A 57,671-nucleotide genomic window follows, 5' to 3' on the forward strand; every position below is an offset into this window, starting at 1 on the left:
TCGATGACCGTCAGGCGGTCCATCAGGCCCTCGCGCTCGGCAATGCCGCCGCCGCGCGGACCATACATGCCGACGGCATGGACTTCGTCGAGATAGGTCATCGCGCCGTATTTGTCGGCGAGGTCGCAGATCTCCTTGATCGGGGCGATGTCGCCATCAATCGAATAGACCGATTCGAAGGCGATCAGCTTCGGCGCCTTCGGATCGGCGGCGGCCAGCTTGGCTTCGAGATCATGGATGTCGTTGTGCTTCCAGATCACCTTGTCGCACTTGGCGTAGCGAATGCCTTCGATCATCGACGCATGGTTCAAGGCGTCGGAGAAGATGATCAGGCCGGGGATCTTGGCGCCGAGCGTGCCGAGCGCTGCCCAGTTGGAGACATAGCCCGAGGTGAAGATCAGCGCCGCTTCCTTGCCATGCAGGTCGGCCAGTTCGTGCTCGAGCAGAACGTGATAGTGGGTGGTGCCAGAGATATTCCGGGTGCCTCCCGCACCCGCGCCACAGTGATCGATGGCATTCTTCATCGCCTCGATCACCTTCGGGTTCTGGCCCATGCCGAGATAGTCGTTGGAGCACCAGACCGTGACTTCCTTCGGGCCGTCCGCCGTGTGTCGCGTGGCGCGCGGAAAGCTGCCGCGGTGACGCTCAAGATCGGCAAAAACGCGATAGCGACCTTCGCTGTGAAGGCCATCCAGCTCGCTTTTGAAAAACGCTTCGAAATCCATGTCATGCTCCAGTGTCGTGCGAGCGTTTGTTGCCAACCGACGCACGCACGTCAACCCTTTGCCATCGCTTTACCATCAACTGCGGCAAAAGGCCCATAGCCTTGAATTATTTTAATTCGAAAAAGCTCGTTTTGGCCAGACGCAGCGAAGAATCGCGAGGCAGACACGCCGCCTCGCGATCCGACCGTTTGTGTCAGCCCGCCTCGGCGACGGCGCGTTTGGCCATCACTTTGATCAGGTTGGCGCGGTATTCCGCACTCGCATGCAAATCCGACATCAGTCCGGCAGGATTGACATCGATGCCAGCGATCGAACCGGCGGACCAGTTCGCTTTGAGGGCGGTTTCCATGGCGGTTTCGCGGAAGACGCCGTTGGCTCCCGCCCCGGTGACGGCAACCCTTACGCCACCAGCGCCCTTGGTAACGAAGACCCCCGTCATCGCATAACGCGATGCCGGATTTGGAAACTTCGAATATCCCGCTTTCTCGGGCGTCTCGAAACTGATGGCGGTGACCAGTTCACCATCTTCCAAGGCCGTCTCGAACAAGCCGGTAAAGAAATCGTCAGCAGCAATCTCGCGCTTGTTGGTGACGATGCTGGCATTCAGCGCCAACATGGCCGAGGGATAGTCCGCCGCAGGATCGTTGTTGGCAATCGAACCACCGATCGTGCCCATATGACGGACATGCGGATCGCCGATCATGCCGGCAAGGTCGCAGATGGCGGGACAAACCGCACGCAGAGCCGCTGATGCAGCGACTTCGGCGTGCGATGTGGCCGCCCCGATGGTCACCTTGCGACCATCGACCTTGATGCCCTGCATCGCCGGAATATGCCTGAGATCGACGAGGTCGCTCGGCGCGGCGAGACGCTGCTTCATCGTCGGTATGAGCGTCATGCCGCCGGAGACATATTTGCCTTCGGATGTTCCCGAAATCATCCTGACGGCTTCATCGACCGAGGACGCGCGGTGATAGTTGGTCTGATACATCGTCGTTCCTCCTCAATGAACCGCGCGCGCTGCCATCCACACTTTCTGTGGTGTGGCGGGCATCGTCAGCATGTTGTTGCCGATGGCATCGGTGATGGCATTGATGAGTGCCGGAGGAGACCCGATCGCGCCAGCCTCGCCGCACCCCTTGATGCCGAGCGGATTGCTCGGGGACGGCGTTACCTGATGCGACACCTTGAACGACGGCAAGTCGTCGGCGCGCGGCATGGCGTAGTCCATGAAACTTGCCGTCAACAACTGACCGTTCTCGTCATAATGCACGCCCTCGAGCAGGGCCTGGCCGATCCCCTGCGCAATACCGCCATGCACCTGGCCCTCGACAATCATCGGATTGATGATGTTGCCGAAATCGTCCGCAGCGACGAACTGGATGATCTCGGTCTTGCCGGTTTCCGGATCGACCTCGACTTCGCAGATATAGCAGCCGGCGGGGAAGGTGAAGTTGGACGGGTCGTAGAAGGCAGTTTCCTTCAGCCCCGGCTCCATGCCGCCCGGCAGGTTGTGTGCGGTGTAGGCGGCCAGCGCCACCTGGAACCAGGGAAGGCTCTTGTCTGTACCGGCAACCTTCACCTCACCGTTCTCGATGACGATATCGCCTTCGTCGGCTTCCATCAGATGGGCGGCGATCTTCTTGGCCTTGGCTTCGACCTTGTCGAGCGCCTTGACCACAGCAGACATGCCGACAGCGCCTGAACGCGAGCCGTAGGTGCCCATGCCCATCTGCACCTTGTCGGTGTCGCCATGCACGATCGACACGCTCTCCAGCGGAACGCCGAGACGATCCGACACAAGCTGCGCGAATGTCGTCTCGTGCCCCTGCCCGTGGCTGTGCGACCCGGTGAGCACTTCTATCGTGCCTACCGCATTGACGCGAACCTCTGCCGACTCCCACAAGCCGACGCCCGCACCAAGCGATCCGACCGCCTGCGAGGGCGCTATGCCGCACGCCTCGATGTAGCAGCTCATGCCGAGACCGCGCTTCAGGCCGCGGTTGGCAGCCTCGGCCTTGCGCGCCGGGAAGCCGTTCCAGTCGGCCGCCTGCATCGCCGCATTGAGCGATGCTTCGTAGTCGCCCGCGTCATAGTTCATGATCACAGGCGTCTGATGCGGGAAGGCCCGGATGAAGTTCTTCCGCCGCAACTCGGCGGGCGAAATACCAAGCTCGCGGGCCGCCGTTTCCATCGTCCGTTCAAGCAGGAAGGTCGCCTCGGGACGGCCGGCACCACGATAGGCGTCAACCGGCGCGGTGTTGGTGTAGACCGTCCGCACGTTGGCATGGATGGCCGGAATATCGTATTGGCCGGACAGCAGCGTCGCGTAGAGATAGGTCGGAACCGCCGACGAAAACAGCGACATATAGGCGCCGAGATTGCAGATGGTGTCGACCTTCAGCCCGATGATGCGATGGTCGCTGTCGAAAGCCATTTTGACCTTGGAGACGTGGTCGCGGCCATGCGCATCCGTGAGGAAGGCCTCCGTGCGATCGGAGTTCCATTTCACCGGCACGCCTGTTTTCTTGGAAGCCCAGAGACAGACGATCTCCTCAGGATAGATGTAGATCTTCGAGCCGAAGCCGCCGCCGACATCTGGGGCGATCACCCGAAGCTTGTTCTCGGGCGCGACATTGTAGAACGCGCTCATCACGAGGCGCGCGACATGCGGGTTCTGGCTGGTCGTGTAGCAGGTATAGTGATCTTCGGCAGCGTCATAGATACCGAGCGCAGCGCGCGGCTCCATCGCATTGGGAGACAGGCGGTTGTTGTGGATCTCGATTTCCGTGACGTGCGCCGCTTCGGAAATGGCCTTGTCGGTTGCCGCACCATCGCCGAGCTGCCAGTCGAAGATCAGGTTGTTCTGAGCTTCCGGATGAAGTTGCGAAGCTCCTGGTTTCAGCGCCTCGACTGCCTCGACGACCACAGGCAATTCCTCGTAGTCGATGACGACGGCTTCCGCGGCATCGCGCGCTTCGGCGAGCGAGTCTGCGACAACGATGGCAACGGCATCGCCGACATAACGAACGGTCTCCACCGCCAGCGGGCGCCAGGCGCCCATCTTCATCGGCGAACCATCCTTCGAATGGATCATCCAGCCGCAGATGAGGTTGCCGATCCCGTCAGCGAGCAACTGCTTGCCATCAAGCACGTCGATAACACCCGGCATTGCCTTTGCCGAGGCGGCATCAATCCTCGTGATCTTGGCATGCGCATGCGGACTGCGGATGAAATAGGCGAATTTCATGCCCGGCACGACCATGTCGTCCGTGTAACGGCCCTTGCCGGTCAGGAACCGCTTGTCTTCTTTTCGTGCGACGCGCGCACCAATTCCTTCAACACCCATAATGTCCTCCCAATGGGGTTTCGGGCCTGGCATTCCGCCAAAGAGAATCGTGTTCGGCAGTCAGCCAGACAATCCTGAGAGCTACTCGGCCGCCTGCTTGGCAGCGCCATGCATCTGCTCGTTGGCAGACAGAACGGCTTTGACGATGTTGTGGTAGCCGGTGCAGCGACAGATATTGCCGTCGAGCTCATGGCGGACCGTTTTCTCGTCCAGATCGCCTCCGTGGCGCGAAATCATGTCGACGGCCGTCATCACCATGCCTGGCGTGCAGAATCCACATTGCAGGCCGTGGTGTTCCTTGAAGGCAGCCTGAACGGGATGCAGCTCACCGTTGCTGGCAAGCCCCTCGATGGTGGTGATCGTCGAACCCGACGCCTGGACGGCAAGGATCGAGCAGCTCTTCACTGACTTGCCATCCATGTGAACGACACAGGCACCGCATTGGTTGGTATCGCAGCCGACGTGCGTTCCCGTCAGGCCGAGTTTTTCGCGAATAAAATGGACAAGAAGCGTACGCTCTTCACAGTCACCGCTGACTGCCCGGTCGTTCACCGTCAGTTTCACTTTCGCCATGATTTCCTCCTCGCGCCTCCTCCAGGCGCGGACGGTATCATTTGACGTTTTCGCTTTGGGATCAACCACTACTTTAGGGAGGCTAATTAAAATTCAGCGCGTTCGGTTGTGGCGCATTTGCGCGCAATTGCACCACCAATTGTGCGAAAGCGGAAGCCGAAGGCAGGGTCGCTGCTTTTGCGCCACAGTTTGACGGCTAGCATGACAAAAAAGAATCAGGGACGGCCACAGCTCTTATTGAGGGCGACCAACCTAGGAGAATATTTTGATAAAGAAGATTGTCGCATTCGCCTTGATCGGCCTGTCGATCGCAAGCTGTACACCGACTGAGCGCGGGGCAGGCATCGGCGCAGCCTCCGGCGCGATCATCGGCGGCGCGGTGACGGGAAATGTACGCGGGGCAGCCGTTGGCGCGGCGGTCGGCGGCGTTTCGGGCGCTCTTATCGGCCGCGTCGCGGAGCAGCCGGGACAGTGCTACTATCGCGACGAGTATGGCCGCCGGTATATCGACGATTGCCGCGGCGACTATTGAGCCGGTCCGAAATCATCTCGAATCCCGGGTTCGGCGCCCGGGATTTCTTTTTTTTCCACCATTTCAGCGGCTAAGCGATTTAAAACGGTACACGTCGAGGAATTTTGCCGCTAAGGTTGCCGCCGGCCGGGGGGCGCGAAGCTTAATTCTAGTGTAACCAAAAGCGGTGGATGCAGATTAGAGGGACGGCACCGAAACCGGGTATAGCGTATCGGCGCGTAGGCACCATGTTGGTGGTCGCGGCTGCATTTGCGTTTTCGCCGGCTCTCGTCTCAGAGGCTTTCGCCTTCAAGCTTTTCGGCATCACGTTGTGGGGCAAGGACGACGAATCGGCCAGCGACCAGGTGCCCGATCCGGTGCGCTACGATGTGACACTGACGACCGACGCGAGCGATCCCGATCTCAAGGAAGCATTGGAAAACAGTTCCCGTCTGGTCGGCGACAAGGATCGGCCCGTCTCGGGCGATCTGGGCGTCGTCGTCAAGGCCAGAGACGACCGCGAACGCCTGCTTGCCGCCCTCTTTGAAAAGGCCCGCTACGGCGGCATCGTAACGATCAGGGTTGATGGTCGAAACATCGATGACCTGCCGCCCAATCCCACCTTCAATCGCTCGCGCCCAGTACCGGTGACAATCAGCGTTGCCGCAGGTCCCGTCTTCAAGGTCCGTGAGGTGCAGTTCGGCGGCGATGCTGCACGACGCAATCCAGCCGACTACGATCTTGCTCCGGGTGAGACAGCCGGTTCGCTGACGATCATCAAGGCTGGCGACAAAATCGTCGAGCAGCTGAAAAGCGAAGGCCGGCCGCTGGCGAAGTTGACGACCCGCAAGGTCATAGCCGACCACAGGACGAGCACGGTTGACATTGTCCTCGCCGCCGAGGGTGGCCCGGTCGCCCCAATTGGCGATGTCGGCGTCACGGGCGAAAAGGCCGTTCGACCGGGCTTCATCCAGCGCTATTCGCGGCTGAACAAGGGTGAACAATATTCGCCGGAGGCGCTGCGAAAGGCAGGCGAACGACTGCGCGCATTGGGCGTCTTCTCGAGCGTCACCATCCACGAGGCTGACGAACTGGCGCCAGACGGCACTTTGCCGATGACGATCGAGGTGTCGGAGGGCAAGCGGCGCTATCTCGGCATCGGCGCCCAGTATTCGACAACGGACGGCTTCGGCATCAACGGCTATTGGGGTCATCGCAATCTCTTCGGCGAGGCGGAGGCGCTGCGCATCGAAGGGTCTGTGGGCCGCTTGGGCGAAACGACCAACATCGGCGATCTCGACTATTCAGCCGGTATTACCTTCACCAAACCCGGCGCGTTTGTACCGGCCGCGACTTTGCGGGCCAGCGTCCTTGCCAAAACCGAAAACCCCGACGCCTATACTGCAAAACTCGTCACCGCCTCCCTCGGTCTTTCCTACGAGCTGTCGGACCTGGATACGATAACCGGCGCCGGCGAGGTGAGCTGGGAACGCGATGACGATGCCTTTGGCAACAACAGCTACCTGACCTTCTCGCTGCCTTTCCAGTATGACCGCGATGCGCGCGACAACAAGTTCGATCCGACCGAGGGCTATCGGGGGATGCTCAAGGCAACGCCAAGCTACGAGACCTACAACGGGACCTTCTTCTCGAGCTTCGAGGGCTTGATCACCGGATATCATGCGCTGGGAGCGGAGGACCGCATCGTTCTTGCCGGCAAGCTTGCCGCAGGTTTCCTTGTCGGGGCAGACGATCTCCAGAACATTCCTGCTACACGCCGATTCTTTGCTGGCGGTGGCGGCTCGGTTCGCGGCTTCAGTTACCAGGAGATCTCGCCCCGCAACGCCGACAATGAAGAGACCGGTGGCGCATCCTATGTCACTGCGTCGTTCGAGACCCGGATAAAGGTTACCGATACGATCGGGATAGTGCCCTTCATCGATGTCGGGACGGTTTCAGCAGACATTGCGCCCGATTTTTCCGACATTCGGGCCGGTGCAGGCATCGGCGTTCGCTATGCGACGCCATTTGGTCCACTGCGGCTTGATTTTGCAGTACCGCTCAACAAGTACGAGGGTGGCACGGATTTCGGCATCTACGCTGGCATCGGTCAGTCATTCTAAACCCGCTCGCGGCTCGTGGCGCCTCGCGCGCCTTGAGCCGCCATAGAAACGGAGTAATGTCCGCGGCCATGCAGACACTGGCGAAAATCTTGAACTGGATCGTGCGACTGCTGGCCTATTCGGCTGGTGTCGTGCTGGTCCTTCTTGCCATCGCCATCGGTGTTTTCGGCTTCACGTCCTTTGGCGCGCGCATCGTCACCGACAGGGTCGCCTCGAGCCTTTCGAATCGGGATATGACCATCAAGGTTCAGGATCCCGGCGGGCTGCTGACTGGCGGGCTGCGCGCCAGCCAAATCGTGCTCTCCGACACCAGGGGCGTCTTCGCTCGGGTCGACAGGCTGGCGATTAACTGGAATCCCTTGGCGCTCCTAACCGGCCGGTTCCATGCCACAAGCGTCGAAGCCGCGGCAATCCACATCCTCAGACAACCGGTGCGCACACTTCCGTCCCGTCCGGCTGCAGAGGGTCAAAGCGACAGCGGCTTCTCGTTGCCGATCAAGCTCGACATAGACAAGATCGCCCTGCCGGAGATCAACCTCGCCGAACCGCTGATCGGGCGGGCCTTCACACTTGCCGCGGACGGCAGCCTGCGTGCCGACAATGAAGGCGGCAATGCCTCGATCAATGTCCGCCGTCACGATGTTCCGGATGCCAAGCTGATCGCCGATGTCGCCTTCATGCCGGATCGCAACCAGTTGCGGGTGAAGGCAAAACTGACGGAACCAAAGGGCGGGTTGCTCGCAGGTGTCCTGGCGCTGCCCGGCAACCCGGCGGTGGAAATCAGCCTGACCGGAGATGGACCGATCTCGGATTGGCGAGGCCAGCTGCAGGCAGCACTCGACGGACAGCAACGCGCCTCGATCGAAGCGCACCACACGCTGACGCCGGAAAGCCTTCACCACCTCGACCTCAAGGGTGGTGGCGACCTCAGCTCGCTGCTGCCAGCGGCCTTCCGTCCGCTCTTTGCCGGGCAGACGAACATCGACGTCGCCGCGAACTTCGACAACAGGGGAAAGATCGACATCCAGACCGGCAATCTGGCAACCGGCGCGATGGTCATCGCCGCATCGGGCACGCTAGATCCACGAGGCAAGAACAGCCTGAACGCCAATCTCTTGGGAACATCGGGACCCGTCGATTTCCGCTGGCCGCTGACCGAAGGCGAAGCGCGGTTTCTAATTTCCGGCATCAATCTTTCCCTGACCGGCGACGCCAAGGCCTCCCGCCTCAACGCCAGCGCCTCCCTCGATTCCGCCATGTTGCCCCAGGCGACGATTGGCAACGTGAAGCTGACGGCAAAGAGCGACAATTTCAATCTCGCCGGTCGCACCGGAAGCGTTCAGATTACGCTCGCCGCCGGTGATACGTCCTTCGTCAATCCCGACATCAACCGGGCAATTCAAGGCCCCGTTACCATCACCCTGCCATTGCAGATTTCGCCGGATGCGCTCGGCTTCAACGGCGCCACGATCGAAAGCGCTTCGGCAACAGCAGCCCTCAACGGTTCCTACAAATTGAGCGCCAGCGCGTTGACCGGCAATGCCAAGCTGACCATCCAGCCAGCCGCGCTGCCGCCTGCGGTCGCGACGCGTTTCAACGCACCAATCGTGATCGAGGGCCAGGTCGCGGGAACCGTTCCTTCGAAATTCAACGTCTCGAACCTCTCCATCAAGTCGAGCTCCCTCGAGGCGACCGGCGCGGTCGTGCTCGACGAAGATAGGCTCGATGCCAACCTCTCGGGTCGTATTCCGGATATGCAGCCGCTGCTGGCAGGCGCAGCGGGCGAATTGAACTACCAGCTAAGCGCAAAAGGCAATGTTTCGGCTCTCGCAATAGCGGCCAATATCAAAGGGCCATCACTGGTAATGGCCGGCCGGCAGGTCAAAGACCTCGACATCAACGTTTCCGGAACGGCGGACCCGAAGGCGCCGCAAGCAGACATCACCGCCAAGGGCACGATCGACAACCAGCCGATCAACGTCAGCACCGCTGTTCAGGCCGTGGACGGAAACATCCGGCTGCCGTCGATCGCCGCCGACGTCGGCAACAATCGCCTGACCGGCCACGTCGAACTGTCGCCGGCGTTTGCGCCGACCGGACAGGCGACGTTCGACTTCCCGGATATCAGCCTTCTCGCGGCACTTGCCGGACAGAAGGCAGAAGGCGACCTGAAGGGATCGGTCGATATCGCCAACGACAACGGCAGGATCGCCCTCAAGGTCGTAGCATCTGGCAGCGGCCTGAAACGTGACACCTTTGCCATCGTCAGGCCAGACATCAACGTCGCGGTCACCGACCTCAAAGCATTTGCCGCGACTGGCACGATCAAAGCGGAGGAACTTGCTTCCGGTCCTAACAAGGCTGAAAGCCTGGAGCTGAGTTTCACGCAGCAACAGAACCGGACGAACTTCGATCTCGGCGCCAGCTATGATGCCAATCCGTTGGTCGCATCGGGGAATGTCGAGGTGAACGCCGGCACGACGCTGCTTCGCCTCGACCGTTTCTCGGCGAAACCGCGCAACATTCCGGTGGAGCTTGCGTCGCCGTCGGAAGTGTCGATCAGTGGCGGCACCGTGACGCTTGATGCGATGGAACTGAAGACCGGCGATGGCTCGGTCCACCTGAGCGGTACCGTCGGCGAGACTCTTGATATCAAGGCGGACATCCGGAATTTGCCCGCAAGCCTTGCCAACAGTTTCGTGCCGAAGCTCGATGCCGCAGGCACAATTTCGGGGAAGGTCGTCGTGACCGGCACACCGGCAGCGCCGATTGCCAACTTTGACCTGAATTGGAAGGATGCCGCCACCAGCCAGACAAAGGGCGCCGGCCTGTCGCCGCTGGCGATCGGTGCAAACGGGACCTTTGCCGACAACACACTCAATTTTCAAACGAACCTCAGCGGCAAGGGCGGCGTATCGCTGAAGGCCGCTGGCAATGTCGTGACCGGTGGCCCGAACGCGCAGTCGCTGAAGGTGGATGCTGATATCGTCAACATCCCGGCCGGATTGGCGAATGCATTTGTTCCGGATCTTGCCGCCGAAGGTTCGATCTCGGGCAACGTCACGGCGGCCGGGAAGCTGCCCGACCCGGCGCTCGATTTCAAACTGAACTGGAAGAATGCCGCGACGAGCCAGACCAGAAGCGCCAAGCTCTCGTCGCTTGGGCTGACGGCGAGCGGCAACCTCAAGGACAATATTCTCAGCTTCAACACCTACGCACGCGGTAGCGGCAACATGTCGCTAAAGGCGACCGGCACCTACACCGTGGCAGGCGCCGACGCTCAGACGCTGAAGCTCGATGGGCAGCTCGCCAACATTCCGGCTGCCCTGGCCAACGGCTTCGTGCCGAATCTTGCCGCGGAAGGCATGATATCAGGCACGATATCGGCCTCCGGCAAGTTGCCGAAACCGACAGCAACCTTCGACCTTTCCTGGAAGGACGCGGCCACCAGCCACACCAGGGCAGCCCGCCTCTTTGGCATCAACTTGACGGCGACGGGCAATTTCGCGGATGAAAAATTGACCGTCCAGAGCGACCTTAGGGCGGACGGCGGGGTGGCGTTGAACGCCTCCGGCAACGTCTCCCTGGCGGGAACGAAAATCCAGGACCTGACGGCCAACGCCACGATACGCAATCTTCCCGCAAGCCTGGCAAACGCGTTCGTCCCGAACCTCGGCGCCAGTGGTACGATATCAGGCACCGCGTCCGCTTCCGGGACGCTGCAACAGCCGACGGCAAACTTCGACGTCAGCTGGAAGGACCTCGCAACCACTCAGACGAGGGAAGCACGCCTTTCCGCCCTCGCACTTGGCGCCAAGGGAACCTTCGCCAACAACACGCTCGATTTCGAGACGAATCTCGACGGCGATGGCGGCTCCGCCCTCACGGCGAAAGGAAAGGTTACTGTCGAAGGTACGGCCGTGAAGAGCCTGCAGGCGGATGCCACGCTTCGCAACCTTCCTGCCGCGCTGGCAAACAACTTCATGCCTGATCTCGGTGCCGAAGGAACAATCTCGGGAACGGCAACCGCGTCCGGATCGCTACCGATGCCGGCCGTCGATTTCAAGCTCGATTGGAACAACGCCGGGACTCGTCAGACCAGGGCTGCCGGCCTTTCTGGCCTTCGGCTGAACGCGACCGGCAACCTCGCCGACAACAGGCTCTCCTTTGATGCAACGCTGAACAGCACTCGCACCACCCTGCTGAAGGCAAGGGGTACGGCAATCCTCCAAGGCGCCGGAGTCGCGGGCCTCTCGGTCGATGCCGATATCGTGGATCTGCCCGCGAGCCTCGCTAATGGCTTCGTCCCGAACCTGGGGGCGGAAGGAACCATCTCGGGCACGGCAAGGACGTCGGGAACAGCGACCAACCCAATCATCGATTTCAGGCTGGACTGGAGGAATGTCGCAACCACGCAGACGAGGGCATCCGGTATCCGGCCGCTTTCGGCGAATGCAAGCGGAAGGCTTGCGGACGGCAGGGTCGACTTCACGACGAACCTAAGCGGCAGCGGCGTGTCGATGAGAGCTGGCGGCAACTTTGTCATCACTGGACCGAATGCCCCGTCGCTGACGGCCAATGCCGACATCTCCAATCTTCCCGCCGGGCTTGCCAACGCTTTCGTTCCGGGGCTTGCCGCCGAAGGCAATGTTTCGGGCACCGTCAGGGCATCGGGCCGACTGCCCGTGCCCGCTGTGGAATTCAACCTTGACTGGAGGGGCGCCGCCACCAGCCAGACCAGAAGCGCCGGGCTTTCGCCGCTCAGCATAACTGCGAACGGAAGACTGCAAGACAACCGGCTGACGATCGACACCAATGTGACGGGCGAGAGCGGGCTGTCCCTGCGGGGCGGTGGCAACGTTGGCATTACAGGCAATCGCGCGCTGGACCTGCGCTTTTCCGGCAACCTGCCGTTCGCCGTGCTCGGTGCGCAGCTTGCCGCCCAGGGGTTCGTTGCCGATGGCAGGGCCAATTTTGATCTGCAGATTGGCGGCACCGCGGCCGCGCCGTTGATCAACGGCACGGTTGCGACCAGTGGCGCAAGGATCGTCGATGTCCGTCGCAACCTTGCGATCAACAATCTGGCGGCAGACATCCGGTTCACCGGAAACCAAGCCGTGATCTCGCGCCTGACTGGCCAGCTTGCCAGCGGTGGCAGCATCTCAGCATCCGGCAGCATCGGAATCCAACCTGCCTCCAACTTCCCTGCGAACATCGACGTCAGGCTCGACAGAGCGGTCTACGTCGATGGAACGCTCGTGGTGGCGACCGTCGACGGCACGATCGGTTTGCGCGGTCCGCTGCTCGCAAATCCCACCCTGAACGGCAGGCTGCATCTGGAAAGAGCCTCGATCACCGTCCCCGAGAGGCTGCCGACCTCGCTGCGCGAAATCGACGTCAAGCACGTCAACGCCCCCAAGGGGGTTCTTGCCCAGTTGCGCGACGAGTCGCAGCAGGGTGCCCGCGCGAAATCCAACTCCTTCAATCTCGATCTTCAGCTGGACGCTCCCTCGCAGATCTTCGTGCGTGGTCGCGGTATCGATGCCGAACTGGGCGGTAGCGTCACGATCAGGGGAACGGCGGCGGAGCCCGTCGTTTCCGGCGGCTTCACCATGCGGCGCGGTCGCCTGACGATTCTCAACCGACGCCTCGATTTCACCAATAGAAGCCGTATCACCTTTGCCGGTGACCTCACCCCCGCCCTTGAGCTGGAGGCAAGCTCCACTTCCGGTTCCACGACGCTGACGGTCGATGTCAGCGGGCTCGCAACCGATCCCTCGATCACCTTCTCGTCGTCTCCGGCCCTCCCGCAAGACGAAGTTCTGGCGCAACTGATCTTCGGTCAATCAATGTCGAGGCTGTCGCCGGTTCAGATCGCTCAGCTTGCCGATGCCGTCGCCCAGTTGGCCGGCGGGCGCTCCGGATCGCTGTTCCAGGGCCTGCGCAATCAGCTTGGCGTCGACGATTTCGACATCAGCACCGATGCCAAAGGCCGCACCACCGTCAGCGTTGGCCGCTACCTGAATGACCGGACTTATTTCGAATTGCAGCAGACCACCGGCAAGGGCGGCGCGAAGGCAATCATCAATTTCGATGTCGGCCGTGGCGTGAAGTTGCGCGCCGGCGCGGGTGGCGACGGCGAAGGGGAAGCCGGCGTCGTTTACGAACACGAATACTAGAAACCGGTCTTGCTGGTTTTCAGCAGGATGTTGGTTTCCGTCGTATTGATGCCATTGATGAGCCGGATGCGGCGAAGCGTTTCGTCGAAGGAGACGAGGTCGCGGTCCTCAAGTTCGGCAATGAAGTCCCATTTCCCGTTGGTGCTGTGCAGGGCACGCACCTGCGGCAATCCACGGAGCTGATCGGCGACCTTGTCCGCAAGCTTGCCGAGTACTTCGATCATGACGATCGCGCGCACTCCGGCCGCGCGGGTTTCATGGCCGGTGCGAACGGTGAACGCCGTGATTGTGCCGTTGGCAACCAGCCGGTCGATGCGCGCCGCGACCGTCGCACGCGATGCACCGGTCATTGCCGCCAGCGAAGAAACCGGCGTGCGCGCATTGTGTCGCAAGGCGCTGAGAAGTTCTTGGTCGAGATCGTCCATGGCTGCCACTTTGTCAAAATGCACTTATCAAACTGGTCAATCATAGCGCATTATCGGCACTTTTTCATCTATTTGTCGCCGCGCCGATATCTCAATATGCTTTCGGAAAACACGAGCTAAAGAGGGACGCATGCAGCCACAAGCAAGATCGGTCACGCTCATTGGAGCACCACTGGAAGAGGGTTCGGGGCGCAGGGGCGCCGCGATGGGTCCAGCTGCCCTTCGCATCGCGGGCGTCGACCAGACACTGATCGATCTTGGCCATGATGTGGTCGATGCCGGGGATGTTCATGTCGTTCCGGCGCGCGATCTGCCGAACCATCCGAAGGCCCACAACCTGCGTGTCGTCGGCGCATTTACCCGTGCGCTCGAAGCCGGTGTCTATGACGCGGCCGCGGCCGGACGCTTTCCGCTGATCCTTGGCGGCGACCACAGCCTGTCGATGGGCACGGTATCAGGCATGGCGCGCTACGCCGCCCAGCAGGGCCGGCCGCTCTTCGTCCTCTGGCTCGACGCCCATTCCGATTTCAACACCCCGGCGACCTCGCCCTCCGGCAATATCCATGGCATGCCGGTCGCCTATTTCTGCGGCCAGGCCGAACTTGCCGAGATCCTGCCGAAGGACCGCCCCTTCGTTGATCCGCGAAATGTCTTTCAGGTCGGCATCCGGTCGGTCGATGCGTCTGAACGGGAGCTCATCAAGGAGCATGGCGTCAACGTCTTCGACATGCGTTGGCTCGACGAACAGGGCGTTGCCGCGGCGATCCGCCAGATCCTTGGCGTCGTGTCCGATGCCAACGGCCTGCTGCATGTAAGCCTCGATGTCGACTTCCTCGATCCGGAAATCGCGCCCGGCGTCGGCACGACGGTGCCCGGTGGCGCGACGTTCCGTGAAGCGCATCTCATCATGGAGATGCTCTGCGACAGCTGCCTCGTCTCCTCGCTCGACCTCGTGGAGCTGAACCCCTTCCTGGACGACCGTGGCAAGAGCGCCCGGATCCTAGTGGAACTGACGGCAAGCCTCTTCGGCCGCCGCATTTTCGACCGTCCGACCCGCGCCGCCTGAGGAGAACCGACCATGAGCAACTCGAAGAACCTGATCGACACCGAACAGCGCCTCGGCGCCCACAACTACAAGCCGCTCGATGTCGTGTTGACCCGGGGCGAAGGCGTCTATGTCTGGGATACCGACGGCAAGCGGTATCTCGACTGCCTGTCGGCCTATTCGGCGGTGAACCAGGGCCATTGCCACCCCAAGATTCTGGCGGCGATGGTCGAGCAGGCCGGCAAGCTGACGCTGACCTCCCGCGCCTTCCGCAATGACCAGCTCGCCCATCTCTACGAGGAACTCGCGGCGCTGACCGGCTCGCACAAGATCCTGCCGATGAACTCGGGCGCCGAAGCCGTTGAAACCGCCATCAAGGCCGTGCGCAAATGGGGCTACGAGGTGAAGGGCGTGCCTGAGGGCAAGGCCGAGATCATCGTCTGCGCCGACAATTTCCATGGCCGGACCCTGAGCATCATCAGTTTCTCCACGGACCCGGACGCCCGCACCGGCTTCGGTCCCTACACGCCCGGCTTCCGCACGATCCCCTTCGGCGACGCCGACGCGTTTGCCGCCGCCATCAACGAAAACACGGTTGCGGCGCTGATCGAGCCGATTCAGGGCGAAGCAGGCGTCATCATCCCGCCAACCGGCTATTTCAAGCGCGTGCGGGAACTCTGCACTCAACACAAGGTGACCTTGATCCTCGACGAGATCCAGACCGGCCTCGGCCGTACTGGTAAGCTTTTGGCGGAAGAGCATGAGGGGATCGAGGCCGACGTGACGCTGATCGGCAAGGCGCTCTCCGGCGGCTTCTATCCGGTCTCGGCGGTCCTTTCCAATTCCGAAGTGCTGGGTGTCCTGAAGCCGGGGCAGCACGGCTCGACCTTCGGCGGCAACCCGCTTGCCTGCGCCGTGGCGCGCGCGGCACTCAAGGTCCTGACCGAGGAAGGCATGATCGAGAACGCCGCCAAGATGGGCGACTATTTCCAGGAAGGGCTGCGCTCCATCCGCTCCAACATCGTCAAGGACGTGCGCGGCCGCGGACTGATGATGGCGGTCGAACTCGTGCCTGAAGCCGGTGGCGCCCGCCAGTATTGCTACACCCTCAAGGACCGCGGCCTGCTCGCCAAGGACACGCACGAGAACACGATCCGCCTCGCCCCGCCGCTGGTGATCACCAAGAGCCAGGTCGACTGGGCGGTCGAGCAGATCGAAAAGACGCTGGCCTAGTGCTCATCTAGATCGCTGCGAAACAACGACTGGTGTAGCGGCCGTTTGAAACCTATGGTGAGCCCGATCGAGTTGGTCGAGCTCTCTATAGGGGAATGTATGGCCATTGGCTTATGGAAGCGCTCACCGGACCGTCGCCCGCTCGCGATCGCCCATCGCGGGGGCGCAGCACTGGCTGCAGAAAACAGCATCTCTGCCTTCAAGACCGCGGCGGCTGCCGGAGTTGATGCCATAGAGACTGATGTCCGGTTAACGCGGGATGGCGTTCCTGTTTGCGTCCACGATCCGGATCTCTCTCGGCTCTGCGGCGACCCACGAGCCGTGTCGGACCTCGATCTGGCGACATTGCGCAGCCTGCTACCAAGCATAGTGACACTTGGCGATGCCTTGGGCGCGTCTGACCCTTTGGGTATTCTGTTGGACATCAAGCTGAGCCACGAGGGGCAGATTGCGCAAATCATCTCCGTCGTTGCGCAGTGCGATGCAATGCGACGCGCGCTCATTGGACTACGCAGTATTGCACTGATCGACACCACCCGCCGTTTGTCGAAAGACGTCGCGATCCTAGCCTTTCTCGAGGATCCTGCGTGCGCTGATGCGGCGCGCGCAGCTGGAGCCGACTGGTTCAGGTTGTGGCAAGGGTGGGCCACTCCAGCTGTGTCTGACGCCGTTCGTGAGGCGGGGATGCGCGTCGCTGTCATGGTTGGGCAGCCTCGTTCGATCGCACTGCCGGAATACCCACCCTTTCCGGTGGGCCAGGTCGACCAGTACGGCCTCGAGCGCATCCTTGCCATCAAACCGGACGCCATCCTGCTTGACGATCCACGAATGATGACGCGGCCTACCGTTTCCACCTGACCAAAAATCAGCGGCCCCAATTTAGATTTGGGCAATACTCTTCGATTAAGGTCCGGAGTAACCGTATCGATACTCATCCACGGGACGAGCGCGCACGGTTTGAAGGCAAGTCGATCCGCGCCAATGGTGGCGCGGTTGCTTCTGCCCTGGCTTTTGGCGGTTGGGACAATACTTATGGCTACAATCAATTCCACGAATTTCAGCGGCGATACGCTCGAGATCATTGCCTTCAGACTTCACGATCAGGAATTCTGCGTAAAAACCACGACGATCCGCGAAATCCGCGGCTGGGCCCCGTCGACACCGATCCCGCACGCGCCAGCCGATGTCATCGGCGTAATGAACCTGCGCGGCTCGGTGATCCCGATCATAGACCTCGCCTTCAAGCTCGGCATGAAGAGCACGGTCGCCAACGAGCGCAGCGCCATCGTCGTGGCCGAAGTCCACAACATGGTCATCGGCATGCTGGTCGACCGCGTCTCGGACATCCTCACGATCTCCTCCAGCCAGGTACAGCCGGTTCCTGAAGTCACCGCTTCCTTCGATCGCGCCTTCTGCGAGGGTATCATCGCCTCGGAGAACGGCATGATCTGCTTCTTGAACCTCGCCAAGATGTTCAAGGAAAGCGAGACGGACGATCTCGCCGCCTGATACCGGCTCCTTGTCCAGATAAAAGCCGCCTTGAGGGCGGCTTTTTGTTGATAGTGTGCTGGCAGGAAACTGTGGCGGCAGACTGGCCGGACTCGGACGCTGGCGTCGATACCCAGCGCCGTCTCCACCATTCGAGATCCTAGTTGGCACTGGCCGCCGGCTCAGGCTGTTTGATCAAGGGGGCGGCCTGGACAACGAGCGGACTGAGGCCATTGCCCTCCCGCTCCATGATCTCGAACAACTGCCGCCGCATGCGCGGTTCCCAGAACTTGTTGATATGCGTCGCCACGCCCTGCGCGGCTTCGCTCTCCGGCTGGGTCTTGAAGAAGGTCGCGATCTGGTTGGCCATATAGACGAGCTTGGACTGCGTATCATGCGACATCGGATATGCTTCCCGGATGAATGCGGTGCGGATGCGTGAAAATCTCGAAGTCCTCGCCTCGCACCAGGGCGACGAGGGTCATGCCGGCCTCCTCGGCGGTACGAATTGCAAGAGCAGTCGGTGCGGAAATGGCAACGAGGACGGAGGCGCCGAGGATTGCCGCCTTCTGCACCATCTCGACGGACAGGCGGCTGGTAACGGCGACAATGCCTTCCGCGCCGGATTGCCGTTGCCTAGTGATCGCGCCACACAGCTTGTCGAGCGCATTGTGCCGGCCCACATCCTCGCGCACCGCCAGCAGTCCCTTGCCCGGCACATAGAAGCCGGCGCCGTGCACGGCGCGCGTCTCGCGATGCAGCGGCTGCGCACCGTTCAGCAGCGAGATGGCCTGAACGATATCGCGATGAGTGACTTGAAGCGACACATCGGCGACGTCAGGAACCTTGCGAACGGCCTGTTCGATCGACTCGATGCCGCAGAGCCCGCAGCCGACCGGTCCGGCCATGCTGCGTCGGCGGGCTGTCAACGCGGCGGCGACCTCGTCAACGAGAGAGATCTGGACGTCAATGCCCTTCTTGCCATTGACAATCTCAATTGCAGCGATCTGCCCGATGTCGGAGATGATCCCTTCCGTCAGGCTGAAGCCGATGGCGAAATCCTCGAGATTGCCGGGCGTTCCCATCATCACCGCATGCGTGCTGCCACCATAGGAAAAGGCGATCGGCACCTCCTCCGGAACGATCCGCTCGCCGGGCATGACGACGCCGCCGCTGCGGGCGGCGCGCTTCACGGCAAGGCGGGTCGGGCGGTCGCTCATCACTCGGCAGGCTCCAGTTTGCCAACGATGCGACGGCTTTGGCGTGCCTGCTCGTCATAGTCGCGCTGCCAATCGGTCGGGCCGTTGGAAGGCGAGACCTGCACCGCCGTCACCTTGTATTCCGGGCAGTTCGTCGCCCAGTCGGAGAAGTCGGTGGTGATGACATTCGCCTGCGTGTCCGGATGGTGGAAGGTCGTGTAGACGACGCCGGGCGCGACGCGATCGGTGATCAGCGCACGCAAGGTGGTGTCGCCCGAGCGGCTCATCAGCTTCACCCAATCGCCATCGCGAATGCCGCGCTGTTCGGCATCGTGCGGATGGACCTCCAACCGGTCTTCGGAATGCCAGACGACATTTTCGGTGCGGCGCGTCTGGGCGCCGACATTGTACTGGCTGAGAATGCGCCCGGTCGTCAGCAGCAGCGGGAAGCGCGGTCCCGTCCGCTCATCGGTCGCGACATATTCCGTGCGGATGAACTTGCCCTTGCCGCGGACGAAGCCGTCGACATGCATGATTGGCGAGCCCAGTGGATGTGCCTCATTGCAGGGCCACTGCACGGAGCCCACCTTGTCAAGATAGTCGTAGGAGACCAGCGCGAAGCTTGGCGTCGTTGCGGCGATCTCGTCCATGATCTCCGAAGGATGCGTGTAGTTCCAGGGAAGGCCCATGGCCTGCGCCATCTTTTGCGTCACCTCCCAATCGGCATAGCCGTTGCGGGGACTCATGACCTTGCGAACACGGTTAATGCGGCGCTCGGCATTGGTGAAGGTACCGTCCTTCTCAAGGAAGCTGGACCCCGGCAGGAAGACATGCGCGTAGTTCGCCGTCTCGTTCAGGAAGAGGTCGTGCACGACGACGCATTCCATGGCGGCGAGGCCGGCCGCGACGTGCTTGGTATCGGGGTCGGACTGCAGGATGTCTTCACCCTGGACGTAGAGGCCCTTGAACGATCCGTCGACCGCTGCATCCAGCATATTCGGAATGCGCAGACCCGGCTCGTTGCTGATCTTGACGCCCCACAACTTCTCGAAGATGTCGCGCGTCGCGTCGTCTGAGATGTGGCGATAGCCGGGCAGCTCATGCGGGAAGGAGCCCATGTCGCAGGAGCCCTGCACGTTGTTCTGGCCACGCAGCGGGTTCACGCCAACGCCGGGGCGACCGATATTGCCGGTGACCATGGCGAGGTTGGCGATCGCCATGACAGTGGTCGAACCCTGGCTATGCTCGGTAACGCCGAGGCCATAGTAGATCGCGCCGTTGCCGCCGGTGGCGTAGAGACGCGCCGCGCCGCGCACGAAATCGGCTGGAACGCCGGTGAACCTCTCCGATGCTTCGGGGCTATGATGCGGCTCGGCGACAAAGCTTGCCCAATCCTCGAACTCTGACCAGTCGCAGCGTTCGCGAATGAAGGCTTCGTTAAACAGCCCCTCGGTCACGATGACATGCGCGAGCGATGTCAGGATCGCGACATTCGTGCCGGGCTTCAGCGGCAGATGATAGGAGGCTTCGACATGTGGCGAACGCACGATGTCGGTGCGGCGCGGGTCGATGACGATGAGCTTGGCGCCCTGCCGCAGCCGCTTCTTCAGGCGCGAGGCAAAGACCGGGTGTCCATCGGTCGGGTTGGCGCCGATGATGACGACGACATCGCTCTTCTCGACGCTGTCGAAGTCCTGTGTGCCGGCCGACGTGCCGAAGGCCTGGCCGAGACCGTAGCCGGTCGGCGAATGGCAAACGCGGGCGCAGGTGTCGACGTTGTTGTTGCGGAAGCCGGCGCGCACTAGCTTCTGCACCAGATAGGTTTCCTCATTTGTGCAGCGAGACGACGTGATGCCGCCGACCGAGTCGCGGCCATACTGATACTGGATGCGGCGGAATTCCGAGGCGACATGCGCGAAGGCCTCGTCCCAAGTCACTTCGCGCCAGGGGTCGGTGATCTTCTCGCGGATCATCGGATTGAGGATGCGGTCCTTGTGGCTGGAATAGCCGTAGGCGAAGCGGCCCTTGACGCAGGAATGGCCGCGGTTCGCCTGTCCGTCCTTCCAGGGCACCATGCGCACCAGTTCTTCGCCGCGCATCTCCGCCTTGAAGGAACAGCCGACGCCGCAATAGGCGCAGGTGGTGACAACGGAATGCTCCGGCTGGCCGATCTCGATTACCGACTTTTCGATCAGCGTCGCTGTCGGGCAGGCCTGCACGCAGGCGCCGCAGGAAACACATTCGGACGAGACGAAGTCCTCATGCATTCCGGCTGAAACACGTGAATCGAAGCCGCGGCCTTCAATGGTCAGCGCGAAGGTGCCCTGCACTTCCTCGCAAGCGCGCACGCAGCGCGAACAGACGATGCATTTGGCCGGATCGAAGGTGAAGTAAGGATTGGACTCGTCCTTCGGCGCCCATTTGAGATTGAGATCGCCGTTGTTGCGTGCCTTGACGTGATTGTCGCCATCATAGCCATAACGCACGTCGCGGAGACCGACGGCGCCCGCCATGTCCTGAAGCTCGCAATCGCCGTTGGCCGCACAGGTCAGACAGTCGAGCGGATGGTCGGAGATGTAGAGCTCCATCACGCCCTTGCGGACATCCTTCAGCCGGTTCGTCTGCGTCGAAACAACCATATCAGGTGCAACCGGCGTCGTGCAGGACGCAGCGAGACCCGCCCGCCCCTCAATCTCGACCAGGCAGAGCCGACAGGAGCCGAAGGCATCCATCATGTCGGTGGCGCAGAGCTTCGGGATCTCGATGCCCGCGTCCATCGACGCGCGCATGACGGATGTTCCCTCCGGCACCGTCACCTGGTTACCATCAATGGTGAGCGTCACCATGGTTTCGGAGGTCGAGGCCGGCGTGCCGTAGTCTATTTCGTGGACGAGAGGCATGGTCTTACTCCGCCGCTTCGATAAGAGGTGTGGGAACGAAATCTTCGGGGAAATGCGTCATGGCGCTCATGACCGGATAGGGCGTGAAGCCCCCGAGCGCGCAGAGCGACCCGAATTTCATGGTGTTGCAGAGATCGGCAAGCAGCTCGCGGTTCTTCTCCGGCTCGATGCCGCGGGCGATCTTGTCCGCCGTTTCGACGCCGCGCGTCGAGCCGATGCGGCAGGGCGTGCACTTGCCGCAGCTTTCGACGGCGCAGAATTCCATTGCGAACCGGGCCTGCTTCAGCATGTCAGCACTCTCGTCGAAGACGACGATACCGGCATGGCCGATCAGTCCGTCCTTGGCAGCGAAAGCCTCGTAGTCGAATGGCGTGTCGAACAGGGAGCGCGGGAAATAGGCGCCGAGGGGACCGCCGACCTGAACCGCCTTCACCGGCCGCCCGGATGCCGTTCCGCCGGCAATGTCATCGACCAGGTCGCCAAGCGAAATGCCGAAAGCCGTCTCGAACAGACCGCCATGCTTCACATTGCCGGCGATCTGGATCGGAATGGTTCCGCGCGACCGGCCGAGGCCGAAGTCGCGGTAATAGGCCGCCCCCTTGTCCATGATCACGGGCACGGAAGCGAGCGAAATGACATTGTTGATGACGGTCGGACAGTCGAAGAGGCCCTTGTGGGCCGGCAGAGGTGGCTTGGCACGGACGATACCACGCTTGCCTTCGAGGCTGTTGAGAAGCGCCGTCTCCTCGCCGCAGACATACGCGCCCGCGCCGGTGCGGACTTCCATGTCGAAAGCCTTGCCAGAGCCCAGAACCGACGTGCCGAGAATGCCGGCGCTGCGGGCAATATCGATCGCCCGGCTCATCGCCGCGATCGCATGCGGATATTCCGAGCGGGTATAGATGAAGCCCTTCTTCGCGCCCGTTGCAAGGCCCGCGATCGCCATGCCTTCTATCAGCACGAAGGGATCGCCTTCCATGATCATTCGGTCGGCAAAGGTGCCGCTGTCGCCCTCATCGGCATTGCAGACGATGTATTTGCGATCACCGGGAGCGTCGAGCACCGTCTTCCACTTGATGCCCGTCGGGAAACCTGCGCCACCGCGGCCACGCAGGCCGGAATCGGTGACTTCCTTGACGACATCGGCGGGCGACATCGAAACCGCGCGACGCAAGCCGGCGAGGCCGCCGTGAGCCTCATAGTCATCAAGGGAAAGCGGATCGGTGATGCCGCAGCGGGCGAAGGTCAGGCGCGTCTGACGCTTGAGGAACGGAAGTTCCTCGACCTCGCCAAGACAGAGGGTATGATCGGCGCCGGTAATCAATCCGGCATCAAACAGCGAAACGACGTCCTTTGCCTTCACAGGCCCATAGCCGATGCGCTTGCCCGAGACCTCAACCTCGACCAGCGGCTCCAGCCAATGCATGCCGCGCGAGCCATTGCGCACGATCTTGGCGTCGAGGCCGCGCGCCACAATCTGCTCGGAGATCGCCTTGGCCACATGCTCGGCGCCCAATGCCATGGCCGCGGCGTCGCAGGGAACATAGATCCGGACGGTCATCGGCGTGCCTCCGAAATCAGCGCCTCGAGATCGGCGGCATCCACCCGGCCATGAACCTCGCCATCCATCATCGCGGACGGGGAGCAGGAACAGAGCCCCAGACAGAAGACGGGCTCGAGGGTAATCGCTCCATCCGGCGTCGTACCGTGCCAGTCGATGCCCAGCAGCGCCTTGACGCGTTCGGCAAGCGCATCGCCTCCCATCGATTGGCAGGCCTCGGCACGACAGAGCCTCAGCACATGCCGGCCAGCGGGATGGTCGCGATAATCGTGGTAAAAGGTAACAACGCCGTGCACCTCTGCACGCGAGAGATTGAGCTCCTTCGCGATGACGGGCAGCGCTTCTTGCGGCACATGGCCGAACTCATCCTGGATCTCGTGCAGGATCGGCAGAAGCGGACCTTCGAGATGCTTGAGTTGATCGATGATCGCGATGGTGCGCGTTGCGATATCGCCTTTGGCGACATGGATATTCATCAGCAGCCCTCCCACGGCCTGCACATTGCGCGTCGCGGGCCTGGGCAGGCGGGCTTTCCTCAGAACCCTATGGCCGACAGAACCGCTCGCGTCCGTTCATTATAGAACTTTCTCAGGGATGGACGAAGCGATCAATAATGCTGTTCCGTCAATCGATAGAAGATTCCTATCAAGAATCGGGGTCTTCAGCGAGAATCCGAGCCTCATGCAGCAAGGCGGAAACCAATGGCGTGAACGGTTCACGATGCGTCGCAACCAGACCAACAAGATGATGTGCCCGCGGCTCGGTGATCGGGATCATCCGTATTTCGGCCGGAAAGCCGAAGGATTTCGCGACATTGCGGGGCATGATGCTGGCCCATCGCCCGGTTCGGACGTGCGAGAAGAGCACGATCATCGAATTCGATTCGAGCGTCGGATGCGCCGTGACGCCCACTTCGGCCAGATGCTGGTTGATGATACGGCGGTTTTGCATGTCCGCAGTCAATAGACAAAGCCGAAGATCGCCCACTTCCTTCCAGGTGACGCTGTCGCGCTCCGAAAGAGGGCTGCCGGCGGCGGTAATGAGATTGTAGTGCTCGGCATAGAGCGGCACGCTGGTTACCCGCCCGAGCGGCTCGTTTTCCAGATAGGTGATGCCGGCATCGATCTCGAGATTCTCCAGCATGCTCAGCACTTGCAGCGAATTGCGCGACACAATCGAAAAGGTCACATCCGGATGGCGCTCCTGAAACGGCGTCGTAATGCGCGGCAGCATGGCCAACGCCGTCGGGATTGCCGCAATCTTTATATGTCCCGAAAGGCCCGTACGCGCCGCCCGCATCTCCTGGCGCATCGTGCGGGCATCGCCGACGATGCGCCGCGCCCATTCGAGCACCCGCTGTCCCTCGGGCGTTAACCCCTGGAAACGCGAGCCGCGCTGCACCAGCATGACGCCAAGCTGATCCTCGAGCTGACGAATGGCGGCAGATAACGTCGGCTGCGAAATGCCGCACTCTTCCGCGGCCCGGCCGAAGTGCTTCTCGTTGGCGAGCGCGATAAAGAATTCCAACTTGTCGATCATCCGGCCTCCGCACCGAATTGCAGCACAGCGTCATTTTCACGCTCGGGAAAGCGCTCCGCAAGGTCGGTTAACTGCCTTACGTTCTCGAAACCGTCGCGAACGAAAAATGCAGCAGCAAGGTCGTGTCCGAATGAGCGACGCTGGGAGAACACCTCCAGAAGGGCCCCTCGTCAGCAGATGAGCTGGCCACCATTGATCTCCAGCACCTGCCCGGTGATGTAGCCGGATAGAGAAGGCGCCGAAAGGAAAAGATAGGCGGGGGCGCAATCTTCCGAGGTCCCCAATCGCTGCAAGGGAATGGTCTTGCGAGCCTGTTCCAGCTTTTCCGGCGACGAGTACCGTTGGTGAAAGTCGGTCTCGATCGTTCCCGGCGACACGCAGTTGACGCGAATGTTGTCGGGTGCGAGTTCCCTTGCCAGCGCCTTCGAATAGGTCGCGACGAAGGCTTTCGACGCCGAATAGATCGCCGAACCGGGACTTCCGCCCGTCAGCGCGGAAATCGAGACCGTGTTGACGATCGACGCTTCCTGCGATGCGCGGAGCGCCGGCAGGAGCCCACGCGTCACTTCCACAACCGACGTCTGGTTCAGCCGTACGATCACTTCGTATTGTTCGTCGGTCAGCGCACCGGCCGGAAAGCGACCGACCATGGTGCCGGCGTTGTTGACCAGCACGTGGATCCGGTCGAACGTTGCGAGGGCTTTTTCGGCAAACGCGCTGGTGCCGCCCTGTGTCGAAAAATCGGCGGTAACGAGAAAAGCTCGCCGGTCTTCCTCCGCCGTCAGCAGGAAATCCGGCAAATCGCGCGCGGCGCTGCGCCCGAGGTGCACCAATACCCTCGCTCCGCAGTTGAGAAACTGCCGCGCCACCTCCAGGCCGATGCCGCGACCGCCACCGGTGACAACCACGTTGCGGTTTTCGAACAGCTTGGGGTGAAACATCCAGTCCTCCACAGCGTGAGCGAGCTGTTTGCAGCTCTTGCATTGTTCTGATGCCGCGCGGGGAGCGCTGCCTAGTCGTCGGTTTCCAGCAGGCGCGGACCCGGCCCATCTCTGGCTAGCCGATCATAGGGATTGCGCAGCGGGCAGCTTTCAACCGAGAGGCAACCACAGCCAATGCAATCCGTCAACCTGTCGCGCAAAGCAACGAGGCGATGGATGCGGGCATCGAGATCGTCCTTCCAGAGGGCCGACAGGCGCTGCCAATCCGTAGCAGTCGGCGTGCGGCCCTGCGGCAGCGTATCGAAAGCGGCCTGGATCTCCGCCAACGGAATGCCCACGCGCTGCGCCACCTTGATGATGCCGAGACGGCGGAGCACGTCGCGACCGAACCGGCGTTGATTGCCACGAGAGCGGATACTCGAGATGAGGCCCTTTGCTTCGTAGAAGTGTAGTGCAGAGACGGCAAGGCCGCTGCGCTCGGCAACTTCGCCGATGGACAGCAGCTTCCTGAATGGATTGCTGGAGCCTTCTTCCACAGTCTCAGCCTCAAGTTAACTTGAGGTACTATAGCCGAGTGCTTCGCGATCGGAAGCCTACATCGTGGCGAGGACAGACGGCAGAAAAGAAAAATGCGGCCCGAAGGCCGCTTCAAAACACCGGACGTTGGCGTAGATCAATCCTGGTCGATCACACCCTGCAGGTGCGTCAGTTCCATGATGTAGTGTTCCAGGCGCGACTTGTGCTCATGATGCACGGCGTCTTCGATCTCGCGCTTCGCCGCTTCGATGCGAAGCGTCAGCTCGTCCTTGGAGAGATCCTGAACGATGACCGCGGATTCAGCCAGCAGCGTGCAGCCGGTCGGCAGAATATCGGCGAAACCGCCGAAAACCACGTAGTCCTGCTTCGAGCCATTGGCGAAACGAACGCTGACGATGCCGGGCTTGATGGTCGTCATCGTCGGGGCGTGGTTCGCCATAACCGTCATCTCGCCGTCGGTTGCCGGAATGACAACTTCGGTCACCATCTCCGAAAGGAGCAGGCGCTCGGGAGACACGAGTTCAAAATTGAAATTGTCAGCCATCAGTGACTTACCTTCTCGGCGGCTTCTGTATCTTGCAAGTTCGTCCCGCAGAACGGGCAATGTGCTATCGCCTGATCGAGATATCCAAGACCTTCCTCGGTCTGGATCAGTCCTACCACCATCATCATCTTGCCGTCGTTCGATCTGTAGATCGTCGGTGCGGCGGGGGCAGGAAGCTCTGCTGCGACTTCCCGAAGGGCGTCGCAGCAGAAGATCTCGTTAAGAGCGTCGCTCATCAGGCCGCTGCGGACAGCTTCTTGGCCTTCTCGATGGCTTCGTCGATCGAGCCAACCATGTAGAAGGCAGCTTCCGGCAGGTGGTCGTATTCGCCGTTGACGAGGCCCTTGAAGCCCTTGATCGTGTCTTCGAGGGCGACCAGCTTGCCCGGCGAACCGGTGAAGACTTCGGCAACGAAGAACGGCTGCGACAGGAAGCGCTCGATCTTACGGGCGCGGGCAACGGCCAGCTTGTCCTCTTCGGACAGTTCGTCCATGCCCAGGATGGCGATGATGTCCTGCAGGGCCTTGTAGCGCTGTAGCGTCGACTGAACCTTACGAGCCACTTCGTAGTGCTCTTCGCCGACAACGATCGGGTCGAGCATGCGCGACGTGGAGTCGAGCGGGTCGACCGCCGGGTAGATACCCTTTTCAGCGATCGAGCGCGACAGAACGGTCGTTGCGTCCAGGTGGGCGAACGAGGTTGCCGGAGCCGGGTCGGTCAAGTCGTCGGCCGGAACGTAAATGGCCTGAACCGAGGTGATCGAGCCGGTCGTCGTGGTCGTGATGCGCTCCTGCATCTGGCCCATGTCCGTTGCGAGCGTCGGCTGGTAGCCAACGGCCGAAGGAATGCGGCCGAGCAGAGCCGACACTTCGGAACCTGCCTGCGTGAAGCGGAAGATGTTGTCGACGAAGAACAGAACGTCCTGGCCCTGGTCGCGGAAGTTTTCAGCAACCGTCAGACCGGTGAGAGCGACGCGAGCGCGGGCGCCCGGCGGTTCGTTCATCTGGCCGTAAACGAGAGCGGCCTTGGAGCCTTCGCCGCCGCCGTGCTTGTTAACGCCGGATTCGATCATCTCGTGGTAGAGGTCGTTACCTTCGCGGGTACGCTCACCCACGCCGGCGAATACCGAGTAACCACCGTGCGCCTTGGCGACGTTGTTGATCAGTTCCATGATGAGAACGGTCTTGCCGACGCCTGCGCCGCCGAAGAGGCCGATCTTGCCGCCCTTTGCGTAAGGAGCGAGAAGGTCGACGACCTTGATGCCGGTGACGAGGATCTGTGCTTCCGTCGACTGATCGACGTAAGCCGGAGCGTCCTGGTGGATAGCGCGCTTGGAAGCGGTGACCAACGGACCTGCTTCGTCGACCGGCTCGCCGATGACGTTCATGATACGGCCGAGCGTTTCCGGACCAACCGGAACGGCAATCGGAGCACCGGTGTCAGAAACCGCCTGACCGCGAACCAGACCTTCGGTCGAGTCCATGGCGATCGTGCGAACTTCGTTCTCGCCGAGGTGCTGCGCTACTTCGAGAACCAGGCGGTTGCCGCCGTTGCTCGTTTCAAGCGCGTTCAAAATCGCCGGCAGTTCGCCTTCGAAAGCAACGTCCACGACGGCGCCGATAACCTGCGTGACCTTGCCGGCAGAGCCTGCCGCAGTCTTGGGGGTAGCTGCCTTAGCCATCTTCTTACCCTCTTTTCCCTAACCTCAGAGCGCTTCCGCGCCCGAAATGATTTCAATGAGTTCCTTGGTGATCTGAGCCTGACGCTGACGGTTGTAGTTGAGCGTCAGCTTGTTGATCATTTCACCAGCGTTGCGCGTTGCATTGTCCATCGCGCTCATCTTGGCGCCCATTTCACCGGCGACGTTCTCAAGGAGCGCGCGGAAGATCTGGACGGAAATATTGCGCGGGATCAGATCCTCGAGGATCGATGCCGGATCCGGCTCATACTCGTAGACTGCGCCGGCGTGCTCCGCATCCTCTGCAACAGCCGTGGGGGCCGATGCGGGGATGAGCTGCTGTGCCGTCGGAACCTGCGAGATGACCGACTTGAATTCGGAGTAGAACAACGTGCAGACGTCGAACTCATCGGCTTCGAACATGTCGATGATGCGCTTGCCGATCTGGTCGGCATTCTCGAAACCGACCTTCTTCACATCACGCAATTCCTTGCGCTCGACGATGAGCGAAGCGAATTCGCGGCGCAGAACGTCGTAGCCCTTCTTGCCGACGGTAAAGATCTTGACGGTCTTGCCTTCAGCGAGAAGCCTGCGAGCGTGATCGCGCGCAAAACGCGAGATCTGCGAGTTGAAGCCGCCGCACAAGCCGCGTTCGGCGGTGCAGACGACCAGCAAGTGAACCTGGTCCTTGCCGTTGCCGGTCATCAGCGCCGGCGCACCGTCGGCCTCCGTCATCGCACCGGCGATGTTTGCCAGAACGGCACCCATGCGCTGCGAGTAAGGACGGGCGGCCTCGGCCGCCTCCTGGGCACGCCGAAGCTTCGCCGCGGCGACCATTTTCATCGCCTTGGTGATCTTCTGCGTCGCCTTGACGGAGGCGATCCGGTTTTTCAGATCCTTAAGTGAAGGCATCCGTTATCCGTCCTTTGGGTCCGATTAGGCGAAGGACTTCGCGAAGCTATCGATGGCAGCCGTGAGCTTGCCCTTCGTATCGTCGCTGATTGCCTTGTCCGTACGGATCGTGTCGAGGATAGCCGAGCCTTCCGAGCGAAGGTACGACAGCAGGCCCTGTTCGAACTTGCCGACCTGTGCGACCGGGATCTTGTCGAGATAGCCGTTGACGCCAGCGAAGATCACCGCGACCTGCTCTTCCGTCTTCAGCGGCGAGAACTGCGGCTGCTTCAGGAGTTCGGTCAGGCGCGCACCGCGGTTCAGCAGGCGCTGCGTCGAGGCGTCGAGGTCGGAGCCGAACTGAGCGAAGGCGGCCATTTCGCGATACTGGGCGAGTTCGCCCTTGATCGAGCCGGCAACCTGCTTCATCGCCTTGACCTGCGCGGCGGAGCCGACGCGCGAAACCGACAGACCGACGTTAACGGCCGGACGGATACCCTGATAGAACAGGTCTGTTTCGAGGAAGATCTGGCCGTCGGTGATCGAGATCACGTTGGTCGGAATGAACGCCGAAACGTCGTTGCCCTGGGTTTCGATGACAGGCAGAGCCGTCAGAGAGCCAGCGCCCTTTTCGTCGGAGAGCTTTGCAGCGCGCTCGAGGAGACGCGAATGCAGATAGAAAACGTCGCCCGGGTAAGCTTCGCGGCCCGGCGGGCGGCGCAGCAGCAGCGACATCTGGCGGTAAGCAACAGCCTGCTTGGACAGGTCGTCGTAACCGATCAGCGCGTGCTGACCGTTGTCACGGAAGTATTCGCCCATCGTGCAACCAGCGAACGGCGCCAGGTACTGCATCGGAGCCGGATCGGAAGCGGTCGCGGCAACGACGATCGAGTACTTCATTGCGCCGCGTTCTTCGAGAACCTTGACGAACTGGGCAACGGTCGAACGCTTCTGGCCGATAGCGACGTAGACGCAGAACAGCTTCTCGCTGTCCGGGCCGTTGTCGTGGATGGCCTTCTGGTTCAGGATCGTGTCGAGAATGATCGCGGTCTTGCCGGTCTGGCGGTCGCCGATGACGAGCTCGCGCTGGCCACGACCGACCGGGATGAGCGCGTCGATGGCCTTGAGGCCGGTCGACATCGGCTCATGAACCGACTTGCGTGGAATGATGCCCGGAGCCTTGACGTCGACGCGCGCGCGGCGGGTCGAATTGATCGGGCCCTTGCCGTCGATCGGGTTGCCGAGAGCGTCGACAACGCGGCCGAGCAGTTCCGGACCAACCGGAACGTCAACGATGGCGCCGGTCCGCTTGACGGTGTCGCCTTCCTTGATGTCGCGGTCCGAACCGAAAATAACAACACCGACGTTGTCCGATTCCAGGTTCAGCGCCATGCCACGGATGCCGCCGGGGAACTCGACCATTTCGCCTGCCTGAACATTGTCCAGACCGTAAACGCGAGCGATACCGTCACCGACGGAGAGAACCTGACCGACTTCCGAGACTTCTGCCTCTTTGCCGAAGTTTTTGATCTGGTCTTTGAGAATTGCGGAAATTTCCGCCGCGCGGATATCCATCAGCCGACCTCTTTCAATGCAAGCTTAAGGGTAGAGAGTTTCGTACGAAGAGACGTATCAATCTGACGGGACCCGACCTTCACGATCAGACCACCAAGAATTGACGGATCGATCGTGACAGCAATCGCCACGTCTTTGCCGGTGACGCCCTTGAGCGCCGCCTTCAATTCAGTTTCCTGCGCCGCAGTCAGCGCATGGGCCGAGGTAACCTCGGCAGTAATTTCGCCGCGATGGTTTGCAGCGATGATGCGGAAGGCCCTGATCATGCCCGGGAGAGCAAAGAGGCGGCGGTTACGCGCCACGACCTTCAGAAAGTTCGCGAAGAAGCCGCTGATACCAGCCTTCTCGCTGATGGCGACAATCGCCTTGAGCTGATCGTCGGCCGAAAAAACAGGGCTCGAAACAAAACGCTTCAGGTCGCCGCTCTCGTCGAGCATCGCCTGGAACCGGTCGAGGTCCTTGGTGACGCTTTCGACTGCGCCCTGCTCAAGCGCCAACTCGAACAGCGACGAGGCATAGCGCTCTGCAACACCAGAAGTAAGCTGGGATGTGTCTGCCACTGGCCCAAATTTCCCTGATTTCAACTCAAAATCCGGTCCCCGGCGGGCGCCTGACCTAGGATCTTGAATTCGTTATGATTTCCCCCAGAAATCGCAAGAGAGCCTCTTGCTTCTTCCGAAATTCGGGGTCCGTCTAACATAGGATGTTCGGACTCGCAACACGCGTAACGCCCGAATACGGCTTTCCCATCGATTTCTAACGCAAAAATGCTCAAAGCCCGGCAGCGAAGTGCTCAGCGCGAGAAATATCAGCTCAACTCAAGCGGAAAAGAAACCAAATACATAGGCGAGCGGAAGCGCAGCCAGAACGATTTGCACAACCAGAAGTAAATAGTTGAGAATCGTGCTCCCCTTATCTGAAAGGAGCGAAATGATGCGCGCAAATGCGGCCATGGCGAAGGAGGCGCCAAGCGCCATGTAGATCCAGTTCTGCGCCAACATGATGGCCGAGAGACCGAAGCCGAGATAGAAACCGCCGACCGATCGTTGCTCGGCGTAGCCGTCACGGCGGCCCTCGCGCGGCATGAGGCCGAACAACCGCATCGCATAACCTGGCGCGAACATGATGACAAAGCCCGCCAGCGCCGCGAACGCGGCGGCTGCGAAAGCGAGCTGTTCCCCAAGCTCCGTTGGAAAGTAAAAATCCATCATCGACCCCGAATCCCTTGTTTCGGCTTCCTTATGCCATGATTGGCTTGCCCGGCAAAAGCCCGTTCGGGAGCGATCTACAGGAAGCTTTGGGGATCCACGTCGAGCTGTACATGCACCGATCCGCGCTCCTTCGGCGCCTGCGCAAGCATGGCCCTGAGAAATGCCTGCATGTCCGAGTTCCTCCGTCCATGCACGAGAAGCCGGAAGCGATAGCGGCCGCGCACCAGCGCAAGCGGCGCTTCCGCAGGCCCGAGCACCGAGATGCCGGAGACATGAGGCGCGGCGTTTCGGATGCCGCGGGCATGGTTTTCCGCATCATGGCGCGTTTCCGCCGAAACGATGATCGACGCCAGCCGTCCGAACGGCGGCAGGATGGCGCGCTCCCGCTCGGCGATCTCGCGTTCGTAGAAGGCGCTTGCATCGCCCGACACGATCGCCTGCATGACGGGATGCTGAGGCTGGTAGGTCTGCAACAGGCCGTGGCTTTTCAGGCCGGTGCGGCCGGCGCGGCCCGTCACCTGCGACAGCAGCTGAAAGGTACGCTCGGCGGCACGCGGGTCGCCATTGGCGAGGCCGAGATCGGCATCGACGATGCCGACCAGCGTCATCAGCGGGAAATTGTGACCCTTGGCGACAAGCTGCGTGCCGATGACGATATCGGCCTCGCCCTTGGCAATGGCCTCGAGCTCAAGGCGCAACCGTTTGACGCCGCCCATCATGTCGGACGAGAGGACGATGGTTCGCGCCTCGGGGAAATGGCGTTCCACCTCCTCGGCAATGCGTTCGACGCCCGGTCCGCAGGCAACGAGGTGATCAAGCGTTCCGCATTCGGGGCAGGCTTCCGGGGTGTGCTCGGCATGGCCGCACTGATGGCATTGCAGCTGCCTCTTGAACCGGTGTTCGACGAGCCAGCTGGAGCACTGCGGGCACTGGAAGCGATGTCCACAGACGCGGCAGAGCGTCAGCGGCGCATAGCCCCGCCGGTTCAGGAAGAGGAGCGCCTGCTGCTGCTTTTCGACCGTCTTGCCGATCGCGCGGATCAGGACCGGCGACAGGAAGCCGCCGCGCTCGGGGGCATGGCGGCGCATGTCGATCAAGTGCAGATCCGGCAACGCCGCATCGCCGAATCGGGTCGGCATGTGAATGGTGCTGTAACGCCCGCTCTGCCCATTGACCTGGCTTTCGACCGAGGGGGTGGCGGAGACGAGAACCACCGGGAAATCGCCGATGCGCGCACGCACGACCGCCATGTCGCGCGCATTGTAATAGACACGGTCCTCCTGCTTGTAGGCCGGATCATGCTCTTCATCGACGATGATAAGACCTAGATCCTCGAACGGCAGGAACAGAGCCGAACGCGCGCCGGCAACGACGCGGACCTCGCCGGTGACCGCCTGACGCCAGACCTTCTCGCGGGTGCGCGGGGCCAGATCGGAATGCCATTCGGCGGGCTTGGCACCGAAACGATATTGGAAGCGCTCGAGAAAGCTTGCCGTCAGCGCGATCTCCGGCAGCAGAATCAGAACCTGCTTGCCGCGTCTCAGCGTTTCCGCGATCGCCTCGAAATAGACTTCCGTCTTTCCCGAACCGGTGACGCCGTCGATCAGCGAGACGGCGAACTCACCCTTTCGAACTTCGGCGAGAATCTCGTCGGCCGCCTCCCTTTGCGGGCCTTCCAGCCGCGCGCCCACGAATTCGGGATCGGGTTTGGCGACCACCGGCGGTGGCGGCAGGAAGACGGTTTCGAAAATGCCCTGGCTTACCAGACCGTCGACGACGCTCGTCGAGACGCCCGCGGCATGGGCAAGCCCGCTTCGCGTCCAGGACAGGCCGTCGCCCGCAATGTCGAGCACCCGGGCGCGCGCTGGCGTCATCCGCTCCGGCTCGCCGCCAACGAAGCGCAGGCCCTCCACCATCGGTTCCGGTTCAAAGGCATTCGGCGCACGCAGCGCCATGCGCGCCACCAGTCCCGGCGGGGACAGCGTGTAGCTCGCGACCCAATCGATGAAGTCGCGCATCGCCTTGCTCAGCGGCGGGCAATCGAAGACATGGCTGATCGGCCTCAGCTTCTTCGGATCGACATTGTCTTCGCCGCCGTCCCAGACGACGCCGATCACCTGCCTCGGACCGAGTGGCACCTGGACGACCGAGCCGGGTTCCACCGCCATCCCTTCCGGGACGGCATATGAATATGGCTTCGGCGCGGGCATGGGAACGAGCACCGGAACCGTACGGTTTGCCGGCGGCGTCTCAAACAACGCTCCAAAGAGATCGGACGAATCTGTGCTCATCGGGCGAGACCATGCCCGGATCGGCGCGAAAAGAAAACCTGCAAGACGTCCGTCACCAGCCTACTCGTCCTCGTCGACTACGCCGGTGAGCCGCATGCCCTCGATCCACGTGGCGCCGTCCCGCCGCACGACATGGCGGGCACAGGCGCCGCATTTCTCGCGCACGGCGGCCGCCAGCGCTTCCGAATGCGTAACGATCCAGATCTGGCTGCTGCGGGCCGCCTCCGCGATCATGTCCGCCAGAGGCAACAACATATCGGGGTGCAGGCTTGCTTCCGGTTCGTTGAGCGCAATCAGTGGCGGCAGCCGATAGGACATCAGCGCCGCGGCCAGGCCGAGGAACCGTATCTGCCCGTCCGACAGTTCGCGCGGCTGGAACACGCGGTTCGGAAATTCGGGAAAGGAAAGGCCGAACGACGCCGTCTCCTCGGGCAGCGGCACCGCGAGTCGCGCACCGCCGAGGGCAGCGGCGACGGCACGATCGAGATCGACCGTATCCTCCCGCGTATGCACCAGCGTTGCGAAGACCGCTGCAATGTTGCTGCCGTCCTCATCGAGCAGTGGCGCCGTGACCGCAAGGCAGGGTGCGCGCAGCGGTGAGAAACGATCCGTCCGGAAGCCGTGGAAGAAGCGCCAGCCGTCGATCGCACGGCGGAATGTCCCAATCTCGGGATAGTGCCCAGCGTCGCCAAGCAGTGCGATCGCGGTTTCCGAGGTCAGCGCCTGCTCGGGATAATCCTGCATCCGCCCATTCGGCCCGCGAACGGAAATCGCCGGGCCGGCACGCTTCATCATCGTGACAGGTCGGGTTCCGGTCTCGATCGAAAGCTCTTCGGTCTTGATTTGCGGTTCAAAGGGAAATCCCGCCGCAGCCGCCGGCGGTCGTAGACCGGCCTCGACCCTATACCGGAACGTGATCGCCCTTTCCTCGTCCAGAAGCTCCGCCTCGAGGCGAATCCGGAACGGCCCGTCGACATCCCGGCGCGGGCCGGACCACAACGCCGAGAACATCCCGCCCTCGGCGGCGATCTCATGCGCCAGACGTCCGCGCGTTGCCGCCTGGATGAGCTGGAGAGCCCGGTAGAGATTGGATTTTCCGACCCCGTTTTCGCCGATGAAAAGGTTGATCCCCGAAAGATCCATGCGGATCGATCGCAGGGACCGGTAGTTCTGGGCGAACATCGAGCGGAGCAGCATGCCTCGCTTTAGCCTATCCGATTAGGGAATTGAATGGGCACCGACCAGTTCCGGTTCCGCAGGCGGAACCAACGGCAGGAATTGCGTGTCACCATCCGCGGCGAGCGCATGGACAGTGTGGTCTTCCAATGCCTTGGTGACTTCGTTGATGTCGCCGTCGAGATGCTCCACCGGGATCAGATTGCCGACCACGAAGTCGAATCGGTCGCCGCGCTTGTTCAGAAGCTCGTGAAAGACCGTCATGTCCCTGAGCTCGGTCGACCATTTCGCGAACCAGTAGAATAGGCCCGAGTTCCGCGCCGTCATGTGTACCGGCAGGATCGGCAGATTGTATTTCCGCGCAAGGCCGACGGCGGAGGTTTTCCAGGGACGTTCGTTCAGCCGGCCGTTCGCCCAATAAGCGATGCGCCCAGACGGAAAAAGAACCGTCGCCTTGCCTTCTTTGACGGCACGGTTGGTGATCTGCAATGTCTCACGGGTCTTCAGCTTGCTCTTGTATTCCTCGCGCCATTCCACCGGAATGATGACCTCGGCAAAACGTGGATTGACGCGTATGGCATCGCGGTTGGCAAACACCATGATGTCCGGCCGCTTGGTTTTCAGGAGGTCGAACACGGCAACGCCATCGGCGATCCCGGTCGGATGGTTGCTGACGAGCATGAAGCCGCCGCTATCCGGAATGCGTTCGCCGTGCCGAATATTGATCTCGAGCTTCAGCAGGTTGCTCATGTACTCGAAGCACTGGAGCCCCGGCATTTTCGCAACGTCATTGGCGAAGCTGATCGCCCTGTTGTAGCGCAGCAGTGTGTGGAGGAACGGCCGCATGACGGGCCAGAGCGGATGCTTCACGATCTTCTGCCCACGCTCGGCGATCAAGGTATCGACGATGTGGCCCGGCTTGCCATGGGAGACGAGCGCGATCGTCTCCGCGAACTGTCCAATTGCGGTCGTTGGATGGCGCCGTGACATTCAAGATCCTGCGTCGTTGGGAAACCGGTCACGTGGAATGATATGATAGAAGCATGACAAGCACTTGGCCGGCATTAGGAATTCCATAACTATCGCTCCTTCAGAATTGGCGGCAGGATTGGCAAATTCAAGGCCGGATACGTGAACGAACTCCTGATCATCGCCGACCCCGGCCTGATGGCCGAGCGCTCGGCATGGCTCGATAGCCTGGCTCGCGAGCGACGTCTGTCGGAGCACACGCTCGATGCTTACGAGCGTGATACGCGTCAGTTCCTGACGTTTCTGACCGGTCACCTCGGCGGCCCCGCAACGCTGAAAGATATCCAGGCGTTAAGGCCCGCGGACTTCCGTGCTTTTCTGGCGGCGCGACGCAAAGAGGGCTCCGGCGCTCGTTCGCTCGGTCGCAGTCTCGCCGGGCTGCGTTCCCTCCTGCGTTACCTCGAAAAGAAGGGACTGGTGAATGCCGCTGGCGTCAGCGCCGTCCGCTCGCCGAAGCAGCCGAAATCACTACCGAAACCCTTATCCGACCGGCAGGCCATCACTGTCGTCAGCGACGAGGCTCAGTTGCACGAAGAGCCTTGGATTGCCGCACGCGATGCCGCCGTTTTCACACTGCTCTACGGCTGCGGTCTGCGCATCTCCGAAGCGCTCGATCTGACGCCTGGCAACTTCAACCGCGGCGCGGCCACGCTGCGCATAACCGGCAAGGGCAACAAGACCCGCCTTGTGCCGATGCTCACCGTCGTCTTCGACGCCGTCGAGAAATACCGGTCTTTGTGCCCCTATCATCTCGAAGGCGAAGAACCCCTCTTTCGCGGCGCGCGCGGCGGCAAACTGCAAGCTGCGATCATTCAGCGCACCATGCAAAAGATGCGCAGCGCCTTCGGCCTTCCGGAAACAGCGACACCGCATGCGCTGCGCCATTCGTTTGCCACCCACCTGTTGGCAGGTGGCGGCGATTTGAGAACCATCCAGGAATTGCTCGGCCACGCCAGCCTTTCCACCACCCAGGTCTATACAGGTGTGGATTCCTCACGATTGCTTGAAGTTTACGACCGTGCCCATCCCCGGGCGTAATCTTTTGTTAACGGCTTCTCTTAAGGGAATATCCGCACGCTGGGCGTAGGCTTAGCGATCATAGTGACCGGAACACCATCATGACGATCTCCATCGGCCACCGCAGCCTGCACATCGCATCGCCGAGCAATCTCCTGCTCTGGCTGATTGCCGCCTTTCACATGCTGCTTGCGGCAACCCTGATCGCTGCGCTGTTCTCGGTGTCCCCCGCCGCAGCGGCCGACGAGGATGCCTGTACCGGCCACAATATCCTGACCGATCTCAAGCAGAGCGATGCCGCCCGCTACGCCGAAGTGGTGAAGGAGGCCGATGCCGTGCCGAACGGCAAGGGCATTTTCTGGAAGATCGAGAAGGCGGGGATAGCCCCGTCCTGGCTGCTCGGCAGCATGCATGTGACCGATCCGCGCGTGCTGACACTCCCACCACGCACGCAGGCAGCCCATGACGCTGCCGACACGATCGTCATTGAATCCGACGAGATCCTCGACGAGAAGAAGGCTTCCGCCGCTCTGCTGATGAAGCCTGAACTGATGATGTTCACGGACGGGACGACGATTGAACAGCTTCTGTCTCACGACGACTACGTTCGTCTGGAGGAAGGCCTGAAGCAGCGCGGCATCCCACTTGCCGCGGTCTCGCGCATGCGCCCCTGGATGATATCAAGCGTTGTTGCCCTGCCCGGCTGCGAAATGGCCCGAAAGGCGAAGGGCGTACAGTTCCTCGATCAGAAGATTGCCGCAGATGCCGTTGCTGGGGGCAAGCAGGTCAAGGGCCTGGAAACGCTTGCCGAGCAGCTGCAGGCAATGGCCGAGCTGCCGACCGAATTCCACATGAAGTCGCTGATCGAGACGCTGGCCTTGGGTTCCAAGATGAACGACGTGGTGGAAACCATGACCGATCTCTACCTCTCCGGCGATATCGGCATGACCATTCCGATGCTGAAGACAGTCTCGCCCGACGGCGAGGATGAGGACGGCGACTATGCCGCCTTCGAACAGCGCATCATTCTCGACCGCAACAAGGTGATGGCCGAGCGAGCAGCCCCGATCCTTGCCAATGGCAACGTCTTCATGGCCGTCGGCGCGCTCCATCTTCCCGGCGAAGGCGGCGTCATCGAACTGCTGCGCAAGCAGGGCTTCACGGTGACGGCCGTCAACTAGCTCCCGACGGTCATGCGCCTGAGAACATTGGTCTTCCAGTAGAACTGGTGGGCCAGCGCGCCGGCAACATGCGCCGCGATCAAAGCCCAGAGGATTGCCTTGAGGATACCGCCATGAAGCTCGCCGGAAAAATCGATCCCTAGATAGTAAGCCATCATGCCGGTCAGCGGCAGGAGGAAGATGAGCAGATACAGCGCTGCATGCGCGACCTTGGCGCCAATCCGGAATATCTTCGGCTCCGCCGCCGGTTCAGCGGGCGCGCCCTGAATAAGGCGCAGGCAAACGCGAAAGATTGCCAGAACGAGAATGCCGATGCCGACATAGGCATGCACATTGGCAGACGCGATCTGATCTGCCGAGGGGATGCCACCATGACGAACCGTCCGGTTCCAAGCGTTCATACCATCCGGAAAGAGCAGGTTGAAAAAGATCATGAGCGCCATGACCCAATGCAGCAATCGCTGTGGGAGGCTATATGCATCACGAGAATCAGTAGGCATGTATCTATCCTCAAAACAGCAATTAGAACCGTTCTAAGGTAAATGGGCCGCCTGCTGTGAAGCAAGCGGCCCATCCCATATTGCGAAAATTTAATATTACATATGGATCGGCTTGAAGAAGGCGGCGAGAGCCGCTTCCTTAACCGCTTCCGACATGGTCGGGTGCGCGTGGCAGGTGCGGCCGAGATCTTCCGCGGAACCACCAAACTCCATCAGAACGGCGATCTCGTGGATCATCTCGCCGGCGCCGAAGCCGACGATATGGCCGCCGAGGACGCGGTCCGTTTCCTTGTCGGAGAGGATCTTCACGAAACCGTCGGTCGCCAGCATCGCGCGGGCTCGGCCGTTCGCGGTGAAGGGGAACTTGCCGACCTTGTAGGCGATGCCTGCCGCCTTCAGCTCTTCCTCGGTCTTGCCAACGGAGGCGACTTCCGGCTGCGTGTAGACGACGCTCGGGATGACGTCATAATTCACATGGCCATGTTGACCGGCGAGGATTTCGGCGAGCGCCACGCCTTCGTCTTCAGCCTTGTGAGCCAGCATCGGACCCTTCACCACGTCGCCGATCGCGTAGATACCAGGCACGTTGGTACGGAAGTGTCCGTCGATCTCGACGCGGCCACGATTGTCGAGCTTAACGCCTGCTTCTTCCAGACCGAGGCCGGCTATGTATGGCGTGCGGCCAGTCGCGATCAGAACGACTTCGGCGTCGAGCGTCTGTGCATCGCCACCCTTGACCGGCTCGAAGGTAACCTTGGCACCCTTGCCGCCCTTCTCAACGCCCGTCACCTTGGAGCTAAGGTTGATGGTGACACCCTGCTTGGCGAGCATGCGCTGGAACTGTTTGGAGACTTCGCCATCCATGCCGCCGAGAATCGTGTCGAGATATTCGACGACGGTGACCTTGGCGCCGAGGCGCAACCAGACGGAACCGAGCTCGAGACCGATGACGCCACCACCGACGACGATCATCGTTTCCGGCACCTTCTCAAGCGCGATCGCGCCCGTTGAGGAAATGATCACCTTCTCGTCGAGATCGACCTTCACGCCCGGAATGCCTGCCACGTCGGAGCCGGTCGCGATGACAATGTTCTTGCCTTCGATTTCCTGGACCTTGCCGTCTTCGGCAGTCACGGAAACCTTGCCAGCCGATACGATCTTGCCGGTCCCCTGGAATGCATCGATCTTGTTCTTCTTGAAGAGGAAGGCAACGCCATCGACGTTGGCCTTTACCGTCGCATCCTTGTGCGCCAGCATCTTTCCGAGGTTCAGCTTCGGAGCAGCGACCTCGATGCCGAGCGCGTCCATGCCGTGGCCAGCCTGATGGAACATTTCGGAGGCATGCAGCAGCGCCTTGGACGGGATGCAGCCGACGTTCAGGCACGTGCCGCCGAACGTTGCGCGCTTTTCAACGACAGCGACCTTGAGGCCGAGCTGGGCTGCCTTGATGGCAGCGACGTAGCCGCCAGGGCCGGTTCCGATAACGATCACATCGTAGGACATTGTTTCTTTTCCTTTTCGTTATTTGCTTAGTCAGCCGCGCGGGCGAGCGCGAGGCGGAAACCGAAGCCGACCAGTGCGGCGCCGGTGATACGGTTGAACCATCTGCCGCTTGCGATGAAGCGGTCGCGAATGGGCTTTACGGTGAAGAAAGTGGAGACGCCGGCGAACCAGGCGACGAGTGCGGTGGCCATTCCGATGCCGTAGCTGAACTGGATCAGCGCCGGGGTATCGTGATGCACCAGCGTCGAGAAGAGGGACAGGAAGAACAGGACCGGCTTCGGATTGAGCGCGTTGGTGATGAAGCCCATGCCGAGGCATTTCAGCGCCGAGATCGGCGCGCGGTCTTCGTCCGTCACCTCGATCTCATTCACGTTGAAGCCCGGCTCGCGGAAGGACTTGATGCCGAGGTAGACGAGATAGGCGACGCCGGCCCATTTGATCATGGCAAACAGCATCAGCGATTTGGAGACGATCAGGCCAAGGCCGAGGATCGTGTAGCTGATGTGAAAGAGCAGCGAGAAGCCCATGCCGAGGCCGGTCATCATGGCGGCACGGCGCCCGTGCACGATGCTCTGGCGCAGGATGACCGCAAAGTCGGCGCCCGGTACGACGATGAAGATCGAAAAGACGGCCATGAGGCCGAGAAATTCCAAGAAGTATTGCATGGCGATATGGTCTCCGTGCCCTAACGGCCGCCGCTGACGTTGAGTATGGCGCCCGTTATATAGGAAGCCGTCGGCGAGAGAAGGTAGAGGACCGCATCGGCTATCTCCTCTGCCGTGCCGGGCCGCTGCATCGGAATGCTCGGTGCGAGGTCGCGTGCGCGGTTCGGCAGGCCGCCGGATGCATGAATGTCGGTATCAATGACGCCGGGACGGATAGCGTTCACACGCACGCCCTCATTCGCCACCTCGCGGGACAGGCCCACGGTGAACGTATCGATCGCGGCCTTCGAGGCAGCGTAGTCGACATACTGCGAGGCCGAGCCCAGCACCGCTGCCATTGACGAAATGTTGACGATCGCCCCGCCCTTGCCGCCGTGGTTCGACGACATGCGGCGAACGGCCTCGGCCGCGCAGAGGATCGAACCGGTCACGTTGACACGCATCATCCGTTCAAGCCGCTCGACGCTCATCTCGTCGACGCGCTGCTTGGCATCGACGATGCCGGCATTGTTGACCAGCCCGTCCAGCCGTCCGAAATGCCTGTCGACGGCCTGAAACATCGAAACGATATCCTGCGCGCTGCCGACATCGCCCTTGATGGCGATGGCGTCGCCACCCTCTGCCTTGACCTCGGAGACGATAGCATCGGCAGCGGCGCGGTTCGCGGCGTAGTTCACGGCGACGTCCCAGCCCTGGCGGGCAGCGAGACGGCAGACCGCCGCACCGATGCCTCGGCTCCCGCCGGTAACGAGAAGGACGGGTCGTTGTGTCATTTCGCGCACTCCTCGAATGCCAGGACATCCCACGGCGCAACCGTCGCCTTGTCGTTGCCCCATATCTGCGATTGGCGGATCGCCGGGCCGAGACCCGGCAGAAAGATATTCTCGGTGGCTGCCGCGGCTTCGGACTGCAGATTGTCGATTTCGCCCTTGGCGTTTACGCTATAGACCGTGCCCCGCCAGATCGTGCAGGCATCCAGATCGGCGCCCGTCACGTCGCCGCCAGGGCAGTTGAACATCAGGATACCGACGGCGCGTTCCGGATCGTCGGACGGCATCACATAGCCGTCCAGCTCGATCGAAGTTTTGAGAACCTTTAGCGTGAACCGGTTTCTGGCAGCGGCTGCTTCCGAATTGATCGGCGTAAAGCGAAGCTCGTAGGCGCCGTCGCGGTCGGCATAGACGGCACTTGCCTGCGTGCAATCGGGAGCACCAAAAGCAGTCGCAGGCAGCGCCAGCAAAAACGCGAGCGACGCCCAGACCCTACCCTTGGCAAAGGGAGGCATCCCGGTCATACGCCCTGTGGAGATTGCCAGCGACATTGCGCGCCCCGCTGAGGTGGAAAGGGCCGCTCACGCGGCCCAGTCGAATGCTTAGAGATCGAGAACCAGGCGCTCCGGATCTTCCAGGCTTTCCTTGACGCGGACGAGGAAGGTCACGGCTTCCTTGCCGTCGACGATACGGTGGTCGTAGGAGAGCGCGAGATACATCATCGGACGGATGACGATCTGGCCGCCAACGACGACCGGACGGTCCTGGATCTTATGCATGCCGAGGATGCCGGATTGCGGCGCGTTCAGGATCGGCGAGGACATCAGCGAGCCGTAAACGCCGCCATTGGTGATCGTGAAGGTGCCGCCCTGCATGTCGGCCATCGAGAGCGAGCCATCGCGCGCAGCCTTTGCGAGACGCGCCAGTTCCTTTTCGACTTCAGCGATCGACATCTGGTCCGCGTCGCGGATGACAGGGACGACGAGGCCCTTGTCCGTGCCGACGGCCATGCCGATGTGGCAGAAGTTCTTGTAGATGATGTCGGTGCCGTCGATCTCGGCGTTAACAGCCGGAAGTTCCTTCAGCGCGTGGGTGATAGCCTTGGTGAAGAAGCCCATGAAGCCGAGCTTCACGCCATGCTTCTTTTCGAAGACGTCCTTGTACTTGGCGCGCAGGTCCATGACAGCCTTCATGTCCACCTCGTTGTAGGTGGTCAGCATGGCAGCCGTGTTCTGTGCGTCCTTCAGGCGCTTGGCGATCGTCTGGCGCAGGCGCGTCATCTTCACGCGCTCTTCGCGAGCCGCATCCTCGACAGTCGACGGGCCGCGGGCGGCAGCCGGAACGGCAGGAGCGGCAGCGGCAGCCGGGGCGGAGATGCCCTTGGCAACAGCAGCGATCACGTCGCCCTTCAGAACCTGGCCACGCTTGCCGCTGCCGTCGATCTGATCGGCCGACAGGTTGTTTTCGGCGAGCATCTTGGCGGCAGCCGGTGCCGGCGGCATCGCGGAAGCAGCAGCTGCCGGAGCAGCGGCGGCAGCGACAGCCGGTTCGGCTACCTTTGCCGGGGCGGCGGCGGGAGCAGCAGCAGCCGGGGCGGCGGCGGCACCAGCGCCTGCGGCGATCTGGCCGAGCAGCGCGCCGAGACCGACGGTTTCGCCAGCCTGGGCGACAATCTCGGACAGCGTACCGGAAGCCGGTGCGGGCACTTCGATGGTCACCTTGTCGGTTTCAAGCTCGAGAATCGGTTCGTCGGCCTTGATGGCATCGCCGACCTTCTTGAACCAGGTACCGACGGTTGCCTCGCTGACGGATTCACCGAGAGTTGGAACGCGGATTTCTGTGGCCATTGTTCAAATCCTGATTTGCTTGTGTTCGTTTATTCGTTTCCGGCTCCTGACGGCCGGAGAATGATCGAGGGCATTGGCAATATGTCGAAGCGAAAACCGTAACCGGACTGGATGATCGGATCGGCATCGGCAAGCGCTTGCGCTGCCTGCTGATCCTCCACCGAGACGACTGCCATGCCCCAGCCTCCTTCACCTTCGAAGACGGGACCGACGGCGATCGCCGATCCCTGTTCCGCGTTCTGGTGCCAGTAGGCGGCATGGCGCTTCATCGCGGCCATTTCCTCCCCGGTCGCGTCGTAGGGGAAACGGGGGCGAGGCGGCACAAGTCTGAAGAAGAAATATGCCATCGCCCCGATCCCTTAACCGCCCAGCGCATCCTCGAGGAATGCGGCGAGCTGCGACAGATGCTTGGACATCAGACCCGTTGCCGGCGAAGCGGCAGCCGGACGGCCGGTGTAACGGACGCGCTGGTACTTCGCATCGATGTGGGCGAGCACCCACTCCAGATACGGGTCGATGAACGACCATGCGCCCATGTTCTTCGGCTCTTCCTGGCACCAGACCATCTCGGCGTTCCGGAAGCGGGAAAGCTCGTTGATGAGCGCCTTTGCCGGGAACGGATAGAGCTGTTCGACGCGCAGCAGGTAGATGTCGTCGATGCCGCGCTTTTCGCGCTCTTCCAGAAGGTCGTAGTAGACCTTGCCGGTGCACATGACCACGCGGCGGATCTTCGCATCCTTCTGCAGTTTGATCGGGCCGTCCTTGATGACCTCCGCATCGTCCCAGAGGAGGCGATGGAAGGAAGACTCGCCAGCGAGTTCGGCAAGGCTGGAAACAGCCCGCTTGTGACGCAGCAGGGACTTCGGCGTCATCAGCACGAGCGGCTTGCGGAAGTCGCGCTTCAGCTGACGGCGCAGGATGTGGAAGTAGTTCGCCGGCGTCGTGACGTTGGCAACCTGCATGTTGTCCTCGGCGCAAAGCTGCAGGAAGCGCTCGAGGCGGGCCGAGGAGTGCTCCGGACCCTGGCCTTCGTAGCCATGCGGCAGCAGGCAGACGAGACCCGACATGCGCAGCCACTTGCGTTCGCCCGAGGAGACGAACTGGTCGAAGACGACCTGCGCACCGTTGGCGAAGTCACCGAACTGGGCTTCCCAAAGGGTCAGCGCATTCGGGCGAGCCAGCGAATAGCCGTATTCGAAGCCGAGCACCGCTTCTTCCGAAAGCATCGAGTTGATGACTTCGTAGCGAGCCTGGTTGGACGACAGGTTCGCCAGCGGGATGTAGCGCTCTTCCGTCTCCTGATCGTAGAGAACCGAATGACGCTGCGAGAAGGTACCGCGCTCGCAATCCTGACCGGAAAGGCGGATCTTGTGGCCTTCGACAACAAGCGAACCGAAGGCAAGCGCCTCGGCCATCGCCCAGTCGAGATTCTCGCCCGTCTGGATCATGTTGGCGCGGTTTTCCATGAAGCGCTGGATCGTGCGGTGTGCATGGAAGCCTTGCGGAATTTCCGAAAGCTTGCGGCCGATATCCTTGAGCGTCTTCATCGGAACGGCGGTCTTGCCGCGGCGCTGTTCGTCGGCGTTGTCAGCCGTGCGCAGGCCCGACCACTCGCCATCCAGCCAATCGGCCTTGTTCGGCTTGTAGCTCTGCCCGGCGTCGAACTCCTGCTCGAGATGCGCGCGCCAGTCAGCCTTCATCTTCTCGACGTCGCCATCGGTCAGCAGGCCTTCGGCAACGAGGCGATCCGCATAGATCTGCAGCACCGTCTTGTGGGCGCGGATGACCTTGTACATCTTCGGCTGAGTGAAGGACGGCTCATCGCCTTCATTGTGGCCGTAGCGACGATAGCAGAACATGTCGACCACAACGGGCTTGTGGAACTTCATGCGGAATTCCATGGCGATCTTGGCAGCATAGACAACTGCTTCCGGATCGTCGCCGTTGACGTGGAAGATCGGCGCTTCGATCATCTTGGCGACGTCGGACGGATAGGGCGACGAACGCGAGAAGGCCGGGTTGGTGGTGAAGCCGATCTGGTTGTTGATGATGACGTGCATCGTGCCGGCAACGCGGTGACCGCGCAGGCCCGACAGGCCGAGGATTTCGGCAATCACGCCCTGGCCGGCAAACGCCGCGTCGCCGTGGATCAGCAGCGGCAGAACCTTGGCGCGCTCCGACAGCGGAATGGTATCGCCGTCCCAGACGGTGGCGCCCATGTCCTGCTTGGCGCGAGCCTTGCCCATGACGACGGGGTCAACGATTTCAAGGTGCGACGGATTGGCCGTCAGCGAGACGTGGACCTTGTTGCCGTCGAACTCGCGGTCGGAGGAGGCGCCGAGGTGGTACTTGACGTCGCCGGAACCTTCGACTTCGTCAGGCGCGTAGGAACCGCCCTTGAATTCGTGGAAAATCGCGCGATGCGGCTTGCCCATGACTTGCGAAAGCACATTCAGACGACCGCGATGGGCCATACCGAACACGGCTTCACGAAGGCCGAGGTGGCCGCCGCGCTTCAGGATCTGCTCCAGCGCCGGGATGAGCGATTCGCCACCATCGAGACCAAAGCGCTTGGTGCCCTTGAACTTCACGTCGAGGAACTGCTCGTAGCCTTCGGCCTCGACCAGCTTGGCAAGGATCGCCTTCTTGCCTTCCGGGGTGAAGGCAACGCCCTTGTCCGGACCTTCGATGCGCTCCTGGATCCAGGCTTTTTCTTCCGGATTGGAAATATGCATGAATTCGACGCCGAGGGTCGAGCAGTAGGTGCGCTCGAGGATCTCGATCATCTCGGGAAGGGTGGCGTATTCGAGGCCGAGAACGTTGTCGATGAAGATCTTGCGGGAATAGTCGGCCTGCGTGAAACCGTAAGCTTCGGGCGACAGTTCCTTGTAGTCTTCGACGGGTGCTGCGATCCCGAGCGGATCGAGCTTGGCATGCAGGTGGCCGCGCATGCGATAGGCGCGGATCATCATGATGGCGCGGACGGAGTCGCGGGTCGCCTGCAGGATGTCGGCACCTTCGGTCGGCTTGCCTGATGCTTCCGCCTTGCCCTTGACCTTGGTCTCGATGATCTTTTCAACAGTGCCCCAATCGCCGTCGAGCGCCGAAACGAGATCGCTCTTCGGCTGCAGGGGCCAGTTCGTCTTGCGCCAGGATGCACCCTTGGCCGCCTTTTTCACATCTTCCGGATTGTCTTCCAGAGCCTTGAAGAAGGACCGCCATTCCTCGTTGACCGAGCTCGGGTCTTCTTCATAGCGCGCATAGAGCTGCTCGATATAGGCAGCATTGGCGCCATCCAGGAACGAGGTAATCTGAAACTGCTCGTTGGCTTCTTGCCGTGCCATGATTGCACGCGGACGCTTTCGTCCGCCTCCTGACTTGTGATTCCGCCGGATACTCGACCGGCTTGCCGCATCTGTCGATAGCCGCCTGTCCGCGGCTCATTCCATTTCAAAGTCGAGACCCGGGCAAGCGGCGAAAACCGTTGCCCGGGTTATAGATTGGATTAGCCCTTGAGGACTTCAACCAGCGTCTTGCCGAGGCGCGCCGGCGAAGGCGAAACCTTGATGCCAGCCGATTCCATGGCCGCGATCTTCGATTCCGCGTCGCCCTTGCCGCCGGAAACGACAGCACCGGCATGACCCATGGTGCGGCCCTTCGGAGCCGTACGGCCCGCGATGAATCCGGCCATCGGCTTCTTGCGGCCCTTGTTGGCTTCGTCGATCAGGAACTGGGCCGCGTCTTCTTCAGCCGAGCCGCCGATTTCGCCGATCATGATGATCGAGGTCGTGGCTTCATCGGCCAGGAACATTTCCAGCACGTCGATGAACTCGGTGCCCTTGACCGGGTCGCCGCCGATACCGACAGCCGTCGTCTGGCCGAGGCCTTCGTTGGATGTCTGGAACACCGCTTCGTAGGTCAGCGTGCCTGAACGGGAAACGATGCCGACCGAACCCTTGCGGAAGATCGAGCCCGGCATGATGCCGATCTTGCACTCTTCCGGCGTCAGGATGCCCGGGCAGTTCGGTCCGAGCAGGCGTGACTTCGACTTGTCGAGCTTGGCCTTGACGCGCACCATATCCATGACCGGGATGCCCTCGGTGATGCAGGTGATGAACGGGATTTCGGCCTCGATCGCCTCGATGATCGCATCAGCAGCACCGGCCGGCGGGACGTAGATCACGGTCGCATCGGCGCCGGTCCGTTCCTTGGCTTCGGCAACGCTTGCGAAGATCGGCAGCGAGGTACCGTCGACGCCCGACGACCAGGTTTCGCCACCCTTCTTCGGGTGAATACCGCCGACCATCTTGGTACCGTAGTAAGCAAGCGCCTGTTCGGTGTGGAAGGTACCGGTCTTGCCGGTCAGGCCCTGAACGAGAACCTTGGTGTCTTTGTTGACGAGAATAGACATTCTTTCGGTCCTTCCGGATTAGGCCTTGATCGCCGCGACGATCTTCTTCGCCGCGTCGTCGAGATCGTCGGCAGCCGTAATCGCCAGACCCGACTCGTTGAGGATTTTCTTGCCGAGTTCGACGTTGGTGCCTTCGAGGCGAACGACGAGCGGAACCTTCAGACCGACTTCCTGCACAGCTGCGACAACGCCTTCGGCGATGACGTCGCAACGCATGATGCCGCCGAAGATGTTGACGAGGATGCCCTCGACCTTCGGGTCAGCCGTAATGATCTTGAAGGCTGCAGCGACCTTCTCCTTGCCGGCGCCACCGCCGACGTCGCAGAAGTTTGCCGGCTCCTTGCCGTAGAGCTTGATGATGTCCATCGTCGCCATGGCGAGACCGGCGCCGTTGACCATGCAGCCAATGTTGCCGTCGAGGGCTACGTAGGCGAGATCCCACTTCGAGGCCTCGATTTCCTTGGCGTCTTCCTCGGTCTCGTCGCGCAGCGCCTTGACGTCGTCGTGGCGGAACAGCGCATTGCCGTCGAATGACATCTTGGCGTCGAGAACGCGCAGGTGGCCATCCTTCATGACGATCAGCGGGTTGACCTCGAGGAGAGCCATGTCCTTCTCGCCGAATGCCTTGTAGAGCGCCGGAAACAGCGACTTGGCGTCTTCGGCGGCGGCGCCGGTCAGTTCGAGAGCCTTGGAGATCGCAGCAACGTCAGCCGCGGTGACGCCGGCTTCCGGATCGATAGCGATCGTGTGGATCTTCTCGGGCGTATCGTGAGCGACAGCCTCGATGTCCATGCCGCCTTCGGTCGAGACGACGAAGGCAACGCGGCCAACCGAGCGGTCGACCAGCAGCGAGCAATAGAGTTCGCGGGCAATATCGGCGCCGTCTTCGATGTAGAGGCGGTTGACCTGCTTGCCAGCTTCGCCCGTCTGCGCCGTTACCAGCGTGTTGCCGAGCATTTCCTTGGCGTGAGCAACGACTTCGTCGATCGACTTGGCGAGACGAACACCGCCCTTGGCGTCGGCGCCGAGTTCCTTGAACTTGCCCTTGCCGCGGCCGCCGGCATGGATCTGGCTCTTGACCACATAAAGCGGGCCCGGAAGCGACTTGGCGGCAGCTTCGGCTTCCTCGACCTTGAGGATCGCCACACCTTTTGCGACCGGCGCGCCATAGCCCTTCAGCAGAGCCTTGGCCTGATATTCATGAATATTCATGGATCTATTCCTGTTTGGATTGCGTCAGCGCGCGGTCTGATTACTTCAGCGCAGGCGCAATGTTGATGCAGGCTTCGCAAAGACCGGCGACAGCAGCGACCGACTTGTCGAAGGCTTCCTTTTCGGCCTTGTTGAGGTCGATCTCGATGACGCGCTCGACGCCGCCGGCACCGATAACAGTGGGAACGCCGACATACATGTCCTTGACGCCGTACTGGCCAGTCAGCTGTGCTGCGCAAGGCAGGACGCGCTTCTTGTCCTTGAGGTAGGACTCGGCCATTTCGATCGCGGAAGCAGCCGGCGCATAGTAGGCCGAGCCGGTCTTCAGCAGGCCGACGATTTCGGCACCCCCGTCACGGGTACGCTGGATGATTTCTTCGAGGCGTTCCTTGGTGACCCAACCCATCGTGACGAGATCCGTCAGCGGAATACCGCCAACCGTCGAATAGCGGGCGAGCGGCACCATCGTGTCGCCATGGCCGCCGAGAACGAATGCCGTGATGTCCTGTACGGAAACGTTGAATTCCTGGGACAGGAACAGGCGGAAGCGCGACGAGTCGAGAACGCCGGCCATACCGACGACCTTGTTGGCCGGAAGGCCGGAGAACTTCTGCAGCGCCCAGACCATCGCGTCGAGCGGATTGGTGATGCAGATGACGAAAGCGTTCGGGGCATACTTCTTGATGCCGGCGCCGACCTGTTCCATGACCTTGAGGTTGATGCCGAGAAGGTCGTCGCGGCTCATGCCCGGCTTGCGCGGCACACCGGCGGTGACGATGCAGACATCAGCACCCTCGATCGCCGAATAGTCGCTGGCGCCCGTCAGGTTGGCGTCGAAGCCCTCGACCGGAGAGGACTGAGCGATGTCGAGGCCCTTACCCTGAGGAATGCCGTCGGCGATATCGAAGAGAACGATGTCACCCAGTTCCTTCAGGCCGGCGAGATGCGCCAGCGTGCCACCAATCATGCCAGAACCAATGAGTGCGATCTTGTTACGCGCCATTTCGCTGTTTCCTTTGCGATCAAAATTCGTCAGGCGACGCGCGGAGGGGCATCGCCCAATGCCGCAATCGCATAGCTCCAAAGCCAAAAAATGGCAAATGATTATTTTTGAGCAAGGAATTTCAATCGTTTAGATCATAAAATTCTTACGTAAACGTAAGATTATTTGTCGCCAGAACGTTACTCCGCGGCCCGCCGCTCGTGATGCAATGCAAGATATTCCAAACTGCGCATTTCGAAAAGTCGCGAGACAGTACGATCGAATTCGAAGCCTTCGGTACCACGCGCCTGTGTCAGCAAGTTTTCAGGCATCGCCGCAGCGGAGACATAGAGCCGTACCGCATGATCGTAAAGTGTATCGATCAGGATGATGAAGCGCTTGATCTGGTTTCGCTTGTCTGGCGCCAGCAGCGGCACGTGATCGATGAAGATGGCGTCGAAACGTTCGGCAATGGCCAGAAAGTCCGCGGCACCCAACGGCTTTTCACAGAGATCAGCGAACGAAAACCGCGCCAGCCGATCAACTGCCAGCGGCACGTGGATCGACCGCCCCTTCATCGGAATCTCCAGCGGCTGCGCCTTTCGGCCGTGAAGCGCCTGCATCCAGGATGCATCCATGGCCATGTCGGTCCGGTTATCGATCGGCGTCAGATAGACTGGCTGGCTGTCGAGCTTCTCCATCCGGTAGTCAGTCGGCGAGTCCAGTGTCACGATCTCGACGTTCTGCTTCAGGAGATCGACGAAGGGCAGGAACAAGCTCCGATTGAGGCCGTCCTTGTAGAGGTTGTTGGGCTCGACATTGGAGGTCGCGACCAGCAGGCACCCGCGCCGGAAAAGTTCGGAAAACAGCCGCGACAGGATCATCGCGTCGGCGATGTCAGTCACGGTAAACTCATCGAAGCACAGCAGTTCGGCTTCGTCATAGAGGGCAGCAGCAACGACCGGAATGGGATCGGCCTGCTTGGTCTCGCCCTGCTTGAGCTTCAGCCGGTGTGCCGCGATGCGGTTGTGCACGTCGGCCATGAATTCGTGGAAGTGCGCGCGCCGCTTCTTCGCGCAAGGCGCCATGCCGAAGAACATATCCATCAGCATCGTCTTGCCGCGGCCGACGCTGCCATGAATGTAGAGTCCCTTGACTGCTTCCGCCGGCTTCTTCTTGTTGGCGAACAACCAGCCGAGAGCGCTTGCCTTTGCCGCCGGCCGCCGCTGCTTCAACCCCGACAGTACCCGATCCAGGCATTTCGCCACGTGCATCTGGGCTGAATCGATTTGAAGCGCGCCCGAAGCCGTCAGCGACTTCAATTGTTCACTGACGCTCAGGGTGTAGTCTGGCATGGGTTGCATAAAGGAGGTCCGCCTATGCAGGATCGGCGGCCTTCGCCGCCGGATCTTTTAACGGCTGAGGCTGATCGGCTGACCGGTATTGGTCTGGCCGCTGAAAGCGTTGTCGGCGGTCTTGTAGACGCTGCCGATCTGGTTGCCGCTGCGGTCCTTCAGGATAACCTGCTTGCCTGAAACTTCCCAGGAGCCCATCGCCGTCAGTTCGCCGACGCAGCCGCGCGTACCGCCACGCGAGCCGCTGCCGAGATTGGTGAGCGTCAGGAACATGTCGCAGGAGCCGTTGACGCGCCAGCTGCCGACCATCGATTCCTTCGTGACATCCATCGCATTCGCAGCCATCGCGCCGGGCTGGCCGCCGGCGACTGGCGCCGTGGCCGTTGGAGCGGCCGGGAATTGGGAAGCACCGGAAGGCGGCGGAAGCTGTCCGCCCTGAACCGAAGGAACCGGCTGGGCCGTCAGCGGCGCCGGCTGGCTAAAGCTTGCATTGTCATAGGCGGTGCGCTGGCAGCCAGCTAACGACAGAATAACCACGAGACCTGTCGCCATATGTCTGAACTGCATCATCATACTCCTGATTTTTCCAGTATTGCCCTGAAGTTGCCGCGCAATCACGGCGGAATTATCTTGAAAGGCTGTACTGAATCAAGCCAGCGCGAGGAGAAATTGTGTCGATGTGGGAGCAACGCCGTAACGCCGAGACAAATTTGGTGCAATCCCGGACAGATTAAGGCTTCGCGAGCGGATAAAGAAAAGGGCCGCATCCGCGGCCCTTTTGCTGGATTGATCAAACACGACGCTCGACCATCATCTTCTTGATTTCGGCGATTGCCTTGGCGGGGTTCAGGCCCTTCGGGCAGGTCTGCGCGCAGTTCATGATCGTGTGGCAGCGATAGAGACGGAACGGATCCTCGAGATTGTCGAGACGCTCGCCGGTCGCTTCGTCGCGGCTGTCGATCAGCCAGCGGTAAGCCTGCAGGAGAACGGCCGGACCGAGGTAGCGGTCGCCGTTCCACCAGTAGCTCGGACAGGAAGTCGAGCAGCAAGCGCAGAGAATGCACTCGTAGAGGCCGTCGAGCTTCTGGCGGTCCTCATGGCTCTGCTTCCATTCCTTGGCCGGCGTCGGCGAAACCGTCTTCAGCCATGGCTCGATCGAGCGGTGCTGGGCATAGAAGTTGGTGAGATCCGGGACCAGGTCCTTGACGACAGGCAGATGCGGCAGCGGATAGATCTTCACCGCGCCCTTGATGTCGTCGAGACCCTTGGTGCAGGCGAGCGTATTCGTGCCGTCGATGTTCATCGCGCAGGAGCCGCAGATGCCCTCACGACAGGAACGGCGCAGCGTCAGCGTCGGGTCGATTTTGTTCTTGATGTAGAGCAGACCGTCGAGCACCATCGGACCGCAATCGTCGACATCGATATAGAAGGTGTCGATCGACGGGTTCTGTCCGTCATCCGGGCTCCAGCGGTAGACGCGGAATTCGCGAGTGTTCTTCGCGCCCGCTGGCTTCGGCCATACCTTGCCTTCGCGGATCTGGGAGTTCTTGGGAAGAGCGAGTTCAACCATGTCCGGTTCCTTTTAGTACACGCGAGCCTTGGGCGCGATCTTCTTGGGATCGATGCCCTCTGCGATGAGCTCGGTGTGAACCGGGCGGTAGTCGAGCTTGACGTCGCCTGACTCGTTGACCCAGGCAAGTGTGTGCTTGCGCCAGTTGACGTCGTCACGGCCGGCAAAAGCGCCTTCCGTGTAGTCTTCGCGTGCGTGCGAACCACGGCTCTCCTTGCGAGCCTCGGCGCCGTAGATCGTCGTGATGGCGTTGGCCATCAGGTTCTGCAGCTCGAGGGTTTCCACGAGGTCGGAGTTCCAGATCATCGAACGGTCGGTGACCTTGATGTCGCGCATTTCCTGCCAGATGGCCGAGATGCGCTTGCAGCCCGACTCCAGCGATTCCTGCGTACGGAACACGGCGGCGTCTTCCTGCATGGCGCGCTGCATCTTCTCGCGCAGCACCGCCGTCGGCGTGCCGCCGCTGGCATTGCGCAGGCTGTCGAAGCGATCCATGATCTTGTCGCAGGCGGCGACGTTGAGATGCGGGATCGGCGCGCCGCGATCGATGACCTCGCCGGCGCGGATCGCAGCGGCGCGGCCGAAGACCACGAGGTCGATCAGCGAGTTGGAGCCGAGACGATTGGCGCCGTGCACCGAGGCGCAACCGGCTTCGCCCACGGCCATCAGGCCGGGGATGATGCGCTCCGGATTGGAGCTGTCGGCATTCAGCACTTCGCCCCAGTAGTTCGTCGGAATACCGCCCATGTTGTAGTGGACAGTCGGCAGGACCGGGATCGGCTCGCGCGTCACGTCGACGCCGGCGAAGATCTTGGCGCTCTCGGAAATGCCCGGCAGGCGCTCGTGCAGAACGGCCGGATCGAGATGGTCGAGATGCAGGAAGATGTGGTCCTTGTTCTTGCCGACGCCGCGACCTTCGCGGATCTCAAGCGTCATGCAGCGCGAAACGACGTCGCGCGAGGCAAGGTCCTTCGCCGAAGGGGCATAGCGTTCCATAAAGCGCTCGCCCTCGGAGTTGACGAGGTAGCCGCCTTCGCCGCGCGCGCCCTCGGTGATGAGACAGCCCGAACCGTAAATGCCGGTCGGGTGGAACTGTACGAATTCCATGTCCTGCAGCGGCAGACCGGCGCGGGCCACCATACCGCCGCCGTCGCCGGTGCAGGTATGGGCAGAGGTTGCCGAGAAGTAGGCGCGGCCATAACCGCCGGTCGCCAGCACCACCATCTTGGCGGCGAAGCGATGAATGGTGCCGTCATCGAGGCACCAGGCGACGACGCCGGTGCAGCGGCTGCCGTCATCCGACATGATCAGGTCGAGCGCGAAATACTCGATGAAGAACTCGGCGTTGTTGCGCAGCGACTGACCATAGAGCGTGTGCAGGATCGCGTGGCCGGTACGGTCGGCAACGGCGCAGGTGCGCTGCACCGGCGGGCCTTCGCCGAAGTTCTGCATGTGGCCGCCGAACGGCCGCTGGTAGATCTTGCCTTCCTCGTTGCGTGAGAAGGGAACGCCGTAATGCTCAAGCTCATAGACCGCCTTCGGCGCTTCCATGGTGAGATACTGCATGGCGTCGACATCGCCGAGCCAGTCGGAGCCCTTGACGGTGTCGTAGAGGTGCCACTGCCAGCTGTCGGGCGTCATATTCTGCAGCGAGGCGGCGATGCCGCCCTGGGCAGCGACCGTGTGCGAGCGGGTCGGGAATACCTTGGTGATGCAGGCGGTGCGGAAACCCTGTTCGGCCATGCCAAGCGTGGCGCGAAGACCGGCGCCGCCGGCGCCGACGACGATCACATCGTATGAGTGATCGACGTATTTGTAGGCCTTCCCATTCTGAGCGGGTGAAGTCGGTGCCATGATACGGTTATCCTACGAATGCAATTTTCAGAATGGCGAAGAGACAGAGCCCCGCCATCAGGATCGAAAAGAACGTGTTCAGCATCAGCAGGGCGATCTTGGCGAATTCGCCATGAACGTAGTCCTCGATGATGACCTGCATGCCGAGCCGCATATGAATGACGCCGGAAACGACCATCAGACCCATTACGACCGCAACAAGCGGGTTGGACAGGGCGTGAACCACATCGGCATAAGGCTCGCCGGCGTGAATGATCATGAAGATGATGAAGAAGAGAAAAAGCGGCACGTTGGCAACCGCCGTGACGCGCTGGCGCCAGAAATGATCAGTTCCTTCCTTGGCCGAGCCAAGGCCGCGAACCTTACCCAGGGGGGTGCGCATATCCATGAGAACAACCTTCAGAAGCGAATAAGGAAGCCGATCACCCAGACCAGCACGGTCAGACAGAGCGATATGACGATCGAAGCTTGAGCCATCTTGGTCGAGACTTCCTTGTCGAAGCCGTAACCGAGATCCCAGACGAAGTGACGGAAACCGCCAACCATGTGGTGCAGAAGCGCCCAGGTGTAGCCAAGCAGCATGAGCTTGCCGACGACGCTTCCGAGGATCCAGTTGACCCAGTCATAGTAGGCTTGGCCAGTCGCGGCGGCGATCAGCCACCAGGCGACCAGCAGCGTACCGACGTAAAGCGCGCCACCGGTAATACGGTGAACGATCGACATGACCATGGTGGGGATTGGTTTGTAAATTTGCAAATGCGGCGACAGGGGCCGGTTATTTGTCACATTCGCCATCAGAACCTCGCGGCGTCTTCTCTGCGCTCCTCCATCAGGGAGCATTCAAGGCGATCACACGAATGACAAATTTCTTTGTGTGCGTCGCATCAATGGCGACGTTTAATCACGTAAGCCCCTAACGACAAGTATAATTGCACCCCCAATTTAATTTAATCGATTTGCGTCTCTGGGTGGCGCGAACTGCGCTTGACGGCCTGGCCCGCGCTTGGCGCAAACGGCATGGCCAGACGTCTTCTGGACAATCGGCGGCTTTTGGCGCATTTTGCAGTTAACGCTTTGTTAAGCATTTCATTTTCGGAGATCCGCGCGATGCTGAAGTCTATGTCCGCGCTCGTTTCACTTGTCGCCGCTGTTTTGATCGCACTGCCGATGTCGGCGGACGATTTTGGGAGGGGTTCATTCTCTCGCCACGGTGGTAAGGGATTCTTCAGGCATCACGCACCCACGATCGTCGGTCGGCCTTTTTTTGGATGGAACGACGGACGCATCCGATTCTCGGATGGTTCCAAACGGTTCGGCCATCGCTTCGGTCGGACGCCCCTAATCAAGCCTGCGTCATTCCCGTATCGCGGCAATAGTGGTTATCGCGGCTATGGCGGACGCAACGTCATCGTCCTCGTTCAGTCGCCGACAGGCACAGGCGTAAGCGGCACCTATTCGGGATCGTCCTACGTGTATGACGCCGACGGCGGGACTTACGTCACAGCGAGCGGCTATAGCGTCGGTGCCCAGCAAAGAACCATTACCCTTGCGCCAATGGCCAAGGTGATCAACGTGACCACAAAGAGCAGCAGCTGCTCCTACGAGGCCGGCGTCTGCGTTATCAGGCCGTGAAGCGCCAAACGGTCGTTTTCTTCACCTCGCTGTCTTCAAGCGCCCGGGTAACCGGAACCTCGTAGACTGCGCAGAATTCCAGGTTCTCCTTGGGAAGATAGCTGCGTCCCGGATCCCCGACGAAGATGGCGATGCCTTGGCGACTGAGCATATTGAACCATGGAACGATCGCGGCCGCAAAGCCGGCGTCGTAGAAGACGTCGCCGGCGAGCAGAATGTCAGCCTCGACGTTGCGGCCGATCAGATCGGCACCGATAAAATCGATATCTGCCTTGTTCAGTTCGGCGTTCAGCCACACAGCGGTTTCGGTCCAGGGGTCGATGTCGGCGGCATTGACCTTCGCCGCTCCCGCGAGCTTTGCCGCAATCGCAACAAGGCCGGAACCCGTGGCAAAGTCGAGGACGCATTTGCCGGCAACGATATCAGGATGGTCGAGTACGTAGCGTGCC

51 protein-coding genes (1 of these 51 running past the window's edge) are annotated in these 57,671 nt (G+C 61.3%); 10 read left to right on the forward strand and 41 right to left on the reverse strand.

What is annotated here, in order from left to right:
- The 4 genes from hemA to C934_RS0105550 form a co-directional block, all read right to left on the reverse strand.
- Positions 1-725: 5-aminolevulinate synthase (gene hemA, locus C934_RS0105535; RefSeq protein WP_018855710.1), on the reverse strand; the 725-nt coding region annotated here is incomplete at its 3' end.
- Positions 726-918: 193 nt separating this feature from the next.
- Positions 919-1,716: an FAD binding domain-containing protein gene (locus tag C934_RS0105540; protein ID WP_018855711.1), complete on the reverse strand. Its 798-nt coding sequence runs from the start codon at positions 1,714-1,716 to the stop codon at positions 919-921.
- Between the two features lie 12 nt (positions 1,717-1,728).
- Positions 1,729-4,074 carry a xanthine dehydrogenase family protein molybdopterin-binding subunit gene (locus C934_RS0105545; protein ID WP_018855712.1) on the reverse strand — a complete coding sequence of 782 codons (2,346 nt, stop codon included), beginning with the start codon at positions 4,072-4,074 and terminating at the stop codon, positions 1,729-1,731.
- A gap of 81 nt (positions 4,075-4,155) precedes the next feature.
- On the reverse strand, positions 4,156-4,647 hold the full coding sequence (locus tag C934_RS0105550) for a (2Fe-2S)-binding protein (RefSeq protein WP_018855713.1): 492 nt from the start codon (positions 4,645-4,647) through the stop codon (positions 4,156-4,158).
- Between the two features lie 268 nt (positions 4,648-4,915).
- On the opposite strand from C934_RS0105550, the gene C934_RS0105555 reads away from it, so the two are divergent.
- The 3 genes from C934_RS0105555 to C934_RS0105565 all read left to right on the forward strand — a co-directional run bounded on the left by C934_RS0105555 (position 4,916) and on the right by C934_RS0105565 (position 13,460).
- Complete coding sequence (locus tag C934_RS0105555) at positions 4,916-5,179, forward strand: glycine zipper domain-containing protein (RefSeq protein ID WP_025662706.1); 264 nt, start codon at positions 4,916-4,918, stop codon at positions 5,177-5,179.
- Between the two features lie 170 nt (positions 5,180-5,349).
- Positions 5,350-7,281 carry an autotransporter assembly complex protein TamA gene (locus C934_RS0105560; RefSeq protein ID WP_026371584.1) on the forward strand — a complete coding sequence of 644 codons (1,932 nt, stop codon included), beginning with the start codon at positions 5,350-5,352 and terminating at the stop codon, positions 7,279-7,281.
- Between the two features lie 68 nt (positions 7,282-7,349).
- Positions 7,350-13,460, forward strand: coding sequence for a translocation/assembly module TamB domain-containing protein (locus tag C934_RS0105565; protein ID WP_026371585.1), 6,111 nt, complete (start codon positions 7,350-7,352; stop codon positions 13,458-13,460).
- Here the strand turns inward: C934_RS0105565 and C934_RS0105570 are convergent.
- Positions 13,457-13,885: an Lrp/AsnC family transcriptional regulator gene (locus C934_RS0105570; RefSeq protein ID WP_018855717.1), complete on the reverse strand. Its 429-nt coding sequence runs from the start codon at positions 13,883-13,885 to the stop codon at positions 13,457-13,459. The genes C934_RS0105565 and C934_RS0105570 overlap by 4 nt on opposite strands.
- 130 nt (positions 13,886-14,015) lie before the next feature.
- Here C934_RS0105570 and rocF point away from each other — a divergent pair, with 130 nt between their 5' ends.
- From rocF to C934_RS0105590, 4 genes are all read left to right on the forward strand, one after another.
- Positions 14,016-14,951, forward strand: a complete 936-nt coding sequence (gene rocF / locus C934_RS0105575; protein ID WP_026371586.1) for an arginase — start codon at positions 14,016-14,018, stop codon at positions 14,949-14,951.
- Positions 14,952-14,963: 12 nt separating this feature from the next.
- The gene (rocD, locus tag C934_RS0105580) at positions 14,964-16,163 is read left to right on the forward strand and encodes an ornithine--oxo-acid transaminase (RefSeq protein WP_018855719.1); all 1,200 of its coding nucleotides are present in this window, start codon (positions 14,964-14,966) and stop codon (positions 16,161-16,163) included.
- Between the two features lie 99 nt (positions 16,164-16,262).
- Positions 16,263-17,021, forward strand: a complete 759-nt coding sequence (locus tag C934_RS0105585) for a glycerophosphodiester phosphodiesterase (RefSeq protein ID WP_037089347.1) — start codon at positions 16,263-16,265, stop codon at positions 17,019-17,021.
- Between the two features lie 174 nt (positions 17,022-17,195).
- Entirely contained in the window at positions 17,196-17,672 is a 477-nt protein-coding gene (locus C934_RS0105590; RefSeq protein ID WP_007796914.1) for a chemotaxis protein CheW, read from the forward strand.
- Between the two features lie 139 nt (positions 17,673-17,811).
- On the opposite strand, the gene C934_RS0105595 is transcribed toward C934_RS0105590, so the two are convergent.
- From C934_RS0105595 to C934_RS0105685, 18 genes are all read right to left on the reverse strand, one after another.
- Positions 17,812-18,054, reverse strand: a complete 243-nt coding sequence (locus C934_RS0105595; RefSeq protein ID WP_018855721.1) for a formate dehydrogenase subunit delta — start codon at positions 18,052-18,054, stop codon at positions 17,812-17,814.
- Positions 18,044-18,811 carry a formate dehydrogenase accessory sulfurtransferase FdhD gene (gene fdhD / locus C934_RS0105600; protein WP_409564048.1) on the reverse strand — a complete coding sequence of 256 codons (768 nt, stop codon included), beginning with the start codon at positions 18,809-18,811 and terminating at the stop codon, positions 18,044-18,046. The genes C934_RS0105595 and fdhD overlap by 11 nt, the downstream gene beginning before the upstream one ends.
- Positions 18,812-18,870: 59 nt before the next feature.
- A complete protein-coding gene (gene fdhF / locus C934_RS0105605; RefSeq protein WP_018855723.1) occupies positions 18,871-21,750 on the reverse strand; it encodes a formate dehydrogenase subunit alpha in 2,880 nt (959 codons plus the stop codon).
- Positions 21,751-21,754: 4 nt separating this feature from the next.
- Entirely contained in the window at positions 21,755-23,311 is a 1,557-nt protein-coding gene (locus C934_RS0105610; protein WP_018855724.1) for a formate dehydrogenase beta subunit, read from the reverse strand.
- Positions 23,308-23,787, reverse strand: coding sequence for a formate dehydrogenase subunit gamma (locus tag C934_RS0105615; RefSeq protein ID WP_026371588.1), 480 nt, complete (start codon positions 23,785-23,787; stop codon positions 23,308-23,310). The genes C934_RS0105610 and C934_RS0105615 overlap by 4 nt, the downstream gene beginning before the upstream one ends.
- 169 nt (positions 23,788-23,956) lie before the next feature.
- Positions 23,957-24,850 carry a LysR family transcriptional regulator gene (locus tag C934_RS0105620; RefSeq protein ID WP_018855726.1) on the reverse strand — a complete coding sequence of 298 codons (894 nt, stop codon included), beginning with the start codon at positions 24,848-24,850 and terminating at the stop codon, positions 23,957-23,959.
- Positions 24,851-25,020: 170 nt separating this feature from the next.
- Complete coding sequence (locus C934_RS0105630) at positions 25,021-25,791, reverse strand: SDR family NAD(P)-dependent oxidoreductase (protein WP_018855728.1); 771 nt, start codon at positions 25,789-25,791, stop codon at positions 25,021-25,023.
- 71 nt (positions 25,792-25,862) lie between these two features.
- Positions 25,863-26,327 carry a redox-sensitive transcriptional activator SoxR gene (gene soxR, locus C934_RS0105635; protein WP_018855729.1) on the reverse strand — a complete coding sequence of 155 codons (465 nt, stop codon included), beginning with the start codon at positions 26,325-26,327 and terminating at the stop codon, positions 25,863-25,865.
- Positions 26,328-26,464: 137 nt separating this feature from the next.
- A complete protein-coding gene (locus C934_RS0105640; protein ID WP_018855730.1) occupies positions 26,465-26,872 on the reverse strand; it encodes a F0F1 ATP synthase subunit epsilon in 408 nt (135 codons plus the stop codon).
- Positions 26,872-27,108 carry a hypothetical protein gene (locus tag C934_RS0105645; RefSeq protein WP_018855731.1) on the reverse strand — a complete coding sequence of 79 codons (237 nt, stop codon included), beginning with the start codon at positions 27,106-27,108 and terminating at the stop codon, positions 26,872-26,874. Before C934_RS0105645 ends, C934_RS0105640 begins: the two co-directional genes overlap by 1 nt.
- A complete protein-coding gene (atpD, locus tag C934_RS0105650) occupies positions 27,108-28,553 on the reverse strand; it encodes a F0F1 ATP synthase subunit beta (RefSeq protein ID WP_018855732.1) in 1,446 nt (481 codons plus the stop codon). Before atpD ends, C934_RS0105645 begins: the two co-directional genes overlap by 1 nt.
- 24 nt (positions 28,554-28,577) lie before the next feature.
- The gene (locus C934_RS0105655; RefSeq protein WP_018855733.1) at positions 28,578-29,462 is read right to left on the reverse strand and encodes a F0F1 ATP synthase subunit gamma; all 885 of its coding nucleotides are present in this window, start codon (positions 29,460-29,462) and stop codon (positions 28,578-28,580) included.
- 24 nt (positions 29,463-29,486) lie between these two features.
- Positions 29,487-31,016, reverse strand: coding sequence for a F0F1 ATP synthase subunit alpha (gene atpA, locus C934_RS0105660; protein WP_007796947.1), 1,530 nt, complete (start codon positions 31,014-31,016; stop codon positions 29,487-29,489).
- Complete coding sequence (locus C934_RS0105665; protein WP_018855734.1) at positions 31,016-31,576, reverse strand: F0F1 ATP synthase subunit delta; 561 nt, start codon at positions 31,574-31,576, stop codon at positions 31,016-31,018. Before C934_RS0105665 ends, atpA begins: the two co-directional genes overlap by 1 nt.
- A gap of 258 nt (positions 31,577-31,834) precedes the next feature.
- Positions 31,835-32,224 carry an AGROH133_08824 family phage infection protein gene (locus C934_RS0105670; protein WP_025658205.1) on the reverse strand — a complete coding sequence of 130 codons (390 nt, stop codon included), beginning with the start codon at positions 32,222-32,224 and terminating at the stop codon, positions 31,835-31,837.
- A 77-nt stretch (positions 32,225-32,301) separates the two neighbouring features.
- Positions 32,302-34,518, reverse strand: a complete 2,217-nt coding sequence (locus C934_RS0105675) for a primosomal protein N' (protein ID WP_018855736.1) — start codon at positions 34,516-34,518, stop codon at positions 32,302-32,304.
- A gap of 60 nt (positions 34,519-34,578) precedes the next feature.
- Positions 34,579-35,715 carry an AAA family ATPase gene (locus C934_RS0105680; RefSeq protein ID WP_018855737.1) on the reverse strand — a complete coding sequence of 379 codons (1,137 nt, stop codon included), beginning with the start codon at positions 35,713-35,715 and terminating at the stop codon, positions 34,579-34,581.
- A gap of 21 nt (positions 35,716-35,736) precedes the next feature.
- The gene (locus tag C934_RS0105685; RefSeq protein ID WP_018855738.1) at positions 35,737-36,684 is read right to left on the reverse strand and encodes a GNAT family N-acetyltransferase; all 948 of its coding nucleotides are present in this window, start codon (positions 36,682-36,684) and stop codon (positions 35,737-35,739) included.
- 141 nt (positions 36,685-36,825) lie between these two features.
- Between C934_RS0105685 and C934_RS0105690 the strand changes: the two genes are divergently transcribed.
- The gene (locus C934_RS0105690) at positions 36,826-37,761 is read left to right on the forward strand and encodes a tyrosine recombinase XerC (RefSeq protein WP_018855739.1); all 936 of its coding nucleotides are present in this window, start codon (positions 36,826-36,828) and stop codon (positions 37,759-37,761) included.
- A gap of 80 nt (positions 37,762-37,841) precedes the next feature.
- Positions 37,842-38,921 carry a TraB/GumN family protein gene (locus C934_RS0105695; RefSeq protein ID WP_018855740.1) on the forward strand — a complete coding sequence of 360 codons (1,080 nt, stop codon included), beginning with the start codon at positions 37,842-37,844 and terminating at the stop codon, positions 38,919-38,921.
- Here the strand turns inward: C934_RS0105695 and C934_RS0105700 are convergent.
- The 17 genes from C934_RS0105700 to sdhC form a co-directional block, all read right to left on the reverse strand.
- Positions 38,918-39,421 (reverse strand): cytochrome b, encoded by a 504-nt coding sequence (locus C934_RS0105700; RefSeq protein WP_026371589.1) that lies wholly within the window; start codon positions 39,419-39,421, stop codon positions 38,918-38,920. The genes C934_RS0105695 and C934_RS0105700 overlap by 4 nt on opposite strands.
- A gap of 96 nt (positions 39,422-39,517) precedes the next feature.
- Complete coding sequence (gene lpdA, locus C934_RS0105705; protein WP_018855742.1) at positions 39,518-40,924, reverse strand: dihydrolipoyl dehydrogenase; 1,407 nt, start codon at positions 40,922-40,924, stop codon at positions 39,518-39,520.
- Positions 40,925-40,950: 26 nt separating this feature from the next.
- Entirely contained in the window at positions 40,951-41,589 is a 639-nt protein-coding gene (locus C934_RS0105710; protein ID WP_018855743.1) for a LysE family translocator, read from the reverse strand.
- A gap of 20 nt (positions 41,590-41,609) precedes the next feature.
- Positions 41,610-42,362 (reverse strand): SDR family oxidoreductase, encoded by a 753-nt coding sequence (locus C934_RS0105715; protein WP_018855744.1) that lies wholly within the window; start codon positions 42,360-42,362, stop codon positions 41,610-41,612.
- The gene (locus C934_RS0105720; RefSeq protein WP_026371590.1) at positions 42,359-42,910 is read right to left on the reverse strand and encodes a hypothetical protein; all 552 of its coding nucleotides are present in this window, start codon (positions 42,908-42,910) and stop codon (positions 42,359-42,361) included. The genes C934_RS0105715 and C934_RS0105720 overlap by 4 nt, the downstream gene beginning before the upstream one ends.
- A gap of 51 nt (positions 42,911-42,961) precedes the next feature.
- Positions 42,962-44,206, reverse strand: a complete 1,245-nt coding sequence (gene odhB, locus C934_RS0105725) for a 2-oxoglutarate dehydrogenase complex dihydrolipoyllysine-residue succinyltransferase (RefSeq protein WP_018855746.1) — start codon at positions 44,204-44,206, stop codon at positions 42,962-42,964.
- A gap of 29 nt (positions 44,207-44,235) precedes the next feature.
- Positions 44,236-44,553 carry a YciI family protein gene (locus C934_RS0105730; protein ID WP_026371591.1) on the reverse strand — a complete coding sequence of 106 codons (318 nt, stop codon included), beginning with the start codon at positions 44,551-44,553 and terminating at the stop codon, positions 44,236-44,238.
- 12 nt (positions 44,554-44,565) lie between these two features.
- Positions 44,566-47,550: a 2-oxoglutarate dehydrogenase E1 component gene (locus C934_RS0105735; protein ID WP_018855748.1), complete on the reverse strand. Its 2,985-nt coding sequence runs from the start codon at positions 47,548-47,550 to the stop codon at positions 44,566-44,568.
- Positions 47,551-47,711: 161 nt separating this feature from the next.
- A complete protein-coding gene (gene sucD, locus C934_RS0105740) occupies positions 47,712-48,617 on the reverse strand; it encodes a succinate--CoA ligase subunit alpha (protein ID WP_018855749.1) in 906 nt (301 codons plus the stop codon).
- Positions 48,618-48,635: 18 nt separating this feature from the next.
- A complete protein-coding gene (sucC, locus tag C934_RS0105745; protein WP_018855750.1) occupies positions 48,636-49,829 on the reverse strand; it encodes an ADP-forming succinate--CoA ligase subunit beta in 1,194 nt (397 codons plus the stop codon).
- Positions 49,830-49,869: 40 nt separating this feature from the next.
- The gene (mdh, locus tag C934_RS0105750) at positions 49,870-50,832 is read right to left on the reverse strand and encodes a malate dehydrogenase (RefSeq protein WP_018855751.1); all 963 of its coding nucleotides are present in this window, start codon (positions 50,830-50,832) and stop codon (positions 49,870-49,872) included.
- Positions 50,833-51,011: 179 nt separating this feature from the next.
- Positions 51,012-52,175: a cell division protein ZapE gene (gene zapE / locus C934_RS0105755; protein ID WP_018855752.1), complete on the reverse strand. Its 1,164-nt coding sequence runs from the start codon at positions 52,173-52,175 to the stop codon at positions 51,012-51,014.
- A gap of 48 nt (positions 52,176-52,223) precedes the next feature.
- Positions 52,224-52,733, reverse strand: a complete 510-nt coding sequence (locus C934_RS0105760; protein WP_026371592.1) for a protease inhibitor Inh/omp19 family protein — start codon at positions 52,731-52,733, stop codon at positions 52,224-52,226.
- A gap of 223 nt (positions 52,734-52,956) precedes the next feature.
- On the reverse strand, positions 52,957-53,736 hold the full coding sequence (locus tag C934_RS0105765; RefSeq protein WP_018855754.1) for a succinate dehydrogenase iron-sulfur subunit: 780 nt from the start codon (positions 53,734-53,736) through the stop codon (positions 52,957-52,959).
- A 12-nt stretch (positions 53,737-53,748) separates the two neighbouring features.
- On the reverse strand, positions 53,749-55,590 hold the full coding sequence (gene sdhA / locus C934_RS0105770) for a succinate dehydrogenase flavoprotein subunit (RefSeq protein ID WP_018855755.1): 1,842 nt from the start codon (positions 55,588-55,590) through the stop codon (positions 53,749-53,751).
- A gap of 7 nt (positions 55,591-55,597) precedes the next feature.
- On the reverse strand, positions 55,598-55,978 hold the full coding sequence (gene sdhD, locus C934_RS0105775) for a succinate dehydrogenase, hydrophobic membrane anchor protein (protein WP_018855756.1): 381 nt from the start codon (positions 55,976-55,978) through the stop codon (positions 55,598-55,600).
- A gap of 11 nt (positions 55,979-55,989) precedes the next feature.
- Positions 55,990-56,385, reverse strand: a complete 396-nt coding sequence (gene sdhC, locus C934_RS0105780; RefSeq protein ID WP_018855757.1) for a succinate dehydrogenase, cytochrome b556 subunit — start codon at positions 56,383-56,385, stop codon at positions 55,990-55,992.
- A gap of 312 nt (positions 56,386-56,697) precedes the next feature.
- Here sdhC and C934_RS0105785 point away from each other — a divergent pair, with 312 nt between their 5' ends.
- Positions 56,698-57,222 carry a hypothetical protein gene (locus tag C934_RS0105785; protein WP_018855758.1) on the forward strand — a complete coding sequence of 175 codons (525 nt, stop codon included), beginning with the start codon at positions 56,698-56,700 and terminating at the stop codon, positions 57,220-57,222.
- Here C934_RS0105785 and C934_RS0105790 read toward each other — a convergent pair.
- Positions 57,212-57,671, reverse strand: the 3' portion of a protein-coding gene (locus C934_RS0105790) for a class I SAM-dependent methyltransferase (protein WP_026371593.1). It continues 188 nt past the right edge of the window; only the last 460 of its 648 coding nucleotides appear in the window; its start codon lies off the right edge, out of view; the stop codon is at positions 57,212-57,214. The genes C934_RS0105785 and C934_RS0105790 overlap by 11 nt on opposite strands.

Origin of the sequence: Rhizobium sp. 42MFCr.1 (assembly GCF_000377185.1) — a bacterium.
In the GTDB taxonomy this organism is placed as follows: domain Bacteria; phylum Pseudomonadota; class Alphaproteobacteria; order Rhizobiales; family Rhizobiaceae; genus Rhizobium; species Rhizobium altiplani.

Bases quoted from the DNA above. Each gene is read 5' to 3' on its own strand.
- C934_RS0105615 (WP_026371588.1), bottom strand. From the start codon at position 23,787: ATGAATATCCATGTCGCCAAAGGCGATATCGCAACGCGCACCATCGCG.
- C934_RS0105685 (WP_018855738.1), bottom strand. From the start codon at position 36,684: ATGTCACGGCGCCATCCAACGACCGCAATTGGACAGTTCGCGGAGACG.
- fdhD (WP_409564048.1), bottom strand. From the start codon at position 18,811: ATGCCCGGCGAGCGGATCGTTCCGGAGGAGGTGCCGATCGCCTTTTCC.
- C934_RS0105680 (WP_018855737.1), bottom strand. From the start codon at position 35,715: ATGCTGCTCCGCTCGATGTTCGCCCAGAACTACCGGTCCCTGCGATCG.
- C934_RS0105560 (WP_026371584.1), top strand. From the start codon at position 5,350: ATGCAGATTAGAGGGACGGCACCGAAACCGGGTATAGCGTATCGGCGC.
- C934_RS0105565 (WP_026371585.1), top strand. From the start codon at position 7,350: ATGCAGACACTGGCGAAAATCTTGAACTGGATCGTGCGACTGCTGGCC.
- C934_RS0105630 (WP_018855728.1), bottom strand. From the start codon at position 25,791: ATGTTTCACCCCAAGCTGTTCGAAAACCGCAACGTGGTTGTCACCGGT.
- C934_RS0105670 (WP_025658205.1), bottom strand. From the start codon at position 32,224: ATGGATTTTTACTTTCCAACGGAGCTTGGGGAACAGCTCGCTTTCGCA.
- C934_RS0105590 (WP_007796914.1), top strand. From the start codon at position 17,196: ATGGCTACAATCAATTCCACGAATTTCAGCGGCGATACGCTCGAGATC.
- C934_RS0105570 (WP_018855717.1), bottom strand. From the start codon at position 13,885: ATGGACGATCTCGACCAAGAACTTCTCAGCGCCTTGCGACACAATGCG.
- atpA (WP_007796947.1), bottom strand. From the start codon at position 31,016: ATGGATATCCGCGCGGCGGAAATTTCCGCAATTCTCAAAGACCAGATC.
- sdhC (WP_018855757.1), bottom strand. From the start codon at position 56,385: ATGGCGAATGTGACAAATAACCGGCCCCTGTCGCCGCATTTGCAAATT.
- C934_RS0105735 (WP_018855748.1), bottom strand. From the start codon at position 47,550: ATGGCACGGCAAGAAGCCAACGAGCAGTTTCAGATTACCTCGTTCCTG.
- C934_RS0105710 (WP_018855743.1), bottom strand. From the start codon at position 41,589: ATGCAATACTTCTTGGAATTTCTCGGCCTCATGGCCGTCTTTTCGATC.
- sucD (WP_018855749.1), bottom strand. From the start codon at position 48,617: ATGTCTATTCTCGTCAACAAAGACACCAAGGTTCTCGTTCAGGGCCTG.
- C934_RS0105550 (WP_018855713.1), bottom strand. From the start codon at position 4,647: ATGGCGAAAGTGAAACTGACGGTGAACGACCGGGCAGTCAGCGGTGAC.
- C934_RS0105595 (WP_018855721.1), bottom strand. From the start codon at position 18,054: ATGTCGCATGATACGCAGTCCAAGCTCGTCTATATGGCCAACCAGATC.
- odhB (WP_018855746.1), bottom strand. From the start codon at position 44,206: ATGGCCACAGAAATCCGCGTTCCAACTCTCGGTGAATCCGTCAGCGAG.
- C934_RS0105715 (WP_018855744.1), bottom strand. From the start codon at position 42,362: ATGACACAACGACCCGTCCTTCTCGTTACCGGCGGGAGCCGAGGCATC.
- C934_RS0105655 (WP_018855733.1), bottom strand. From the start codon at position 29,462: ATGCCTTCACTTAAGGATCTGAAAAACCGGATCGCCTCCGTCAAGGCG.
- C934_RS0105645 (WP_018855731.1), bottom strand. From the start codon at position 27,108: ATGAGCGACGCTCTTAACGAGATCTTCTGCTGCGACGCCCTTCGGGAA.
- C934_RS0105540 (WP_018855711.1), bottom strand. From the start codon at position 1,716: ATGTATCAGACCAACTATCACCGCGCGTCCTCGGTCGATGAAGCCGTC.
- zapE (WP_018855752.1), bottom strand. From the start codon at position 52,175: ATGCAACCCATGCCAGACTACACCCTGAGCGTCAGTGAACAATTGAAG.
- C934_RS0105640 (WP_018855730.1), bottom strand. From the start codon at position 26,872: ATGGCTGACAATTTCAATTTTGAACTCGTGTCTCCCGAGCGCCTGCTC.
- C934_RS0105720 (WP_026371590.1), bottom strand. From the start codon at position 42,910: ATGTCGCTGGCAATCTCCACAGGGCGTATGACCGGGATGCCTCCCTTT.
- C934_RS0105675 (WP_018855736.1), bottom strand. From the start codon at position 34,518: ATGAGCACAGATTCGTCCGATCTCTTTGGAGCGTTGTTTGAGACGCCG.
- C934_RS0105785 (WP_018855758.1), top strand. From the start codon at position 56,698: ATGCTGAAGTCTATGTCCGCGCTCGTTTCACTTGTCGCCGCTGTTTTG.
- rocD (WP_018855719.1), top strand. From the start codon at position 14,964: ATGAGCAACTCGAAGAACCTGATCGACACCGAACAGCGCCTCGGCGCC.
- C934_RS0105760 (WP_026371592.1), bottom strand. From the start codon at position 52,733: ATGCAGTTCAGACATATGGCGACAGGTCTCGTGGTTATTCTGTCGTTA.
- sdhD (WP_018855756.1), bottom strand. From the start codon at position 55,978: ATGGATATGCGCACCCCCCTGGGTAAGGTTCGCGGCCTTGGCTCGGCC.
- rocF (WP_026371586.1), top strand. From the start codon at position 14,016: ATGCAGCCACAAGCAAGATCGGTCACGCTCATTGGAGCACCACTGGAA.
- C934_RS0105585 (WP_037089347.1), top strand. From the start codon at position 16,263: ATGGCCATTGGCTTATGGAAGCGCTCACCGGACCGTCGCCCGCTCGCG.
- C934_RS0105620 (WP_018855726.1), bottom strand. From the start codon at position 24,850: ATGATCGACAAGTTGGAATTCTTTATCGCGCTCGCCAACGAGAAGCAC.
- sucC (WP_018855750.1), bottom strand. From the start codon at position 49,829: ATGAATATTCATGAATATCAGGCCAAGGCTCTGCTGAAGGGCTATGGC.
- sdhA (WP_018855755.1), bottom strand. From the start codon at position 55,590: ATGGCACCGACTTCACCCGCTCAGAATGGGAAGGCCTACAAATACGTC.
- C934_RS0105545 (WP_018855712.1), bottom strand. From the start codon at position 4,074: ATGGGTGTTGAAGGAATTGGTGCGCGCGTCGCACGAAAAGAAGACAAG.
- C934_RS0105730 (WP_026371591.1), bottom strand. From the start codon at position 44,553: ATGGCATATTTCTTCTTCAGACTTGTGCCGCCTCGCCCCCGTTTCCCC.
- C934_RS0105700 (WP_026371589.1), bottom strand. From the start codon at position 39,421: ATGCCTACTGATTCTCGTGATGCATATAGCCTCCCACAGCGATTGCTG.
- mdh (WP_018855751.1), bottom strand. From the start codon at position 50,832: ATGGCGCGTAACAAGATCGCACTCATTGGTTCTGGCATGATTGGTGGC.
- atpD (WP_018855732.1), bottom strand. From the start codon at position 28,553: ATGGCTAAGGCAGCTACCCCCAAGACTGCGGCAGGCTCTGCCGGCAAG.
- C934_RS0105610 (WP_018855724.1), bottom strand. From the start codon at position 23,311: ATGACCGTCCGGATCTATGTTCCCTGCGACGCCGCGGCCATGGCATTG.
- lpdA (WP_018855742.1), bottom strand. From the start codon at position 40,924: ATGTCCTACGATGTGATCGTTATCGGAACCGGCCCTGGCGGCTACGTC.
- C934_RS0105695 (WP_018855740.1), top strand. From the start codon at position 37,842: ATGACGATCTCCATCGGCCACCGCAGCCTGCACATCGCATCGCCGAGC.
- fdhF (WP_018855723.1), bottom strand. From the start codon at position 21,750: ATGCCTCTCGTCCACGAAATAGACTACGGCACGCCGGCCTCGACCTCC.
- C934_RS0105765 (WP_018855754.1), bottom strand. From the start codon at position 53,736: ATGGTTGAACTCGCTCTTCCCAAGAACTCCCAGATCCGCGAAGGCAAG.